This window comes from Mycobacterium sp. NTMscope_MAC_269 (genome assembly GCF_976985695.1).
Genome location: NZ_OZ335668.1, coordinates 5,043,499 through 5,099,926, shown reverse-complemented (window position 1 = coordinate 5,099,926; position 56,428 = coordinate 5,043,499). Strand labels below are relative to the sequence as shown.

52 protein-coding genes, 3 tRNA genes, 3 pseudogenes and 1 other annotated feature (2 of these 59 running past the window's edge) are annotated in these 56,428 nt (G+C 67.7%); of the genes and pseudogenes, 31 read left to right on the top strand and 27 right to left on the bottom strand.

Translation table 11 applies throughout. From position 1 onward, the window contains the following. The 7 genes from ACZ50Z_RS24240 to ACZ50Z_RS24210 form a co-directional block, all read left to right on the top strand. Positions 1–577: the 3' portion of a DinB family protein gene (locus ACZ50Z_RS24240; RefSeq protein ID WP_464486388.1), read on the top strand. Its footprint begins 8 nt before the window's first position; only the last 577 of its 585 coding nucleotides appear in the window; its start codon lies beyond the left edge, outside the window; its stop codon occupies positions 575–577. A gap of 40 nt (positions 578–617) precedes the next feature. Then, positions 618–1,964, top strand: a complete 1,347-nt coding sequence (locus tag ACZ50Z_RS24235) for an ABC1 kinase family protein (protein WP_464485819.1) — start codon at positions 618–620, stop codon at positions 1,962–1,964. Between the two features lie 67 nt (positions 1,965–2,031). Continuing rightward, complete coding sequence (locus ACZ50Z_RS24230; RefSeq protein WP_464486387.1) at positions 2,032–2,880, top strand: alpha/beta fold hydrolase; 849 nt, start codon at positions 2,032–2,034, stop codon at positions 2,878–2,880. Positions 2,881–2,968: 88 nt separating this feature from the next. Continuing rightward, positions 2,969–3,829 carry a cyclopropane mycolic acid synthase family methyltransferase gene (locus ACZ50Z_RS24225; protein ID WP_464485818.1) on the top strand — a complete coding sequence of 287 codons (861 nt, stop codon included), beginning with the start codon at positions 2,969–2,971 and terminating at the stop codon, positions 3,827–3,829. 164 nt (positions 3,830–3,993) lie between these two features. Next, positions 3,994–4,890, top strand: coding sequence for a hydroxymycolate synthase MmaA4 (mmaA4, locus tag ACZ50Z_RS24220; RefSeq protein ID WP_464485817.1), 897 nt, complete (start codon positions 3,994–3,996; stop codon positions 4,888–4,890). Positions 4,891–4,984: 94 nt separating this feature from the next. After that, the gene (locus ACZ50Z_RS24215) at positions 4,985–5,683 is read left to right on the top strand and encodes a YciI family protein (RefSeq protein WP_464486386.1); all 699 of its coding nucleotides are present in this window, start codon (positions 4,985–4,987) and stop codon (positions 5,681–5,683) included. A gap of 4 nt (positions 5,684–5,687) precedes the next feature. Continuing rightward, on the top strand, positions 5,688–6,914 hold the full coding sequence (locus ACZ50Z_RS24210; RefSeq protein WP_464485816.1) for an RNA polymerase sigma factor: 1,227 nt from the start codon (positions 5,688–5,690) through the stop codon (positions 6,912–6,914). On the opposite strand, the gene rplA is transcribed toward ACZ50Z_RS24210, so the two are convergent. The 12 genes from rplA to ACZ50Z_RS24150 form a co-directional block, all read right to left on the bottom strand. Beyond that, positions 6,911–7,618 carry a 50S ribosomal protein L1 gene (gene rplA / locus ACZ50Z_RS24205; RefSeq protein WP_464485815.1) on the bottom strand — a complete coding sequence of 236 codons (708 nt, stop codon included), beginning with the start codon at positions 7,616–7,618 and terminating at the stop codon, positions 6,911–6,913. The two genes, ACZ50Z_RS24210 and rplA, sit on opposite strands and share 4 nt — an antisense overlap. 71 nt (positions 7,619–7,689) lie before the next feature. Further along, positions 7,690–8,118 carry a 50S ribosomal protein L11 gene (rplK, locus tag ACZ50Z_RS24200; protein ID WP_007767860.1) on the bottom strand — a complete coding sequence of 143 codons (429 nt, stop codon included), beginning with the start codon at positions 8,116–8,118 and terminating at the stop codon, positions 7,690–7,692. A gap of 47 nt (positions 8,119–8,165) precedes the next feature. Next, the gene (gene nusG, locus ACZ50Z_RS24195; RefSeq protein ID WP_464485814.1) at positions 8,166–8,963 is read right to left on the bottom strand and encodes a transcription termination/antitermination protein NusG; all 798 of its coding nucleotides are present in this window, start codon (positions 8,961–8,963) and stop codon (positions 8,166–8,168) included. Between the two features lie 36 nt (positions 8,964–8,999). Further along, the gene (gene secE / locus ACZ50Z_RS24190; protein WP_464485813.1) at positions 9,000–9,467 is read right to left on the bottom strand and encodes a preprotein translocase subunit SecE; all 468 of its coding nucleotides are present in this window, start codon (positions 9,465–9,467) and stop codon (positions 9,000–9,002) included. Positions 9,468–9,578: 111 nt separating this feature from the next. Beyond that, a tRNA-Trp gene (locus ACZ50Z_RS24185) sits at positions 9,579–9,651 on the bottom strand. Positions 9,652–9,795: 144 nt separating this feature from the next. Beyond that, entirely contained in the window at positions 9,796–10,296 is a 501-nt protein-coding gene (gene hadC / locus ACZ50Z_RS24180; protein WP_464485812.1) for a (3R)-hydroxyacyl-ACP dehydratase subunit HadC, read from the bottom strand. A 3-nt stretch (positions 10,297–10,299) separates the two neighbouring features. Next, complete coding sequence (gene hadB / locus ACZ50Z_RS24175; RefSeq protein ID WP_324683503.1) at positions 10,300–10,728, bottom strand: (3R)-hydroxyacyl-ACP dehydratase subunit HadB; 429 nt, start codon at positions 10,726–10,728, stop codon at positions 10,300–10,302. Then, positions 10,715–11,167 carry a (3R)-hydroxyacyl-ACP dehydratase subunit HadA gene (gene hadA, locus ACZ50Z_RS24170; protein WP_464486385.1) on the bottom strand — a complete coding sequence of 151 codons (453 nt, stop codon included), beginning with the start codon at positions 11,165–11,167 and terminating at the stop codon, positions 10,715–10,717. Before hadA ends, hadB begins: the two co-directional genes overlap by 14 nt. Before the next feature lie 75 nt (positions 11,168–11,242). Further along, complete coding sequence (gene rpmG, locus ACZ50Z_RS24165) at positions 11,243–11,410, bottom strand: 50S ribosomal protein L33 (RefSeq protein ID WP_003898538.1); 168 nt, start codon at positions 11,408–11,410, stop codon at positions 11,243–11,245. 45 nt (positions 11,411–11,455) lie between these two features. Continuing rightward, positions 11,456–11,529, bottom strand: a tRNA-Met gene (locus ACZ50Z_RS24160). Between the two features lie 52 nt (positions 11,530–11,581). Next, positions 11,582–11,654: transfer RNA gene (locus ACZ50Z_RS24155), tRNA-Thr, on the bottom strand. A gap of 151 nt (positions 11,655–11,805) precedes the next feature. Next, positions 11,806–12,012 carry a type II toxin-antitoxin system VapB family antitoxin gene (locus tag ACZ50Z_RS24150; protein ID WP_464485811.1) on the bottom strand — a complete coding sequence of 69 codons (207 nt, stop codon included), beginning with the start codon at positions 12,010–12,012 and terminating at the stop codon, positions 11,806–11,808. A 134-nt stretch (positions 12,013–12,146) separates the two neighbouring features. On the opposite strand from ACZ50Z_RS24150, the gene ACZ50Z_RS24145 reads away from it, so the two are divergent. The 5 genes and pseudogenes from ACZ50Z_RS24145 (at position 12,147) to ACZ50Z_RS24125 (ending at position 17,429) form a co-directional block, all read left to right on the top strand. Continuing rightward, complete coding sequence (locus tag ACZ50Z_RS24145) at positions 12,147–12,860, top strand: MBL fold metallo-hydrolase (RefSeq protein WP_464485810.1); 714 nt, start codon at positions 12,147–12,149, stop codon at positions 12,858–12,860. 69 nt (positions 12,861–12,929) lie between these two features. Next, positions 12,930–13,771 (top strand): annotated as a pseudogene (locus ACZ50Z_RS24140) (hypothetical protein); the annotation flags it as partial. Between the two features lie 13 nt (positions 13,772–13,784). Beyond that, a complete protein-coding gene (locus ACZ50Z_RS24135; protein ID WP_464485809.1) occupies positions 13,785–14,480 on the top strand; it encodes a crotonase/enoyl-CoA hydratase family protein in 696 nt (231 codons plus the stop codon). Between the two features lie 58 nt (positions 14,481–14,538). Further along, a pseudogene (locus ACZ50Z_RS24130) lies at positions 14,539–16,953 on the top strand (molybdopterin oxidoreductase family protein). Then, positions 16,950–17,429 (top strand): hypothetical protein, encoded by a 480-nt coding sequence (locus ACZ50Z_RS24125; RefSeq protein WP_464485808.1) that lies wholly within the window; start codon positions 16,950–16,952, stop codon positions 17,427–17,429. Before ACZ50Z_RS24130 ends, ACZ50Z_RS24125 begins: the two are co-directional and overlap by 4 nt. Positions 17,430–17,538: 109 nt before the next feature. Here ACZ50Z_RS24125 and ACZ50Z_RS24120 read toward each other — a convergent pair whose 3' ends face one another. Genes ACZ50Z_RS24120 through ACZ50Z_RS24105 form a run of 4 tightly spaced genes read right to left on the bottom strand, consistent with a single transcriptional unit; the run spans position 17,539 to position 20,349 of the window. Beyond that, a complete protein-coding gene (locus ACZ50Z_RS24120; protein ID WP_464485807.1) occupies positions 17,539–18,543 on the bottom strand; it encodes a patatin-like phospholipase family protein in 1,005 nt (334 codons plus the stop codon). Beyond that, a complete protein-coding gene (cynS, locus tag ACZ50Z_RS24115; protein ID WP_464485806.1) occupies positions 18,544–19,002 on the bottom strand; it encodes a cyanase in 459 nt (152 codons plus the stop codon). Between the two features lie 33 nt (positions 19,003–19,035). After that, positions 19,036–19,785: a class I SAM-dependent methyltransferase gene (locus ACZ50Z_RS24110; protein WP_464485805.1), complete on the bottom strand. Its 750-nt coding sequence runs from the start codon at positions 19,783–19,785 to the stop codon at positions 19,036–19,038. A 48-nt stretch (positions 19,786–19,833) separates the two neighbouring features. Beyond that, positions 19,834–20,349, bottom strand: coding sequence for a nitroreductase family protein (locus ACZ50Z_RS24105; RefSeq protein ID WP_464485804.1), 516 nt, complete (start codon positions 20,347–20,349; stop codon positions 19,834–19,836). 151 nt (positions 20,350–20,500) lie between these two features. Here ACZ50Z_RS24105 and ACZ50Z_RS24100 point away from each other — a divergent pair, with 151 nt between their 5' ends. From ACZ50Z_RS24100 to ACZ50Z_RS24065, 8 genes and pseudogenes are all read left to right on the top strand, one after another. Next, positions 20,501–21,367 carry a cyclopropane mycolic acid synthase family methyltransferase gene (locus ACZ50Z_RS24100; protein WP_464485803.1) on the top strand — a complete coding sequence of 289 codons (867 nt, stop codon included), beginning with the start codon at positions 20,501–20,503 and terminating at the stop codon, positions 21,365–21,367. Between the two features lie 40 nt (positions 21,368–21,407). Then, positions 21,408–24,704, top strand: coding sequence for an exodeoxyribonuclease V subunit gamma (recC, locus tag ACZ50Z_RS24095; protein WP_464485802.1), 3,297 nt, complete (start codon positions 21,408–21,410; stop codon positions 24,702–24,704). Next, positions 24,704–28,006 (top strand): exodeoxyribonuclease V subunit beta, encoded by a 3,303-nt coding sequence (gene recB, locus ACZ50Z_RS24090; RefSeq protein WP_464486384.1) that lies wholly within the window; start codon positions 24,704–24,706, stop codon positions 28,004–28,006. Before recC ends, recB begins: the two co-directional genes overlap by 1 nt. Before the next feature lie 11 nt (positions 28,007–28,017). Next, a complete protein-coding gene (gene recD / locus ACZ50Z_RS24085; RefSeq protein ID WP_464486383.1) occupies positions 28,018–29,724 on the top strand; it encodes an exodeoxyribonuclease V subunit alpha in 1,707 nt (568 codons plus the stop codon). Continuing rightward, positions 29,721–30,476: a TVP38/TMEM64 family protein gene (locus ACZ50Z_RS24080; RefSeq protein WP_464485801.1), complete on the top strand. Its 756-nt coding sequence runs from the start codon at positions 29,721–29,723 to the stop codon at positions 30,474–30,476. Before recD ends, ACZ50Z_RS24080 begins: the two co-directional genes overlap by 4 nt. Positions 30,477–30,632: 156 nt before the next feature. Next, positions 30,633–30,833: pseudogene (locus tag ACZ50Z_RS24075) on the top strand (hypothetical protein); the annotation flags it as partial. 154 nt (positions 30,834–30,987) lie between these two features. Continuing rightward, positions 30,988–32,228, top strand: a protein-coding gene (locus ACZ50Z_RS24070) for an IS3 family transposase (protein ID WP_464482219.1) whose coding sequence is annotated in 2 segments (ribosomal slippage) — positions 30,988–31,273 and positions 31,273–32,228 — 1,242 coding nt in all. Because the reading frame shifts where the segments join, the coding sequence is not laid out codon by codon here. Beyond that, positions 31,263–31,379, top strand: a sequence feature (AL1L pseudoknot). (Overlaps the previous gene by 117 nt.) 123 nt (positions 32,229–32,351) lie before the next feature. Continuing rightward, positions 32,352–32,720 carry a hypothetical protein gene (locus ACZ50Z_RS24065; protein WP_464485800.1) on the top strand — a complete coding sequence of 123 codons (369 nt, stop codon included), beginning with the start codon at positions 32,352–32,354 and terminating at the stop codon, positions 32,718–32,720. On the opposite strand, the gene ACZ50Z_RS24060 is transcribed toward ACZ50Z_RS24065, so the two are convergent. The 6 genes from ACZ50Z_RS24060 to ACZ50Z_RS24035 form a co-directional block, all read right to left on the bottom strand. Next, positions 32,721–33,956 carry a cytochrome P450 gene (locus ACZ50Z_RS24060; protein ID WP_464485799.1) on the bottom strand — a complete coding sequence of 412 codons (1,236 nt, stop codon included), beginning with the start codon at positions 33,954–33,956 and terminating at the stop codon, positions 32,721–32,723. A 44-nt stretch (positions 33,957–34,000) separates the two neighbouring features. Continuing rightward, the gene (locus ACZ50Z_RS24055) at positions 34,001–34,906 is read right to left on the bottom strand and encodes a haloalkane dehalogenase (protein ID WP_464485798.1); all 906 of its coding nucleotides are present in this window, start codon (positions 34,904–34,906) and stop codon (positions 34,001–34,003) included. Position 34,907: 1 nt separating this feature from the next. Beyond that, a complete protein-coding gene (locus tag ACZ50Z_RS24050) occupies positions 34,908–35,393 on the bottom strand; it encodes an NUDIX hydrolase (protein ID WP_464485797.1) in 486 nt (161 codons plus the stop codon). A 6-nt stretch (positions 35,394–35,399) separates the two neighbouring features. Beyond that, complete coding sequence (locus ACZ50Z_RS24045; RefSeq protein WP_464485796.1) at positions 35,400–36,755, bottom strand: WS/DGAT/MGAT family O-acyltransferase; 1,356 nt, start codon at positions 36,753–36,755, stop codon at positions 35,400–35,402. Positions 36,756–36,829: 74 nt separating this feature from the next. Further along, positions 36,830–37,213: a DUF1330 domain-containing protein gene (locus tag ACZ50Z_RS24040; protein ID WP_464485795.1), complete on the bottom strand. Its 384-nt coding sequence runs from the start codon at positions 37,211–37,213 to the stop codon at positions 36,830–36,832. Between the two features lie 50 nt (positions 37,214–37,263). Then, complete coding sequence (locus ACZ50Z_RS24035; RefSeq protein WP_464485794.1) at positions 37,264–38,121, bottom strand: SDR family NAD(P)-dependent oxidoreductase; 858 nt, start codon at positions 38,119–38,121, stop codon at positions 37,264–37,266. Positions 38,122–38,234: 113 nt separating this feature from the next. Here ACZ50Z_RS24035 and ACZ50Z_RS24030 point away from each other — a divergent pair, with 113 nt between their 5' ends. Genes ACZ50Z_RS24030 through ACZ50Z_RS24015 form a run of 4 tightly spaced genes read left to right on the top strand, consistent with a single transcriptional unit; the run spans position 38,235 to position 41,183 of the window. Beyond that, positions 38,235–39,314, top strand: a complete 1,080-nt coding sequence (locus ACZ50Z_RS24030; RefSeq protein WP_464485793.1) for an NAD(P)H-dependent amine dehydrogenase family protein — start codon at positions 38,235–38,237, stop codon at positions 39,312–39,314. A 2-nt stretch (positions 39,315–39,316) separates the two neighbouring features. Further along, complete coding sequence (locus tag ACZ50Z_RS24025; protein WP_464485792.1) at positions 39,317–39,808, top strand: VOC family protein; 492 nt, start codon at positions 39,317–39,319, stop codon at positions 39,806–39,808. Next, positions 39,805–40,578 (top strand): SDR family NAD(P)-dependent oxidoreductase, encoded by a 774-nt coding sequence (locus ACZ50Z_RS24020; RefSeq protein ID WP_464485791.1) that lies wholly within the window; start codon positions 39,805–39,807, stop codon positions 40,576–40,578. The genes ACZ50Z_RS24025 and ACZ50Z_RS24020 overlap by 4 nt, the downstream gene beginning before the upstream one ends. Then, positions 40,575–41,183 (top strand): TetR/AcrR family transcriptional regulator, encoded by a 609-nt coding sequence (locus tag ACZ50Z_RS24015; RefSeq protein ID WP_464485790.1) that lies wholly within the window; start codon positions 40,575–40,577, stop codon positions 41,181–41,183. The genes ACZ50Z_RS24020 and ACZ50Z_RS24015 overlap by 4 nt, the downstream gene beginning before the upstream one ends. Positions 41,184–41,188: 5 nt before the next feature. On the opposite strand, the gene ACZ50Z_RS24010 is transcribed toward ACZ50Z_RS24015, so the two are convergent. Beyond that, positions 41,189–42,178, bottom strand: a complete 990-nt coding sequence (locus ACZ50Z_RS24010) for a D-2-hydroxyacid dehydrogenase family protein (RefSeq protein WP_464485789.1) — start codon at positions 42,176–42,178, stop codon at positions 41,189–41,191. Between the two features lie 123 nt (positions 42,179–42,301). Here ACZ50Z_RS24010 and ACZ50Z_RS24005 point away from each other — a divergent pair, with 123 nt between their 5' ends. Next, on the top strand, positions 42,302–42,724 hold the full coding sequence (locus tag ACZ50Z_RS24005; RefSeq protein ID WP_464485788.1) for a hypothetical protein: 423 nt from the start codon (positions 42,302–42,304) through the stop codon (positions 42,722–42,724). A 118-nt stretch (positions 42,725–42,842) separates the two neighbouring features. After that, positions 42,843–43,727: a PfkB family carbohydrate kinase gene (locus ACZ50Z_RS24000; protein ID WP_464485787.1), complete on the top strand. Its 885-nt coding sequence runs from the start codon at positions 42,843–42,845 to the stop codon at positions 43,725–43,727. Here ACZ50Z_RS24000 and ACZ50Z_RS23995 read toward each other — a convergent pair. Beyond that, positions 43,717–45,150, bottom strand: coding sequence for a short-chain fatty acyl-CoA regulator family protein (locus ACZ50Z_RS23995; protein WP_464485786.1), 1,434 nt, complete (start codon positions 45,148–45,150; stop codon positions 43,717–43,719). The genes ACZ50Z_RS24000 and ACZ50Z_RS23995 overlap by 11 nt on opposite strands. 110 nt (positions 45,151–45,260) lie before the next feature. On the opposite strand from ACZ50Z_RS23995, the gene prpD reads away from it, so the two are divergent. The 4 genes from prpD to ACZ50Z_RS23975 are packed head-to-tail and all read left to right on the top strand — an operon-like array spanning position 45,261 to position 52,198. Further along, positions 45,261–46,766, top strand: coding sequence for a 2-methylcitrate dehydratase PrpD (gene prpD, locus ACZ50Z_RS23990; RefSeq protein ID WP_464485785.1), 1,506 nt, complete (start codon positions 45,261–45,263; stop codon positions 46,764–46,766). Next, positions 46,766–47,668, top strand: a complete 903-nt coding sequence (gene prpB, locus ACZ50Z_RS23985; RefSeq protein ID WP_464485784.1) for a methylisocitrate lyase — start codon at positions 46,766–46,768, stop codon at positions 47,666–47,668. The genes prpD and prpB overlap by 1 nt, the downstream gene beginning before the upstream one ends. A 28-nt stretch (positions 47,669–47,696) precedes the next feature. Next, positions 47,697–48,809, top strand: a complete 1,113-nt coding sequence (locus tag ACZ50Z_RS23980) for a bifunctional 2-methylcitrate synthase/citrate synthase (protein ID WP_464485783.1) — start codon at positions 47,697–47,699, stop codon at positions 48,807–48,809. A 5-nt stretch (positions 48,810–48,814) separates the two neighbouring features. Next, positions 48,815–52,198: a pyruvate carboxylase gene (locus ACZ50Z_RS23975; RefSeq protein ID WP_464485782.1), complete on the top strand. Its 3,384-nt coding sequence runs from the start codon at positions 48,815–48,817 to the stop codon at positions 52,196–52,198. A gap of 46 nt (positions 52,199–52,244) precedes the next feature. Here ACZ50Z_RS23975 and ACZ50Z_RS23970 read toward each other — a convergent pair whose 3' ends face one another. The 3 genes from ACZ50Z_RS23970 to ACZ50Z_RS23960 are packed head-to-tail and all read right to left on the bottom strand — an operon-like array spanning position 52,245 to position 55,716. Then, on the bottom strand, positions 52,245–53,156 hold the full coding sequence (locus ACZ50Z_RS23970) for an HpcH/HpaI aldolase/citrate lyase family protein (protein WP_464485781.1): 912 nt from the start codon (positions 53,154–53,156) through the stop codon (positions 52,245–52,247). An 18-nt stretch (positions 53,157–53,174) separates the two neighbouring features. Beyond that, positions 53,175–54,359 (bottom strand): CaiB/BaiF CoA transferase family protein, encoded by a 1,185-nt coding sequence (locus ACZ50Z_RS23965; protein WP_464486382.1) that lies wholly within the window; start codon positions 54,357–54,359, stop codon positions 53,175–53,177. Beyond that, positions 54,352–55,716 (bottom strand): LLM class flavin-dependent oxidoreductase, encoded by a 1,365-nt coding sequence (locus ACZ50Z_RS23960; RefSeq protein WP_464485780.1) that lies wholly within the window; start codon positions 55,714–55,716, stop codon positions 54,352–54,354. The genes ACZ50Z_RS23965 and ACZ50Z_RS23960 overlap by 8 nt, the downstream gene beginning before the upstream one ends. Positions 55,717–55,783: 67 nt before the next feature. Here ACZ50Z_RS23960 and ACZ50Z_RS23955 point away from each other — a divergent pair, with 67 nt between their 5' ends. Next, positions 55,784–56,428 carry the 5' portion of a GntR family transcriptional regulator gene (locus ACZ50Z_RS23955; RefSeq protein WP_464485779.1) on the top strand. Its footprint extends 15 nt past the window's final position, so only the first 645 of its 660 coding nucleotides appear in the window; the start codon lies at positions 55,784–55,786; its stop codon lies beyond the right edge, outside the window.

Below are 56,428 nucleotides of genomic sequence, written 5' to 3'. Positions count from 1 at the left end.
CGAACGCAGCGCCCTGCGCGAGTTCCTCGCGTTCCACCAGAGCGCCTATTTCGCCGTGTCGTACGGCCTCACCGACGAACAAGCCCGCGCCACGCCCTCGGTCAGCGCTCTGTCGATCGGCGGGCTGGTCAAGCACGCCACCGGGATGCAGCGCAGCTGGATGGCGCGCGTCGCCGCCGCGCCGGGCGCGCCGCCCAAGGACACCCGTCCGTTCGAGCAGATCAGCAAGGAATTCGCCGACCAGCACGTGATGGGGCCCGACGAGTCGCTGGACGGGCTGCTGCGCGCCTTCGAGGCGCAGAACGCGACGTCGCTTCGGCTGGTCGAGACCACGGACCTCGACGCCGCGGTGCCCGTGCCGCAAGACATCCCGTGGTTCCCCAAGGACCAGCAGGCGTGGTCGGTGCGCTGGGTGATCCTGCACGTGATCAACGAGCTGGCGCGCCACGCCGGGCATGCCGACATCATCCGGGAGACCATCGACGGCGCCACCATGTATGAGCTGATCGCCGGGCTCGAAGGCTGGGCGATCCAGGGATGGGTGCAGCCGTGGCGAGGCGGGGTTCGGCCCCGCTAGAGATTGGGAATTGCCAGTATCGATTTGGCAGACTGCTGGGATGAGTTCTACCAAGCATCGGGAGGTGGCCAAGCTCGACCGGGTGCCGTTGCCGGTCGAAGCGGCCCGAGTAGCGGTGACAGGTTGGCAGGTCACCCGCTCCGCCGCTCGCATCGTCACCAAGCTGCCCGGCAGGGGGCCGTGGCAGCAGAAGGTGATCAGGCAGCTTCCCCAGACCTTCGCCGACCTCGGGCCGACGTACGTCAAGTTCGGGCAGATCATCGCGTCGAGCCCGGGCGCGTTCGGCGAATCGCTGTCCCGGGAGTTCCGCGGCCTGCTGGACCGGGTGCCCCCCGCCGACTCCGGCGAGGTGCACAAGCTGTTCATCGAGGAGCTGGGCGCCGACCCCGCCGAGCTGTTCGCCAGCTGGGACGAGGAGCCGTTCGCGTCGGCCTCCATCGCCCAGGTGCACTACGCGACCCTGCACAGCGGCGAGGAGGTCGTGGTCAAGATCCAGCGGCCGGGCATTCGCCGGCGGGTCGCCGCCGACCTGCAGATTCTCAAGCGCTTCGCCCAGGCCGTCGAGGTGGCCAAGCTGGGCAGGCGACTCTCGGCGCAGGACGTCGTCGCCGACTTCTCCGACAACCTGGCCGAGGAGCTCAATTTCCGGCTGGAGGCGCAGTCGATGGAGGCGTGGGTGTCGCACCTGCACGCCTCCCCGCTGGGCCGCAACATCCGGGTGCCGCAGGTGTACTGGGACTTCACCAGCGATCGGGTGCTGACGATGGAGCGGGTGTCCGGCATCCGCATCGACGACGTCGCCGCCGTCCGCAAAGCCGGGTTCGACGGCGTCGAGCTGGTGAAGGCGCTGCTGTTCTCGCTTTTTGAAGGCGGGCTGCGACACGGCCTGTTCCACGGCGACCTGCACGCGGGCAACCTCTACGTGGACGATCAGGGCCGCATCGTGTTCTTCGACTTCGGCATCATGGGCCGCATCGACCCCCGCACCCGTTGGCTGCTGCGCGAATTGGTGTACGCGCTGCTGGTCAAGAAGGACCACGCCGCGGCGGGCAAGATCGTGGTGCTGATGGGCGCCGTCGGCACCATGAAGCCCGAAGCCGAAGCCGCCAAGGACCTGGAAAAGTTCGCCACCCCGCTGACCATGCAGACGTTGGGCGACATGTCCTATGCCGACATCGGCCGGCAGCTGTCGGCCCTGGCCGACGCCTATGACGTCAAGCTGCCCCGCGAGCTGGTGCTGATCGGCAAGCAGTTCCTCTACGTCGAGCGCTACATGAAGCTGCTGGCGCCGAAGTGGCAGATGATGTCGGATCCGCAATTGACGGGGTATTTCGCGAACTTCATGGTCGAAGTCAGCCGCGAACACTCCTCCGACGTCGAGGTATAGGAGCGCTGCGGTGCAGGTCCGCACGGGACATGCCATATCAGGCGACCTGAAGCTGTACTACGAGGACATGGGCGACGTCGACGACCCGCCCGTCCTACTGATCATGGGGCTGGGAGCCCAGCTGCTGCTGTGGCGCACCGCGTTCTGCGAAAAGCTGATCGACCGGGGTCTGCGCGTCATCCGGTACGACAACCGCGACGTCGGCCTGTCCAGCAAGACCCGGTACGGCAGCTCGGGGCAGCCGCTGGCGACGAGGCTGGCCCGGTCCTGGCTGGGCCTGCCCAGCCAGGCGGTGTACAAGCTCGAGGACATGGCCGACGACGCCGCGGCCGTGCTCGATCATCTCGGCATCGAGCGCGCCCACATCGTCGGCGCGTCGATGGGCGGCATGATCGCCCAGATCTTCGCCGCGCGCTTCCGGGAGCGGACCCAATCCCTGGCGATCATCTTCTCCAGCAACAATGCGGCCCTGCTGCCGCCGCCCGCGCCGCGCGCGCTGCTGGCGTTGCTGAAAGGGCCGCCGCCGAACTCGCCGCGCGAGGTGATCGTCGACAACGCGGTGCGCGTCGGCAAGATCATCGGGAGCCCGCGCTACCGGGTGCCCGACGAACAGGCCCGGGCCGAGGCCGCCGAGGGGTATGACCGCAATTACTACCCGCAGGGCGTGGCGCGGCACTTCGCCGCGGTGCTGGGCAGCGGCAGCCTGCGGCGCTACAACCGCGGCACCGTCGCTCCCACCGTGGTGATCCACGGTCGGGCGGACAAGCTGATGCGGCCCTTCGGAGGCCGCGCCGTGGCCCGGGCCATCGAGGGCGCCCGATTGGTGTTATTTGACGGGATGGGTCATGATCTGCCACAGCAGTTGTGGGATCAGGTGATCGGCGTGTTGACAAACAATTTCGCCAAGGCGTGCTGAGCCAAAAAGCATTCTGCAGAAACATTTCCCCGCATTTTCAGTCCAAGGCGGCGGGTTGTACGGTTGTCAAAGGAGGGTGGGTGTAGCAATGGTGAAGTTGAAGCCGTATTACGAAGAGTCGCAGGCTACCTACGACATTTCGGACGACTTCTTCGCGTTGTTCCTCGACCCCAACATGGTGTACACCTGCGCCTATTTCAAAGACGACGACATGACGCTTGCCGAGGCACAGCTGGCCAAGCTGGACCTGGGGCTCGACAAGCTGAACCTCGAACCCGGAATGACGGTGCTCGACGTCGGGTGCGGCTGGGGCGCGGCCGTGGTCCGGGCGTTGGAGAAATACGACGTCAATGTCATCGGCATCACGCTCAGCCGCAACCACTACGCGTCCACCAAGGCGAAACTGGCGGCGATCCCGACGACGCGACGGGCCGAGGCCCGGCTGCAGGGCTGGGAAGAGTTCGACGAGCACGTCGATCGGATCATCAGCTTCGAGGCCTTCGACGCGTTCAAGAAGGAACGCTGGCCCGCGTTCTGGGATTGGGCGTATGAGACCCTGCCCAACGACAGCCGGATGCTGATGCACAGCATCTTCACCTACCCGCAATCGCACTGGAAGGAGGTCGGCATCAAAATCACGATGACCGACCTGCGTTTCCTGCACTTCCTCGGCAAAGAAATCTTCCCCGGCGGGCAGATGTGCGGCGAATCCGACATCGTCGACCTTTCGCGCGCCAGCGGATTCTCCCTCGAGCAGACGCAATACCTGCAGCCGCACTACGCGCGAACGCTGGACACCTGGGCGGCCAACCTGGAGGCCAATCGCGAACGCGCGATCGCCATCCAGTCCGAAGAGGTCTACGACCGCTTCATGCGCTACCTGACGGGGTGCGCGGGCCTGTTCCGCAAAGGCATCTCCAACGTGGCGCAGTACACGCTCACCAAGTAGCGTCTGCGGAAAAATAGAGTTCGCTTCCGCGGTCGGGCCCGCGACGCGCACTTACACCCTTCGGAATCGACGCCTCGACGTTGGGTATCGTTGCTGGTCATCACCGGACCCCTCGATGCGGTGTGGCAGAGGCAGTGAACGTCATCCAGCAGAACAGGACGAAAATGGCTGAGCAAACGACTGGCCCGACGAAGACGCGCACGCGCTCGGAAGACATCCAGGCGCATTACGACGTCTCCGACGATTTCTTCGGCCTGTTCCAGGACCCATCGCGGATCTACAGTTGCGCCTACTTCGAGCGCGACGACATGTCCTTGGAAGAGGCCCAGCACGCGAAGATCGACCTCAACCTCGACAAGCTGGACCTGAAGCCCGGCATGACCCTGCTGGACATCGGCTGCGGGTGGGGCACCACCATGAAGCGCGCCGTCGAGCGTTTCGACGTCAACGTCATCGGCCTGACGCTGTCCAAGAACCAGCACGCCCGCGCCCAGGCGTTGCTCGACTCCATCGACACCGGCCGCTCGCGCCAGGTCCGCCTGCAGAACTGGGAGGACTTCGCCGAGCCGGTCGACCGCATCGTGTCGATCGAGGCCTTCGAGCACTTCGGCCACGAGAACTACGACGACTTCTTCAAGCGGACGTTCGACATCATGCCCGAGGACGGCAGGATGACCGTCCAGAGCAGCGTCAGCTACCACCCCAGCGACCTGCACGCGCGCGGCAAAAAGCTGAGCTTCGAGACCGCGCGGTTCATCAAGTTCATCGTCACCGAGATCTTCCCGGGCGGCCGGTTGCCGTCCACCCAGATGATGGTCGATCACGGCGAGAAGGCCGGTTTTGTTGTGCCCGAACCGCTTTCGCTGCGGCCGCACTACATCAAGACCCTGCACATCTGGGGCGACACGCTCGAGTCCAACCGCGACAAGGCCATCGAGGTCACCTCCGAAGAGGTCTACAACCGCTACATCAAGTACCTGCGCGGCTGCGAACACTACTTCGCCGACGAGATGCTCGACGTCAGCCTGGTTACCTACCTCAAGCCGGGCGCGGCCGCCTGAAATTCGGCGACGCCTGTCGGATTGGCGCTGCGCGGTTCGTCGAGTAGGTAGAGAGTGGAGCACACGGCTTCGCTCACTACCGGAGGTGACGACCATGCAGTACTTCGCCTTGTTGATCAGCAAGGAACAGGACCGTGCGCCCGACGATGCCGCCGCCGCGATGGCAGCCTGGGAGAACTTCCACGCCAAGGCCGGGCCGGCGATCAAGGCCGGTGACGCGCTGGCCCCCGCCGCGACCGCCGTGGCCATCACCGGCGGCCCGGATGCGCCGGCGGTGACCGACGGCCCCTTCGCGGAGGCCGCCGAGGTGGCGTGCGGCTACTACGTCTTCGAAGCCGAAAACCTCGACGAGGCGCTGGCACTGGCGCGCGACGTCCCGGTGGCCGCGTTCGGTGCGGTGGAGCTGTGGCCGGTGGTCCACGCCGTCGAGCCGTCCCGCGCGCTCACCGGCAACGACTGGCTCGCGCTGCTGACCGAACCCGCCGCATCCGCGCACACGCCGGGCACGCCGGAGTGGGAGGCGGTGGCGGCCAAGCACGTTGAGCTGCACGCCGCGGCCGGCGACCACGTGATCGGCGGCGCCGCGCTGCACGACCGATCCACGGCCACGACGGTGCGGGTGCGCGACGGAGAGGTCCTCATCACCGACGGGCCGTACGTCGAGGGCGCCGAAATCGCCACGGGGATCTACCTGTTGAGCGCCGCCGATCGTGACGAGGCCGTCAAGATCGCGTCGATGATCCCCGCCACTTCCGTGCAGCTGCGCCAGTTGGCGGGCGTCTCCGGACTGTAGCCAGATGGCCGACCTGGACGGCGTCTTCCGCCGGGAGTGGGGCCCGGCCGTGGCCGCGCTCGCGCGGTGGTCGGGTGACCTCACCGTCGCCGAGGACGCCGTCCAGGAGGCCTGCGCCGAAGCGCTGCGCACCTGGCCGCGCGACGGGGTGCCCGCCAACCCGGGCGGGTGGCTGATGACCGTTGGCCGTAACCGCGCCCGCGATCGCCTGCGCCGCGAATCGGCGCGCCCCGGAAAGGAATGGAAGGCAGTGCTGTCGGATATCGGGGCCATCAGGGCACGCACCGAACACACCGACCCGCATCCGGTGCGCGACGACGAGTTGCGGATGATGTTCACCTGCGCGCACCCGGCGCTGGACCGGCAATCGCAACTGGCGCTGACGCTGCGGCTGGTCTCCGGCCTGACCGTCGCCGAGATCGCCCGCGCGCTGCTGCAGACCGAGACCGCGATCGGCCAGCGAATCACGCGCGCCAAGAACAAGGTTCGGCACGCCAACATCCCGCTGCGCGTCCCGCCCGCCGAGCTGTTGCCCGAGCGCACCCCGCACGTGTTGGGTTGCGTCTATTCGGTTTTCACCGAGGGCTACTGGTCGACCGCGGGACCGTCGGCCATCCGCGACGACCTGTGCGACGAGGGGATCCGGCTGGGCGGCGAACTGTGCACGCTGCTGCCGTCCGAGCCAGACGCGCACGCGCTGTCCGCCCTGATGCTGCTGCACGATTCGCGGCGCGCGACCCGGGTGGACGAGTGCGGGATGCTGGTTCCGCTCGAGGATCAGGACCGCCGCCGATGGGACCGCGCACGCATTGCCCGCGGGCTCGAGCGGTTGCGTCACGCCCAGGGCTCGACGGGCGCCTATCTGCCCCAGGCGGTGATCGCCGCCCTGCACGCCACGGCCCCGTCCTGGGAACACACCGACTGGATCGCCATCTGCTCGGCCTATGACCGGCTATGGCAGATCACCGGTTCCCCGGTGGTGGCCGCCAATCGCGCGCTGGCGATCGGCTTTCGCGATAGTCCCGACGCCGGATTGGCGGCCCTGGACGACGTGGCGGGCGACCCGCGGCTCGCCCGCTCGAACCTCGTCGCGACCGTGCGCGCCGACCTGCTGCGCCGCGCCGGCCGACGGGCCGACGCGCTCACGTGGTATCGAACGGCGTTGGAGTCCAACGGCTCTGAGCCGGGCCGCGAGTTTCTGCGGCGCCGCATCGCCGAGTGTGGGGGTTAGTCCTCGGAGAAGTTGCGGGTGACCGACGGGTCCACCGGGATGCCCGGGCCCGTCGTGGTCGACACGGTGATCTTCTTGAGGTAACGACCCTTCGACGCGGACGGTTTGAGCCGCAGCACCTCGTCGAGCGCGGCGCCGTAGTTCTCGGCCAGCGACTTCTCGTCGAAGGAGGCCTTGCCGATGACGAAGTGCAGGTTGGCCTGCTTGTCGATGCGGAAGTTGATCTTGCCGCCCTTGATGTCGGCCACGGCCTTGGCCACGTCGGGGGTGACCGTGCCGGTCTTGGGGTTCGGCATCAGGCCGCGCGGACCGAGCACCCGCGCGATGCGACCGACCTTGGCCATCTGGTCGGGGGTCGCGATCGCGGCGTCGAATTCCAGCCAGCCGCCCTGGATCTTCTCGATCAGGTCGTCGCTGCCGACCACATCGGCGCCGGCGGCCTGCGCCTGCTCGGCCTTGTCGCCCACCGCGAACACCGCCACCCGGGCGGTCTTACCGGTGCCGTGCGGCAGGTTCACCGTGCCGCGGACCATCTGGTCCGCCTTGCGCGGGTCGACGCCCAGCCGGATCGCCACCTCGACGGTCGCGTCCTGCTTGCTCGACGACGTCTCCTTGGCGAGCTTGGCCGCCTCCAGCGGGGAGTAGAGGCTGTTGCGGTCCACCTTTTCGGCGGCGGCGCGATATGCCTTGCTGTTCTTGCTCATTCATGCATCCAATCTGGTGTTGGGTCGTGGTTAGCGGGCCGAAGCTGGCCCTCCCACGCTTTCTGGTACTGCTACTCGACGGTGATGCCCATCGACCGGGCGGTGCCGGCGATGATCTTGGCGGCCGCGTCGATGTCGTTGGCGTTCAGGTCGGCCTTCTTGGTCTCGGCGATCTCCTTGACCTGATCCCAGCTGACCTTGGCGACCTTGGTCTTGTGCGGCTCGGCCGAGCCCTTGCCGACGCCGGCGGCCTTGAGCAACAGCTTGGCGGCGGGCGGGGTCTTGAGCGCGAAGGTGAAGCTGCGGTCCTCGTAGACCGTGATCTCGACCGGGATGACCTGGCCGCGCTGGTTCTCCGTGGCGGCGTTGTACGCCTTGCAGAACTCCATGATGTTGACGCCGTGCTGACCGAGCGCGGGCCCGACCGGCGGCGCCGGGTTGGCCTGCCCCGCCTGGATCTGAAGCTTGATCAGCCCGACGACTTTCTTCTTCGGGGCCATGAGGTTGTGCTGTTCCTTCCTGGTTTATGCCCGGCGGATGCGCCGGTTTAGAGCTTGGAGACTTGGCTGAAGGTCAATTCGACCGGGGTTTCGCGGCCGAAGATCGACACCAGCACCTTGAGCTTCTGCTGCTCGCCGTTGACCTCGCTGATCGTGGCCGGCAGCGTCGCGAACGGCCCGTCCATGACCGTCACCGATTCGCCGACCTCGTAGTCGACCTCGATGGCCGGGCGCTCCAGCCCGCCGGCCTCGGCCGCGGCGGCGGTGGTCGCCGCGCCCTTGGCGGCCTTCTTCGTCGCGCCGCGCGGCAGCAGGAACTTCACCACGTCGTCGAGCGTCAGCGCCGACGGGCGCGAGGTCGCCCCGACGAACCCGGTGACGCCGGGGGTGTTGCGCACCGCGGCCCAGGAGTCGTCGGTCAAGTCCATGCGCACCAGGATGTAGCCGGGTAGCACCTTGCGATTGACCTGCTTGCGCTGGCCGTTCTTGATCTCGGTGACCTCTTCGGTGGGCACCTCCACCTGGAAGATGTAGTCGCCGACGTCGAGGTTCTGCACACGCGTTTCGAGGTTGGCTTTGACCTTGTTCTCGTATCCCGCGTAGGAGTGGATGACATACCAGTCGCCGGGCTTGCTGCGCAGTTCCGCCTTGAGCGCGACGGCCGGGTCGACCTCTTCGGCCGGTTCGTCGGGCGACCCGGCGTCGGCGGCCTCGTCGGCGATCGCCTCGGTGGCCTCGTCAGAAACCTCGGACGCCCCGGAAGCCTCGGAAGCTTCGGGGGCCTCGGCGGTCTCTTTCAGGTCGACCGCGTCACCCGCGGACGGGTCACCGTCGAAGGTAGTCACGGTGTGAGTCCTCTCTGTCACTTTTAAAGCACTCGCTCAGCCGAACACCAACAGCACCAGCTTGGTCAGGCCGAAATCCGCCAGGCCGACCAGCGCCACCATGAAGGCCAGGAAGGCCAGCACGACGGAGGTGTAGGTGAGCATCTGCTTGCGGTTGGGCCAGATGACCTTCCGCATCTCCGCAACGACCTGCTTGAGGTAGTTGTAGACGAACACGAACGGGTTGGCCCGGCTGTCCGCGGATTTCTTCGGCTTGGCGGCCTTCTTGGCCCCGCCGGTCTTCGAGGCGCCCTTCGTGGCCTTTTCCTTGCCGGAAGCCTCGATGTCGTCCGGCGACTCGGTGTCGGCGTCCTCGCCGGCCTCGGTCGCCTTCTGGCGGGACCGCTTACCGGTCGGGCGCTGTGGCCGCGTCACCACCGCCGTCCGGACACCGCTCGCGCGGCCGTCCGTCGTGTCAGTGCCGTCGCTTGCGGCGTCGTTGGCAACGTCGCCTTCGTCGCTCACCGCACGCTCCTTTGTTTGCTCGTACCCCGAGAGCCGTCCCATCGGTGGCGGCACACCTTCCAGTGTCCACCATGACACACCCTCGTCGGCCGGTGTCCCGTCCGTCTTCAGCAGGGGCGACAGGACTTGAACCTGCAACCTGCGGTTTTGGAGACCGCTGCTCTGCCAGTTGAGCTACGCCCCTTCGCGGTTGGCAGGCCAACCTGCGCTTACCTACCGGGGCTTACATGACACGCGCGCCTTCCGATCGCTCGACTCACGGAAAGCGCGCTGGTGCTGGGAAAACCCCGAGGTCCGAGTGTACATCGCGGCGGGAGTCAGATACTAATTACGCCGTTCTGACGACCTGCCCGGACTCCGCGTCCCATTTGAGGTTCGCGGAACCGTCGGTGTACTGGCTCATCAACGTGGTGTAGGCCTCCAAGACCACTTCGTCTTTTTCGTTTGTGCAGATGTTCTTGGTGACGACGATGTCGGCGCCGAAACGCTCGTCCACCGATTGGATGTCCATGCGGGCCCACAGCTTGTCGCCGGCCTTGATCGGCTTGGAGAACACGAAGCGCTGGTCGACCTGGACGATCACCAGGGTCTCCATGCCGATGTCGACATGCCGGAAGAAATCGAGCTGAACCAGCTTGGCGAAGATGGTCGCGAAGGTCAGCGGCGCGATGATCGCGTCGTGGCCGAGTTCGGCGGCCGCGGCCTCCTCGAGGTGAGCGGGGTGGCGATTCTTGACGGCTAGCGCGAACTGGCGGAGTTGCTCACGGCCAACGACGAAGTAATCGGGGTAGCGCCAGATCATCCCCCTGATGTCTGTCTTGAGCGCCATGGGCTATGCGAGGGTCGCGGACGCGATGGCCCTGCCGAAGATCTTCTTGCCGCCGGTGGTGGCCGTGAGCGCGATGGTCACGGACTTGGTCTCTGGGTCTGCCGACTTCACCCGGCCGCTGAAGACCAGCTCAGCGCCCTTGCCATCGTTGGGCACCGGCACCACGGCGGTGAACCGCACGTTGTACTCGGTGACGGCGCCGGGGTCGCCGATCCAGGAGGTGACGTAGCCACCGCCGATGCCCATGGTCAGCATGCCGTGCGCGATCGCGGTGTCCAGGCCGACCACCTTGGCGATCTCGTCGTCCCAGTGGATCGGGTTCAGGTCGCCGGATACTCCCGCGTAATTCACCAGGTCCTGTCGGGTCAGCGGGTAGGTCTTCTCCGGCAGCTGGTCACCCACCTTCACGGAGCTGAACTCACGCAGTGGCATCAGTAAATCCCTCTTCTCCATCATCCCCGGCACGCCCCGCCAGGGTCGTGTAGGTCTCTTGCACGACGTCACCGGCCTCATTGGTGATGACATTCTTGGTGACGATGATCTGGGTGCCGTGCGACACGCGCACCGAGTCCACGTAAACGTCGCAGTAGAGCTTGTCCCCGGCCACCAGCGGCGCGAAGAACTTCAGCACCTGGTCGACCTGCACGATCTGGGCGTCGTGGACGGCGACGTTGGCGTGCTTGAAGAACGCCGTCTGCGCCGTGTAGCCGAACACACAGACAAATGTCAGAGGGGCCGGCAGGCCCGTGTAGCCGAGATCGGCCGCCGCCTTTTCCTCGAAATACGCCGGGTCGTCGTGTTTGACGGCGACGGCGTACTCGCGGATCTTCTCCCGCTCCACCTCGTAATGATCGGGGTAGCGGTAGTGCATCCCGACGATGCTTTCGGTTAACGGCACGGCTCTTAAACTACCTAGTCAATCGGAATAAACGCTGGCGGGCCGCCGCTAGCGTGTCTCCCGATGCGCCTGGTGCTTGCCGCAGTTGGGGCAGAACTTCTTCAGCTCCAGTCGGTCCGGGTCGTTCCGGCGGTTTTTCTTGGTGATGTAGTTGCGGTGCTTGCACACCTCGCATGCCAAGGTGATCTTCGGCCGTACGTCGGTACTGGACGCCATGACGGTTCTCTCTCGATTCTTGAAAAGATCTGTGCTGTTCTGTTGTAGCGATGGCCGGACTCGAACCGGCGACCTAACGATTATGAGTCGTTCGCTCTAACCGACTGAGCTACATCGCCTCTGGCCACCCCTTTCGGGGTCGGGGCCGCCACGCCTGCTCGGCGTCCGCCGAGCCCCCTAACGGAATCGAACCGTTGACCTTTTCCTTACCATGGAAACGCTCTACCGACTGAGCTAAGGGGGCCGTTCACCCGAAGCGATCAGTCGCGCGGGCCTAAAAGAGGGTACAACCTGGCTCGCAGCGGCACCAAACCACGAGTACCGATGGACGGCGGTCGGCGGTGGTTACCCGAAATGCCCGGCTGCTCAAAGCGTTGACGAAGCCGCCGCGCGGCTCACCCGGTCTCGCTGGACCGGGTGGGTCGCCACGCGTTGAGGTCGCTGAACTCGTCGTACTCGTCGTCCTCGTCGGCGGAAGCGTCTTGGTGAAGCAGGGTGCGCAACGCGAGATTGACGGCCTCGCGCGCGTCGGCGAGATGAAAGCGCTGGATCGCCTCGTCGACCAGATCGAGGTCGACCTCCATTTCGACCTTCTTCTTCATGCGCCAACAATACCCACAGAAAACACGCCTAACCCGGTGCTCAGAAGCGGTGTCGCCACCTCTTTCCGGTGGCGCGAACGATGCGGTGGCGGACTACCCGCGCCGCTCCGCGATCCGGGTCCTAATCTGGTCACGTGTCATCCGACCGGCTGTACTTTCGTCAACTGCTCTCCGGCCGCGACTTCGCCGCCGACGACATGTTCGCGACGCAGATGCGCAATTTCGCGTACCTGATCGGCGACCGGCAGACCGGGGACTGCGTGGTCGTCGACCCGGCCTACGCCGCCGGTGATCTCCTCGACGCCCTCGAGGCCGACGGCATGCATCTGTCCGGGGTGCTGGTGACCCATCACCACCCCGACCACGTGGGCGGATCGATGATGGGTTTCTCGCTGCAGGGCCTGGCCGAACTGCTGGAGCGGGCGCCGGTGCCGGTGCACGTCAATACCCATGAGGCGCTGTGGGTTTCGCGAGTCACCGGGATCGGTCTGGGCGACCTGACCGCGCACGAGAACCATGACAAGGTCAGCATCGGCGACATCGAGATCGAGTTGCTGCACACCCCCGGTCACACCCCGGGCAGCCAGTGTTTTCTGCTCGACGGCCGCCTCGTCGCCGGTGACACGTTGTTCTTGGACGGTTGCGGGCGCACCGACTTCCCCGGTGGCGACTCCGACGAGATGTACCGCAGCCTGCAGCGGCTCGCGACCCTTCCCGGTGACCCGACGGTGTTTCCGGGGCATTGGTATTCGGCCGAGCCCAGCGCGTCGCTGTCGGACGTCAAGCGGTCCAACTACGTGTATCGGGCGGCAGACCTTGACCAATGGCGAATGCTGATGGGTGGCTGAGCGTCGGGTGATCGCTCGATGGTGACCATCCGGCGTCCGGCCCTGTGATATAAGCGGAGGGTGGATTCCATGGGTTGGATCCAGGACAGCTGGCATGGGGTCACGCACGTCGGGTCCAGCACCTGGATAGCGTGGGCAGCGTGGGCGGCGATCGCCCTCGCCGTCGTCACGCTGGTCTTCACCAACAGCCAGATCAGCCGCAATCGCCGCGCGGCGGCGGAACAAACCCGCCCGCACGTCGGGGTGTTCATGGAACCGCATCCCGCCGACTGGCACGTGATCGAACTCGTGGTCCGCAACTTCGGCCAGACCGCGGCCTACGACATCGAGTTCTCGTTCGCCAATCCGCCGACGGTGGCCGAATACGAAAGCGCCACCGACGGTTACGCCGACGTCGTCGAACTGCGCCTGCCCCGCGAGCTGCCGGTGCTCGCACCCGGCCAGGAATGGCGCCTGGTGTGGGATTCCGCGCTGGACCGCGCCGAGATCGGCAGCGGCATCGAATCGCGATTCACCGGGACCGTCAGCTACTACGACCGCCCCGATCGGCCACGCGGGCGGCGATTCTGGCAGCGCGAGCGTTCTCCCCTGCACACCGACGTGGTGCTGGACTGGAACACTTTGCCGCCCGTGCAGCGCATCGAGTTGATGACCACCCATGACCTGGCGAAGCGGGAAAAGGAGAAGCTGGAGCTGCTGCGCGGCCTGCTGACCTATTTCCACTACGCCAGCAAGGAGACCCGGCCCGAGGTTTTCCGCAGCGAGATCGAACGCATCAACGCCGCGGTTCGGGAGACCCAAGACCGATGGCGCACCCGCCAACTCGACGAACCCACCGATGTCAGCCTGCGCTGGAGTAACGCCGAAGACGATCTGGGCAAACACCACAGCCAGCCCGCCTGACGGCAAGGAGCAGGAGCACCCATGACCGCCCCGGTCCACTACAGCATCAAGGACTCCCTTGCCGTCATCAAGATGGATGACGGCAAGGTCAACGCGCTGGGCCCGACCATGCAGCAGGCCCTCAACGATGCGATCGACACGGCCGAGGGGGACAACGCCGGGGCGCTGGTGATCACCGGCAACGAGCGGGTGTTCAGCGGCGGCTTCGACCTGAAGATCCTCACCTCCGGCGAGGTGCAGCCCGCGATCGACATGCTCCGCGGCGGGTTCGAGCTGGCGTACCGCCTCCTGTCGTATCCGAAACCGGTGGTGATGGCATGCACCGGCCATGCGATCGCGATGGGGGCGTTCCTGTTGTCGTCGGGCGATCACCGGGTGGCCGCCCACGCCTACAACATCCAGGCCAACGAGGTTGCGATAGGCATGGTCATCCCCTACGCCGCGCTCGAGATCATGAAGCTGCGGCTGACGCCGTCGGGGTATCAGCAGGCCGCGGGGCTGGCCAGGACGTTCTTCGGTGAAACCGCGCTTGCCGCAGGCTTTATCGACGAGATCGTGCTGCCCGAGATGGTGCTGGACCGCGCCGAGGAAGCCGCCACCGAATTCGCCGGCCTGAATCAGCGCGCGCACGCCGCCACCAAGCTGCGCGCCCGCGCCGACGCCCTGGCCGCCATCCGCGCCGGCATCGACGGGATCGAGGCCGAGTTCGGGCTGTGAGCCGCTGAGGCCCGCGCCCAAAGGGTTTCGGGGACCGTCGCCGGGGAAATCCCCGCGTGTGGCCATAGATCGCATCGCTGACCCGTGGGGCACACGCACCCCGTACGAGCCCGGCAGCCGATGGCCGGACCGGGTCGACACCTACCTGGCCGACGGGATCACCGCCGAGTCGGTGGATCGGTGGGTGCAATCGGCGGCGGTGCTGCACTCCAACGGCGACGGCTTGGACATCGCCGTCAAGGACGGCCGGATCGTGGGCGTGCGCGGGCGCGCCGTCGACCGGGTCAACCACGGGCGCCTCGACCCCAAGGATCTGTTCGGCTGGCAGGCCAACGCCTCCCCCGACCGGCTCACCACGCCGATGATCAGGGAGCGCGGCGAGCTGAAGCCGTGCGACTGGGACACGGCCATGGGGCGGATCGTCGAGCGCAGCAAGGGCTTGCTCGACAGCTTCGGCCCCAGCTCGATCGGCTTCTACACGTCCGGGCAGTTGTTCCTGGAGGCCTACTACACGCAGGGCGCCATCGCGCACGGGGCGATCGGCACCAACCACGTCGACGGCAACACCCGGCTGTGCACCGCGACGGCGGCCGAGGCGCTGAAGGAATCGTTCGGCTGCGACGGGCAGCCGGGGTCCTACACCGACGTCGACCACGCCGACGTCATCGCGCTGTTCGGGCACAACGTCGCCGAGACGCAGACGGTGCTGTGGACGCGGATGCTGGACCGGCTGGCCGGCGGCTCGCCGCCGGCGATCGTCTGCGTCGACCCGCGGCTGACGCCGGTCGCCCGGCGCGCCACCGTGCACCTGGCGCCGGTGCCGGGCACCAACGTCGCGTTGATGAACGGGCTGCTGCACGAGATCATCGGCAACGGCTGGATCGACCAGGACTATATCGATTCGCACACAGTCGGTTTCGACGAGCTGCGCGGCCGGGTGGACGAGTTTCCGCCCGAGCGGGTCGCCGAGATCTGCGGCGTGCCGGCCGAGGACATCCGGCACGCCGCGCGGCTGCTGGGCACGGCGGAACGGCTGCTGTCCACCGTGCTGCAGGGCTTCTACCAGTCGCACCAGGCCACCGCGGCGGCCGTGCAGGTCAACAACATTCACCTGGTGCGCGGCATGCTGGGCAAGCCCGGCTGCGGTGTGCTGCAGATGAACGGGCAGCCGACGGCGGAGAACACCCGCGAATGCGGCGCCGACGGCGATTTGGCCGGCTTCCGCAACTGGTCCAACGACTCTCACGTCGCCGAGCTGGCGAAGTTGTGGAACCTCGAGCCCCTGCAGATCCCCCACTATGGTCCGCCCACGCACGCCATGCAGATGTTCCGCTACGCCGAGGAGGGGACGCTGCGGATGTTGTGAGTCACCGCCACCAATCCGCTGGTGTCGCTGCCGGAGCTGGCCCGCATCCGCGACATCTTCTCCCAGGAGCGGCTGTTCCTCGTCGTCCAGGACATCTTCCTGACCGAGACCGCCGCGCTGGCCGACGTCGTGTTGCCCGCCGCGGCGTGGGCTGAGAAGACCGGCACTTTCACCAACGCCGACCGCACGGTGCACCTGTCCGAAAAGGCCGTCCAGCCACCGGGTTCCGCGCGCCCGGACCTCGACATCTTCCTGGACTACGCGCGCCGGATGGACTTCCGCGATAAGGACGGCCAGCCGTTCCCGCCCTGGACCGATGCCGAGTCGGCGTTCGAGGCGTGGAAGAAATGCAGCGCGGGGCGGCCCTGTGACTACACGGGTCTGAGCTATGAGAAGCTGCGCGGCGGCAGCGGCATCCAATGGCCTTGTAACGCAGAACATCCCGACGGCACCGAACGGCTCTACGCCGACGCGAAGTTCTGGGCGAAACCCGACTACTGCGAGGCCTACGGCAAGGACCTGATCACCGGCGCGCCGCTGCAGCCCGACGAATACCGCTCGATGAACCCCTACGGCAGGGCGATCATCAAGGCGGCCGAATACGTTCCTCCCCACGAGCGGACCAGCCCGGAGTTCCCGTTCGCACTGACCACCGGCCGCACCGTCTACCACTTCCACACCCGCACGAAAACGGCGCGGGCACAGCAACTCCAGCAGGCCGCCCCCGAGGTGTGGGTCGAGGTGTCGGCGGGCGATGCGCGCCGGCTGGGCATCGCCGAGGGCGAGCTCGTCGAGGTGAGCACGCCGCGCGGTTGCATCTGGTGCGCGGCGCGCATCAGCGGCATCCGCGACGGCGTGTTGTTCGTGCCCTTCCACTACGGCTACTGGGACCGCAAGGCGCAAGGCGCCGGCGGGGCTCATCACCGGGCCGGCAACGAACTCACGCTGACCGATTGGGACCCGGTGTCCAAGCAGCCGATCTACAAGACGGCGGCAGCCCGGCTGCAAAAAACCCATGCGCGGCACGCGGAGCGAAACGGGCCGGTGCCGACGGCCGCTGCGACGGCCGTTGTGACCGAAGCGCTTTCGACGGGGAGCCGGCGATGAAGCTCAAACTGGCGATCCGCGAGCTGCACCGCTCCGAACGCAAGCTGGCCCATGAACTCAACGTGGTCGCCGCGCGCCACCGCAGCGACCAGGACATCAGCCACCTGGCGCGCGACCTGGCCGGCTGGTCTTGCCGTCACGTTGCCGAGCTGGCGCACCACGGCCGCCACTACGACCTGCGGCTGTCCGCCGATCCGCGCACCGGTGCGATCACCGGTTCCCTGCAATCGCGTCTCAGCGGCCTGCTGCGGCGCCGGCCGGAGCCCGGACTGGTGCTGCTCGCCGACCTGCGCCGGATTCACCGGCTGTCGGCGGGGGTGTCGCTGGATTGGGAGCTGCTGGCCCAGGGCGCGCAGGCAGCCAAGGATTCGGAGCTGCTGGACCTGACCTCGCGCTGTCATCCCGAGACGCTGCGGCAGATGCGCTGGGCCAACGCGATGCTCAAAGAGCTTTCGCCGCAAGTGCTGATGAACTAAACGGCGAACGCGGTGGCCACTATCAGCGGCCACCGCGTTCCTCTCGCCTCCTCGCCGCCAGTCTGGCACGTGCGCGGCGAGCCGTCACTTCACCCGCCGCGACGACGGTTTACCGGAACCGATCCAGATAAGCCGGCCAGTCCCACGTCGACAGGAAGTTTTGCGCCGCGGCGTAGCCGCTCTCGTACAGCTCGTCGAGGCGGCCCTTCGAGATGTCGAAATCGAGTACGCCGACATCGGTGGACTCGACGGGGATGGCGCGGGCTGCGACCCACGGCCGGCTGAGATGGGTCTGGTCGTGGCCGGCCAGCATTGTGGTGACCAGGCTTTCCAGCAAGGCCGTCTGTTCGAGGAAGCGCAACGGTTTCAGGGCCGGCATCACCGCACCGATGCCCTCGGTGAGCCTCGGCAGCACCGTGACACCGAACGTGGGCCAGCGCGGCGCCCTGCCGTCGGGCCGGTCGAAGGTGTCGATGGGAAAATTCGACAGCACGCCGCCGTCGACGAGGGTGGACGTCGTGCCGTCGGCTCCGGTCAGCTTGACCGGGCGATAAAAGAACGGGATCGCCATCGAGGCGCGCACCGCGTCGGCCACCGGCTGCTCGTCGGGGTCCAGGCCGTAGAGCCGCCGATAGTCCCACGGGAACCGCACCAGCTGGGCCGCGGTCAGATCGGCGACGGTGACCACCAGCCTGTCGCGCCGCCCTTCGAGCAACCCCTCCTCGTCGAGGTGCAGATCGCCGAAGGAGGTGACCCCGAAGTTCTTCAACTCGCTGCGAATCCAGTCGTGGGCCACGTCGCCGCGGTACATGCTCGAATCGGTGACCAGCCCCCAGGCCGCGCCGAGATAGGGGACGGGCCCGGCGTCGCGCCACTTGTGCAGGGGGACCGAGAAGGCGAGCTCCTTCACCTGCGCGCCGGTCAGCTGACCATCGGTGGATCCGGCCGCCAGGATCGCCGCGACCACCGAACCGGCCGAGACCCCCGACACCCGCTTGATCGAATAGCCGGCATCCATCAGCGCGACGATGGCGCCGACCAGGCCGATGAACTTGACGCCCCCACCGGAGAGCACCAGGTCAACGGGCTTCGGCTGATGTGGGTCGGATGCCATCTACTGTTGTTCCGCCGAAACCCATTGGTAGGGAAGGAATTTCCCATCGAAGGTCACCACGACGCGGTCACCGGAGGGGTGCGGTTTCTTCTGGATGTCGACGCTGAAGTTGATCGCGCTCATGATCCCGTCGCCGAACTGTTCGGCGATCAGCTCTTTGAGCGCGCCGCCGTAGACCTGCAGGGCTTCGTAGAAGCGGTAGACGGTCGGGTCGGTCGGCACCGCGCTGGGCAGGCCACCCCGCATGGGCGGCGCGGCCAGCACGGGCACGGCCGACTCGCCGAGGCCCAGCATCTCGGTCAGGGTCTTGGCCTGCTCGACCGGAATCGGGTGCTGTCCGAGCAACGCCGCCGTGGTCCACACCACCGGTCTGTCGATGGCGTCGGCGAGCTGTTGCCATGTCAGCCCCTTCGCCAGGCGCGCGACGACGATCTGTTCGGTGAGTTCGGTTCTCGTCATGGGTCCAGCATGCACGCCGGCCGCGCCGGGACTTCAGCCCGGTTTGGTCGCGGTGACCAGCCGTGTCGAGAACCACGGGCCGCCGTACCACATCCGCCAACCGAGGTTTTGCCGCCGCACGTTGCGCCAGCCCAGTTCGCGCAGCCGGTCGGCGTGCTGGCGCGTCTCCCACAGGTCCGCGATCGCGAGACGGCCGCCCGGGCGCAGCACGCGCACGGCTTCGTCGAGCGCCTGTCGGCGGCCGGCGTGGCCGCCGATGTTGTGGATGGCGAGATTGCTGACGATCACGTCGACGCTCTCGTCGGCCAGCGGCAGCGCGGTCATGTCGGCGGTGTGCACCTCGACGCGATCGGCGACGCCTTCGGCGACCGCGTTGGCCAACGTGGCCTGCTGCGAGTTGTCCGTCTGGTCCGCCTGCCACAGATCGACACCGATCGCGCGGCCCCGCGGCAACCGCTTGGCGGCGGCCAGCAGCACCGCACCGCGCCCACACCCGAGGTCGAGCACCGTCTCGTCGCCGGCGAGCCGAAGATCGCGCAGAACCCGGTCCCACACAACGAATTTCCCGGACCGCGTCGCGTACATGTACAGCAGCGTGTTCCCCGCGATGCCGGCGCTCGACACCGCGGCCAGCGCCGCCCGCAGGCGCTTGCCGCGCGCCCAGCTGACCCCCGCCCACACGGCCAGGGCGGCGGCCTGAGCGCCTACGCCTATCGCCTGGGTGCGGGCCGAGACCTTGTGGAAAGATCCGTCGACTCCGTAATCGCCCTGATGATCATGCACGCCCCCACCTTACGACTCAGCAAGTCGCCGAAGGATTTTCACGACATCTCACCAGCGGCCGTGATGCACCACCTCGGAAAACGGCCGGCGATTCGGTGAGCGGACCGGGCGCAGCGGGCGATCGGCCGGATAGCCCACCCCGAGCAGGAAAGCCACCAGGTGATCGTCGGGAACGCCCAGGATGGCGCGCGCCTTGTCCTGATCCCCCACCGACGAGTGGCCCGTCCCGATTCCCAGGTCCGTGGCCGCGATCATCATCGCCATGGTGGCCTGGCCGATGTCGTAGTTGTCGGTGATCACCCGGCGCTCGTCGGGCGGCACCGGCGCCACGATCGCGATCGCGGCCGGCGCGGCGGCGATGTGGCCGGCGCCGCGCCAGACCGTGGACAGCTCCTGCAGCTGGGCGCGGTCGGTGACGACGACGAAGTCCCAGGGCTGACGGTTTTTGGCCGACGGCGCGCGCCAGCCGGCTTCGGCGATCCGGTTGAGGTCCTCGTCGGCGATCGCCCGCGGCTGGTACTCGCGCACATTGCGCCGCGCGCAGATCGCGTCCCACGCATCCATCTGATTCCTCCAGGCAGCTGTTTTCCCCCCAGTATCGACAAAGCTCACCGAAGTTTGCATACGGCGATTTCGGGAAAGCCGTGGTGAACCAACGGGGCGGGCCGGTCGTGAACAACTGAATGTCCCCCAGTCAGAAAGGCGGGTGGCCGCCGTGGCAGAGAACCTGACACCTCACTTCGAAGAGGTACAAGCCCACTACGACCTGTCGGACGACTTCTTCCGGTTGTTCCTCGACCCCACGATGACCTACAGCTGCGCGTATTGGGATCGCGGGCGAGACATCACGCTGGAAGAGGCGCAGCTGCGCAAGATGGACCTCTCGCTGGGCAAGCTGGGTCTGCGGCCGGGGATGACGCTGCTCGACGTGGGCTGCGGCTGGGGTGGCACGGCCCGGCGCGCGATCGAGAAGTACGACGTCAACGTCATCGGATTGACCCTGTCGCAACACCAGGCCGCCCACGTGCAGCAGCTCTTCGACTCGCTGGACACCGAACGCAGCCGGCGGGTGCTGCTGCACGGCTGGGAGGAGTTCGACGAGCCGGTGGACCGGATCGTGTCCATCGGCGCCTTCGAGCACTTCGGGTACGACCGCTACGACGATTTCTTCGCGATGGCGCACCGCGTCCTGCCCGACGACGGGGTGATGCTGTTGCACACGATCACGATGCTGCCCCCGCAGCAGATCGTCGAGCGCGGCCTGCCGATGACCGAGGAGCAGACGAGCTTCAACGAATTCATCGCCACCGAGATATTCCCGGGCGGGCAATTGCCGGCGATCGAGGTCGTGGAGTTCCACTCGTCGAAGATGGGTTTCAACCTGAAACGCCGGCAGTCGCTGCAGTTGCATTACGCCCGGACCCTCGACCACTGGGCCGAGGCGTTGCAGGCCCACCACAGCGAGGCCGTCGCGATCCAGTCCGAAGAGGTCTATCAGCGCTACATGCGCTATTTGACCGGCTGCGCCGACGCGTTCCGGACCGGATACATCGACGTCAACCAGTTCACGCTGGCGAAGTAGGCACCCGACCCCGGGCGCTGGGGTTTATCGTGACAGCGCAATGCCGCTTCATCTGCACCGCGCCGAGCGCACCGATCTGTTGGCCGACGGTCTCGGCGCGCTGCTGGCCAGCCCTCCGGCCGACCCGTTCGCCCCCGAGCTCGTCGTGGTCCCGGCGCGCGGGGTCGAGCGCTGGCTCAGCCAGCGGCTGTCGCATGTGCTCGGCCGCGGCGGCGGGGTTTCCGGCGGGGTGTGCGCGGGGGTCGAGTTCCGCAGCCCCGGTTCGCTGATCGCCGAGATCGCCGGCACCGCCCAGGACGATCCGTGGTCGCCGGAGGCCATGGCATGGCCACTGCTGGAGGCGATCGACTGCTCGCTGGACGAACCGTGGTGCCGAACGCTGGCGACCCATCTCGGTCACTTTCACTCCGGCGCGGAGGCCGAGCTGCGCCGGGGGCGTCGCTACGAGGTGGCGCGCCGGCTGGCCGGGCTGTTCGCCTCCTATGCGCGGCAGCGTCCGCAACTGCTGGTCGACTGGTCCGACGGCGACCCGGGCGACCTCGACGAGGACCTGAACTGGCAGCCGCAGCTGTGGCGCGCGCTGGTCTCGCGAGTCGCGGCCGACCCACCGCACGTGCGCCACGGCAAGACGCTTGCGCGGCTGTCCGAGGCGCCCAGCGACCTCCCCGCGCGGCTGTCGCTGTTCGGGCACACCCGGTTGTCGTGCACCGACTCCGAGCTGCTGGCCGCGCTCGCCATCCATCACGAGCTGCACCTGTGGTTGCCGCACCCCAGCGACCGGCTCTGGCGCGCGCTGGACGGCACACGCGGGGCGATCCCCCGCCGCGAGGACACCAGCCATCGCGCCGTGGGGCATCCGCTGCTCGCCACGCTGGGACGGGACCTGCGCGAGCTGCAACGCGGCCTGCCGGCGGACCCGCAGACCGACGAGTACCTGCCCGGCGACGCACGGCCGGACACGCTGCTCGGCTGGGTGCAGTCCGACATCGCCGACAACGCCGTCCGGCCGCAGGGGCGCGCGCTGGCCGACGACGACCGATCGGTGCAGATCCACAACTGCCACGGCCCGGCGCGCCAAGTCGATGTGCTGCGCGAGGTGCTGCTCGGCCTGTTGACCGACGACCCGACGCTCGAACCGCGCGACATCCTGGTGATGTGCCCGGACATCGAAACCTACGCACCGCTGATCGTGGCCGACTTCGGCCTCGGCGACGTGGTGCACGGCGCGCATCCCGCCCACCAGCTGCGGGTGCGGCTGGCGGATCGTTCGCTGATCCAGACCAACCCGCTGCTGGCTGTGGCCTCCCAACTGCTGGGGCTCGCCGGGGGCAGGGTGACGGCCAGCGAGGTGCTCAACCTGGCCCAGGCCGCGCCGGTGCGCGCGAGGTTCGGCTTCACCGACGACGATCTGGAAGCCATCACCCGCTGGGTGCGCCAGGCCAACATCCGGTGGGGGTTGGATCAGGAGCATCGACGGCCCTACCACGTCGACTTCGTGCACAACACTTGGCGTTTCGGCATCGACCGGATCTTGGCCGGCGTCGCGATGTCCGACGATTCGAACGCGTGGATCGACGCCACGCTGCCGCTCGACGACGTGAGCAGCAACCGCGTCCCGCTGGCCGGCCAGTTCGCCGAATTCGTCGCCCGGCTGCAGCACGTCGTGGACTCCCTCACCGGCACAAGGACATTGGCCGAGTGGCTGGCCACCCTCGCCGAAGCCATCACGCTGCTGACGCGGGTGCACGAGTCCGAGGAATGGCAGACCGGTCAGGTGCAGCGGGAGTTCGCCGCGGTGTTGGGGCAGGCCGGGTCACGGGCCGGCACGGTGCTGCGGCTGCCCGACGTTCGCGCGTTGCTGACCCGGCACCTGGCCGGACGCCCGACCCGGGCCAACTTCCGCACCGGCACCCTGACGGTATGCACCATGGTCCCGATGCGCTCGGTGCCCCACCGGGTGGTGTGTCTGGTCGGCCTGGACGACGGGTTGTTCCCGAGGCTCGGTGTCGTCGACGGGGACGACGCACTGGCCCGGTGCCCGATGACCGGGGAACGCGACATCCGCTCGGAGGACCGGCAATTGCTGCTCGACGCGATCGGCGCCGCCACCGAGAAACTGGTGATCACCTACACCGGAGCCAACGAATATTCGGGGCAGCCGCGACCCCCCGCGGTGCCGCTGGCCGAATTGCTCGACGCCCTCGACATGACCACGACCGAGAAGGTACGTGATCGCATCGTCGTCGAGCATCCGTTGCAGCCCTTCGACATTCGCAACGTCATCCCCGGCGACCTGGTGCCGGGGGTGCCGTTCAGTTTCGATCCGACGGTGTTGCGCGCGGCGCGCGCGGCCGCCGGGCGACACACCGAACAACCCAAGTTCATCGCGGCGCCGCTGCCGCCCCCGCCGGCCGACGACGTCAACCTCGCCGACCTCGTCGGCTTCTTCAAAGACCCGGTGAAGGGCTTCTTCCGCGCCCTGGAATTCACGCTGCCCTACGACGTCGACGGCGTGCAGGATGCCATGCCGGTCGACATCAACGGCCTCGAGGAATGGACGGTCGGCGACCGGATGCTCGGCGACATCCTGCGCGGGATGAGCCCCGATGACGCGCGGCAGGCCGAATGGCGCCGCGGCACTCTGCCTCCGGGTCAGCTGGGCTGGCGCAAGGTCACCGAGATCCGCGACCAGGCCGCGGCGCTGGCGCTCGAGGCGCTTCGGCATCGGCACCGGGACCGCCAGGCCGGCGCCTACGACGTCGACATCGATCTGGGCGCCGGGCGCCGGCTCACCGGCACGGTGTCACCGGTCTATGGCGACGCGCTGGTATCGGTGACCTATTCGAGGCTGGACGGCAAGCACCTGCTCGAGTCGTGGATTCCGTTGCTGGCTTTGGTCGCTCACGACCCCGGCCGCGACTGGTCGGCGGCGTGCATCGGCCGGATGCGCCGGGGCGCCAGCATCCGGGTCGAGGGGTTGGGGCCGCCGGCCGGCGATCCCGTCGAGGTGCTGCGCGAGTTGGTGGCGATCTACGACGCGGGACGCCGCGAGCCGATTCCGTTGCCCATCAAGACTTCCTACGCGTGGGCAGCCGCCCGGCACGGCGGCGACGACCCGGCGAGCGAGGCGCGGCGCCGGTGGAAGTCCGGCGACCGCTTCCCCGGCGAGGACCAGGCGCCGGCGCACGTGCGGGCGTGGGGTCGCGGCGCACCGCTGGACGATCTGATGCAGCCGGTGCGGCCGGGCGAGGAGTTCGAGGGCGAGGACAATCGGCTCGGCGCGTACGCGTCCCGGCTGTGGCTGCCGATGCTGCGCGCGGAACGGAAGCCGGTGTGATGGAGCGCTTCGACCTGTTGGGGCCGCTGCCGGCCGAGCGCTCCACCACCGTGCTGGAGGCCAGCGCGGGCACCGGCAAGACGTTCGCGTTGGCCGGTCTGGTGACGCGGTATCTCGCGGACGGCGTGGCCGGCCTGGATCAGATGCTGCTCATCACGTTCGGCCGCGCCGCCAGCCAGGAGCTGCGGGAACGTGTCCGCTGCCAAATCGTCGACGCCGTACGCGCTTTCGACGACCCGTCGACGGTTGGCGACAACCAGTTGGTGGCGTACCTGCTGGAGGGCACCGACGATCAGCGCGCGGCGCGCCGGCAGCGCCTTCGTGACGCGCTGGCCGGCTTCGATGCGGCGACGATCGCCACCACGCACCAGTTCTGCCAGTTGGTGCTGCGCTCGCTCGGCGTGGCCGGCGACACCGCCGCGAGCGTCACCCTGCTCGACAGCCTCGACGACCTGGTGACCGAGATCGTCGACGACTTGTACCTGGCGCACTTCGGGCAGGAACGCGACGACCCCGCGCTGCACTACTCCGAGGCGCTGCGGCTGGCCCGCGAGGTGGTCAACAACCCGTCGACCCAGCTGCGGCCGCGCGACCCGGACCCCGAGTCGCGGGCCGCCGTCAGCCTCCGGTTCGCCAAAGGCGTTCTGGCCGAGCTGGATACCCGCAAGCGCCGGCTCGGCGTCCTGGGCTACGACGACCTGCTGACCCGGCTGGCCGACGCGCTGGCCACCGACGGCTCGCCCGCCCGGCTGCGCATGCATCAACGCTGGCCGATCGTCATGGTCGACGAGTTCCAGGACACCGACCCGGTGCAATGGCAGGTGATCGATCGCGCGTTCAGCGGACGTTCGACGGTGATCCTGATCGGCGATCCCAAACAGGCGATCTATGCGTTCCGCGGGGGCGACATCGTGACCTACCTGCGGGCGGCCGAGACGGCGGGCCGGCGCAAGACGCTGGACACCAACTGGCGCAGCGATTCCGCGCTGCTCGAGCGGCTGCAGGTGGTGCTGCGCGGCGCCCAGCTCGGCGACCCCGCGATCGTGGTGAACGACGTCGACGCGCATCACCGGGGCCATCGGCTCGTCGGCGCGCCCCGTAACGATCCGTTCCGGTTGCGCGTCGTATCGCGAAAGACCCTGGGGCGCCGCGGCATTCAGAACCTTCCCATCGACGAGCTGCGGGAACACATCGGCTCCGATCTCGCCGCCGACATCCGCGCCCTGCTGGCCGCCGGTGCCACCTTCGACGGTAAACCGCTGCAGGCCCGCGACATCGCCGTCATCGTGGAACGGCACCGGGACGCGCACGCCTGCTTCACGGCGCTGTGCGCGGCGGGTGTTCCCGCGGTCTACACCGGCAACACCGACGTGTTCACCTCCGAGGCCGCCGAGGACTGGCTGTGCCTGCTGGAGGCCTTCGACCAGCCGCACCGGCCCGGCATGGTGCGCGCCGCCGCGGCGACGATGTTCTTCGGCGAGACCGCACAAACACTGTCGTCCGGCGGTGACGCCCTGACGGACCGGATCGCGAACACGCTGCGGGAGTGGGCCGGTCACGCCCGCGAGCGCGGCGTCGCGGCGATCTTCGAAGCCGCCCAGCTGCTGGGAATGCGGGATCGCGTGCTCGGCTGGCAGGGCGGCGAGCGGCACATGACCGACCTGGCGCACGTCACGCAGCTGCTACAGGAGGTCGCGCACCGCGAGCATTACAGCCTGCCGGCGCTGCGGGACTGGCTGCGCCGGCAACGCGACGAGCGCGGCGGCGCCCCCGAACGCAACCGCCGGCTCGACAGCGACGCCGCCGCCGTGCAGATCATGACGGTCTTCGTCAGCAAGGGCCTGCAATACCCGATCGTGTACCTGCCGTTCGCGTTCCACCGCAACACCCACGACAGCGACGTGGTGCTGTTCCACGACGAGGACGGCGCGAGGTGCCTGCACGTCGGCGGCAAGGACAGCCCCGACTTCAAAACCGTTGAGCGGCTGGGCCGTAAGGAGGACGCCAGCGATGACAGCAGGCTGACCTACGTCGCGTTGACCAGGGCGCAGGCCCAGGTGGTGGCGTGGTGGTCACCGGCGTACCACGAGCCCAACGGCGGGCTGTCGCGGCTGTTGCGTGGTCGCCGGCCCGGCGATCCGGTCGTTCCGGACCGATGCGAACCCGCGAAGGTCTCCGACGACGATGCCCTGGCCCGGTTGCGCGAGTGGGAGGCCGCCGGCGGTCCGGTCATCGAGGATTCGGTGGTGGCGCCCGCCCCGTCGCTGCCGCCGCAGCCGGTGCCCCGGGACCTCGACAGCCGCCACTTCCACCGCGCCATCGATACCACCTGGCGGCGCACGTCCTATTCGGGCCTGATCCGGGTGGCCCAGGCCAGCGGGGTCAGCAGCGAACCCGACGTCGCCGAACTCGACGACGAGGTCGGCGAGATCCCGTTGGCCTCCCCGGCCGCCGGGCCGGACGTGCCCTCGCCGATGGCGGACCTTCCGGCGGGCGCGGCGTTCGGCTCGCTGGTCCACGCGGTGCTGGAGACGGCCGACCCGTTCGCCGCGGATCTGGCCGCCGAGCTGGAGGCGCACATCCGGGAGCATTCGGCGTGGTGGCCGGTCGCCGCGACACCTGAGGAGCTGGCCGCGGCGATGGTGCCGATGCACGACACCCCGCTGGGGCCCCTGGCCGACGGGCTGACGCTGCGCGACATCGGACGCTCGGATCGGTTGCGGGAACTGGACTTCGAGCTTCCACTTGCCGGCGGTGACCGGCCGCCGCCGGGCCCCGAGGTACGCCTGTGGGACCTGGCGCCGCTGTTGCGCGAGCATCTGCCGGCCGACGATCCGCTGGCGCCGTATGCGGACCGGCTGATGGACCGGGCGCTCGGTGATCAATCGTTGCGGGGGTACCTCACCGGCTCGATCGACGCCGTGCTCCGCATCCCCGACGGTCCGGGACACCGCTTCGTGGTGGTGGATTACAAGACCAACCGGCTCGGGGATCCGGAGCGGCCGCTGACGTCCGCCGACTACGACCGGGCGCGGATGGCGGAGGCGATGCTGCATTCGGACTATCCGCTGCAGGCGTTGCTGTACTGCGCGGTGCTGCACCGCTTCCTGCGTTGGCGGGTAAGCGATTACGACCCGCAACGGCACCTCGGCGGTGTCCTCTACCTGTTCGTGCGCGGCATGTGCGGCGCGGATACCCCGGTGCTCGACGGGCACCCGTCCGGTGTCTTCAGTTGGCGGCCGCCGCCGCCGCTGATCACCGCCCTGTCGGACCTGCTCGACGCCAGGAAGGTGCCCGCGTGACCGCCGAGGTGATGGGCGCAACGGGCCTGCTGCGCACGTTCAGCGACGCTGGCGTCTTGGAGGCCGCGGATGTCCATGTGGCGCAACGGCTTACCACGCTCACCGGCGAGCCCGACGAGCGGGTGGCCCTGGCCGTCGCGCTGGTGGTGCGCGCGTTGCGGGGCGGTTCGGTCTGCGTCGACCTGCGCGCGGCGCCCGCCCAGGTCGGCGAGCCCGACCTGCCGTGGCCCGGTCCCGACGACTGGCTGGCGGCGGTGCGGGCCAGCGCTTTGCTCGGGCCGCCACCGGTGCTGCGGTTCTTCGGCGATCTGCTGTACTTCGACCGGTACTGGCTCGAAGAAGACCAGGTGTGTACCGACCTGCTCGCCCTGTCGGCACCGTCGGTCGACCTCCAAACATCGAGTTATGAAAGGCTTTTCGAGCCAGGATACGAAGAGCAGCGTGTTGCCGCCGAGATCGCGGTGTCGCAGGCGGTGACCGTGCTGACCGGCGGCCCCGGCACCGGCAAGACCACCACGATCGCCCGGCTGCTCGCCCTGCTGGTCGAGCACGCCGAGCGGGCCGGACTGCCGCCGCCCCGGATCGCGCTGGCGGCACCGACGGGCAAGGCGGCGGCGCGGCTGGCCGAGGCGGTGGCCGCCGGAGCCGAACGGCTCGGCGCCGCGGACCGAGCGCGCCTGACCGGGCTGGCGGGGACCACGCTGCACCGGCTGCTGGGCCCCCGACCCGATACGTCGGTGCGGTTCAAGCACAATCGCGCCAACCGGCTGCCGCACGACGTCATCGTCATCGACGAGACGTCGATGGTGTCGTTGACGATGATGGCCCGGCTGGTCGAGGCGGTCCGGCCGGACTCCCGGCTGATTCTGGTCGGCGACCCGGACCAGTTGGCCTCGGTCGAGGCGGGCGCGGTGCTGGCCGACCTGGTGGACGGGCTGGCCGCCCGCGACGACGTGCGGGTCGCCGCCCTGCGCACGCCGCACCGGTACGGCACGTCGATCGGCGCGCTGGCCGAGGCGATCCGGGCCGGCGACCCGGACCGGGCGGTGGAGCTGCTGGCGGCCGGTGGTGAGCACATCGAGTGGGTGGATTCCGGGCGCCCGGCCGACCGGCTGCGCGACGTGCTCGTGACCCATGCGCTGCGGCTGCGATCGGCCGCGCTGCTGGGCGCGGTCGACGAGGCGCTGGCCACGCTGGACGAACACCGGCTGTTGTGCGCGCACCGCGAGGGGCCGCACGGGGCGACACACTGGAACACGCTGGTGCAGAAGTGGATTGCCGAAGCGACGGGGCAGCCCGCCTGGTCGCAGTGGTACGCCGGGCGCCCGCTGCTGGTGACGGCCAACGACTACGGGCTGCGGCTCTACAACGGTGACACCGGTGCGGCGGTGGCCGGCGCGGAGGGCCTGCGGGCGGTCATCGCCGGCGCAGGCGGACCGCTAGGCTTCGCGACCAGCCGCCTCGGCGAGGTGGAGACGATGCACGCCATGACCATCCACAAGAGTCAGGGCAGCCAGGTCGACGAGGTGAGCGTGTTGATACCGCCCGAGGATTCGCGACTGCTGACGCGGGAACTGTTTTATACGGCCGTGACCCGGGCGCAGACCAGGGTGCGGGTGGTCGGGCCCGAGGCGTCGGTGCGCGCGGCGATCGAGCGCCGGGCGATGCGGGCCACCGGATTGCGGCAGCGGCTGCGCGCCGACGCCGCCGCGACGTGACCGGCGCCGGCGGCGACGTTCACGGTCCCGCCCCGACATCCGCGCCCGCCTCGCGGCGGGGCCCGCTCGTGCGGCTCGCCGTGTTCGCGGCCTTTCTGGCCGTGGTGTTCTACCTGGTGGCCGTCGCCCACGTCGTCGACATCGACGAGATCCGGCGGGTGGTGTCGGCCACCGGGCCGGCGGCCCCGCTGACCTACGTCGTGGTCTCGGCGGTGGCCGGGGCGCTGTTCGTGCCGGGCTCGATACTGGCGGCGGGCAGCGGGCTGTTGTTCGGGCCGCTGCTGGGCGTGTTCGTGACGTTGGGCGCGACGGTGGGCACCGCGATCGTCGCGAGTGCCGTCGGCCGCCGGGCCGGGCGCGACAGCGCCCGGGCGCTGCTGGGCGCGCACCGGGCCGACCGCATCGACGCCCTGATCGGGCGCCGGGGGCTGTGGGCGGTCGTCGGGCAGCGGTTCGTCCCCGGGATTTCGGACGCGCTGGCCTCGTACGCGTTCGGAGCGTTCGGAGTTCCCTTGTGGCAGATGGCAGTCGGCGCGTTCATCGGTTCGGTCCCGCGGGCTTTCGTCTACACCGCGCTGGGCGCCTCGATCGGCAACCGGTCATCGCCGCTGGCATACGCGGCGATCGCGGTGTGGTGCGTGACCGCCATCGTCGGCGCGTTCGCCGCGCACCGCGGGTACCGAAAATGGCGCGGGCGGCCCGACCGCGACGCGGAAAAGTCCTCGCCCGAACCGGATTCCGAATCCCACTAGCGAATCTTGGTCGCCGGTGGGGATTGGTGCATGGCTGTCCACGGCCGATTTGGAAGTTATGCACAGTTGGAAGTTCGTCCACAGGTTTGCTTTTGGGATTGCCCGGCGCGGTTTGGGCGGCCCGGTTGTGTCGGTGGTGGTTGCGATGATGTCGTTATGTCTTCGATCGCATCTGCTGACGCCGTGGGGTTGAGTCCTGCCGAGCGTGTGGGGGTGTTGTTTGAGGAGTTGGCGGAGTTGGCCGGTCAGCGCAACGCGATCGATGCGCGCATCGTGGCGATCATCGCCGAGATCGACCACGACGGGCTGGGCGGGATCACCGGGGCGCGCTCGGTGCCGGCGTTGGTGGCCTGGAGGGCTTGTCAAGATAACTGTGTAAGTAGTTGTGGCCGTTGGTGTTTAGTGGGTTGTCATAGTGGGAGTCGGTCGGGGAATTGGATCGCGAAAGCATTGAGCGCTTCGGTGAAGTACCCCAGGTTTTGTTCCGATCCTTATAGGAGGATTGGAAGCTATGCCCCGTCAGTATCCGCCGGAGTTTCGCTCTCGTGCGTTGCGGTTGTTGGACACCATGTTGGAAACCTCGGATATATCGGAGTTTGAGGCCATCAGGTCGGTGGCCAGCAAACTCGGTATTGCGCAGGAGTCGGTGCGTCGATGGCGGCGCAAAGCGCAGGTCGATACCGGGGAGCGTCCCGGCACGACCAGTTCTGAGCACGCCGAGATACGCCGCCTTAGGCGAGAGAATCTCGAATTGCGTAGGGCCAATGAGATTTTGAAGTCTGCATCCGCGTTTTTCGCAGCGGAGCTCGACCGCCCCGCACCGAAATGATCGCCTTCATCGACGCGCATCGCGATCAGTTCGGGGTCGAGCTCATCTGCCGTGTCTTGCGGGCGCCAATCCCGGGATTTTTCACCTCACGGGGGTATCGCGCAGCGTTGACCCGGCCGCCCTCAGATCGTGAGATTCGCGATGAGCAACTGATCGCCGACCTGCAGGCGGTGCACCAGCAGAATTACTCGGTCTATGGCGTCAAGAAGATGCATCAGGCCATGACCCGGCGTGGCTGGACACTAGGTAGAGAACAAACTCGCAGGTTGATGCGCAAAGCTGGGCTGCGCGGGGTGCAGCGCGGCAAGCCGGTATTCACCACCGTCACCGATCCCGCCTCAGCGCGACCCGCCGACTTGGTCAACCGGCAGTTCCGGGCGCCGGCACCAAACCGGTTGTGGGTCGCCGATATCACCTTCGTGCGGACTTGGCAGGGATTCTGCTACACCGCGTTCGTCACCGATGCCGCCACGAAAAAGATCGTCGGTTGGGCGGTCTCGGCAACCATGCGCACCGAGGACCTTCCGCTACAGGCATTCAATCATGCTGTGTGGCAGTCTAACTCGACTCTATCTGAGTTGGTGCATCATTCCGACCGCGGATCGCAGTACCTATCGGTGACCTATACCGACCGCCTGATCGAGCTCGGGATCGCCCCCTCGGTGGGCTCGCGTGGCGATAGTTATGACAATGCCCTCGCCGAGGCGGTCAATGCCGCTTACAAGACCGAGCTGATCAACCGCGCTAAACCCTGGCGCTGCATCGACGACGTCGAACTGGCAACAGCCGAATGGGTGGCCTGGTACAACCAGGAACGCCTGCACGAAGCCCTCGGCTATCAAACCCCAGCCGAGTACGAGGCCGCCCTGACCGGCACCTCACACCCCGCGAGCCAGCCGACCCCGGCCCTCGCAACCGACTAGGAACAAAACCTGGGGTACTTCACGCCGGGCAATCCCAAAAGCAAACCTGTGGACGAACTTCCAACTGTGCATAACTTCCAAATCGGCCGTTTAACCCCCATCCGAACCGGGCACGCGGCCCACATGTCAGTCACAGCCTTTCAAGATCTCCCGTTGGCCGATCGCGACCGGAAATGGGACGGCGGCGCCGCCGAGAAGCGGGTCCGCAAGTGGGCCGGCGCCGAGGACGCCCCGAACCAGAAGTACCGCGACGCCCACGTCTGGTACGACGGCGACAAGAAGGACAATTTCACCGGGTACAAGTTGCTGATCGCCGACGTCATCGACGGAACGCTCAAAGCGGTGCCGCGTGGGGTGATGGCGGCGGGCGCGATCATGGACGGTGCGCGCGGCGGCATCGATGTGCCCCACTCCGATGTCGATCGGGTCAAAAGCCACCTGGCGAAGTACTACAAGAAGATGGACGAAAGCCCGCCGTGGGAGCGCAGCTGATCAGACCGCGACGATCAGCCGCGACAGCCCGCGCAGCGTGACGTTGGTCTTGTATTGCGGTTCGCTGTCCAACCGCGCGTTCGGGAAGCGCGCGGTCACCGCCGACAGTGCCACGCTGGTCTCCAGCCGAGCCAACGGCGCGCCCAGACAGTAGTGCGCTCCGCGGCCGAAACCCAAGTGCCGCAACCCTTTCCGGTCCGGGTCAAACACGTCGGGACGGTCAAACTCCGCGGGGTCACGGTTAGCTCCGGCGAGCAGCAGCATCATGACATCGCCCGCCGGTACCTCGACGTCCCCAATCACCATGTCGGCCAGCGCAATTCGGCCGGCCAATTGTACGGGCGGGTCATAGCGCAGGGTCTCTTCCACGATCGCCGGCGCCCGGCCGGGGTCGGCACCCAGGGCTGCCCAGTGACCGGTATTGCGGAGCATGGCCAACATGGCGTTCCCGATGAGGTTCACCGTGGTCTCGTGTCCGGCGATGAGCAGCAGGTTACAGGTGGAGACGATCTCTTCCTCGGTCAGTTGATCGCCCGATTCCTCCACGGCGATCAGCCCCGAGAGCAGGTCGTCGCCGGGTCGCGAACGGCGCTTGTCGATCAGGCCGTGGAAGTATTCACGCAGCCACGTACCGGCCTGTTGTCGCTCATTGGCGACTTCCGCCGGCACACCGGTGATCGTCGAAAACGGGTCCAGCGCCTGGGCCAACAGCGCCGACGCGCGGCTGAACTGCGGCTCGTCCTCCAGCGGCACGCCGAGCAGCCGGCAGATCACCGCGACCGGCAGCGGATAGGCGAAATCCTCGACCACCTCGAACTGCCCCTTTTCGGCGACCCGGTCGAGCAATCCGTCGACCAGCGAGCGGATGTCGGGTTGCAGCGCGCTCACCACCCTCGGCGCGAACGCCTTGCTGACCAGCTTTCGCAGCCGGGTGTGGTCGGGCGGGTCGAGGAACAAGAACCCCGGGGGCCCCTGCCTGGGCGGCGCCGTGCCGGACTCCGCCTGTTGCTTCGCGACGGTCGAGTTGGCGTTCTCGCTGCTCGACGACGGGTGCCGCAACACCTCGTCGCAGTCGCGGTAACTCAGGAAGACCGCCAGGTTGGCGTCAGCCAGCTGCAACGGTCCGCGGTCGCGAAACTGTGCACACAGCCGATAGGGGTCGGCCCGGTTGGCGGGGTCCAGCAGCTGCAGCAGTAGCCCTTGCGATTCGGTGGCCTCGGCCGGCGCGGAAGTCATCATGACATTGTGCCCGCAGCCGGATCCGCCGCGAGGCGCCCCGCTCAGCGGCGCAGGAACGTCACGATGTGACCGGCGAGTTCTTCCCCGGCGTCCTCCTGCAGAAAGTGCCCGGCGCCGCGAATCACCGGGTGGTCGATCCCCTGCGCGCCGCGCATCTCGCGCGCGAAGATCGCGGCCATCGGCCCGGTGATGGGGTCGCTGTCACTGAAGGCGACCAGCATGGGCGTCGGGCTCACCGACAGCTTCGCCCACGCCGCCTTGTTGGCCGCCGCGGCCGGATCGTCCGGTGACGTGGGCACCAGCCCGGGCATGGCCCGCGGGCCGGTGCAGTACTCGTCAGCGGGAAACGGCGCGTCGTAGCCCGCACGCTCGGCATCGCTCATCGGCCGGCGGCAGCCGCCCTGCACGAACGCGCCGATGTCGAGCGTCGGCGCCGATGTGATGGCCTCCCGGAACCGCCACCAGATGTCGGCCATCGGCTGGTCCCCATTCGGCAGCCCGGTGTTGGCGACGACCACCCGGGCCAACCGTTCGGGATGCTCTGCGGCGAGCCGCAATCCGATCAGCCCGCCCCAGTCCTGACCAACCAGGGTGACGTTGCGCAGGTCGAGGACATCGAACGCCAGCGCGCGCATCCATTCGACGTGGCGCGCATAGCTGTGATCGTCGAGCCGGGTCGGCTTGTCCGAACGGCCGAATCCGACCAGGTCGGGGCAGATGACCCGGTGACCGGCGGCCACCAGTATCGGAATCATCTTGCGGTACAGATAGGACCACGACGGCTCGCCGTGCAGCATGAGGATCGGATCGGCGTCTTGCGGACCGTCTTCGATCCATGCCACGCGCAGCGCACCGCCGTCATCGTCGGACAGTTCGCAATACCTTGGCGGGTAAGGGAAATCGGGGACACCGTCGAACCGGTCGTCCGGCGTTCGCAACGTCTGCATCTCAGGTCCCTTCGGATAGTCCGGCCACACCCGGATCCGCCATCAAGCGGTCGAGAAAATCGTGCTGACTCTTCAACAACTTGACACGCGCGGTCGCTACCGCGAACCAGCCCACCCGGTCGACCTCGGGAAACTCCCGCAGCGTGCCCGATCCCTTCGGCCACTCCAAGACGAAAGTGTTGCTGCGCGCGTCGGTGATGTCGAGGTCGCTCCGCACGGCGAAGGCGGTCACCATTTTGCCGCCGGATTGTTTCAGCTGGCCGAGGTCGATGCGCGGCCCGTCCGGCACCGGCAGCCCCAGCTCTTCGGAGAACTCGCGCTGCGCGGCGGCCCAGGGATCCTCCCCGTCGCCGTACTCACCTTTCGGGATCGACCACGAGCCGTCGTCCTTGCGGGCCCAGAACGGACCGCCCGGATGCGCGAGCAAGACCTCGACGACGCCGTCGCAGGTCCGGTACAACATCACGCCCGCGCTCAGCTTTGCCATCGACTTCTATTCTCCCACAGCGCGTTCCAGATCCTTGAGCGAGGACTCCAGGTGCGCGAGCAGGCGCTGCAGGTGGGGCACGCTGCGTCGGCACCCCACCAGACCGAAGTCCAGATTGCCGGCGTTGTTGGCAAGGGTGATGTTCAGCGCCTGGCCGTCCAGCGCGATGGACAGCGGATAGTTGCCGTCGAGGCGGGCTCCCCCGTAGTAGATCGGCTCCGTGGGCCCCGGCACGTTCGAGATGATGATGTTGAACGGCGGCGACGTCGAGGCCACCCAGCCCGGGACCGCCGCCAATGCCAACGCCGACGTGTTGACGGCGGACAGCGCCAGGGCCTGGAACCGCGGCAACTGCGAGAAGACCTTCTTGTTGCTGCGCATCGAATCGCTGATGGTCAGCAGGCGCTGCGCGGGATCGTCGGCGTCGGTCGCGAGGTTGCACAGGATGGCCCCGACCATGTTGCCGCCGGCGTCGGCCTCGTCCTCGGTGCGCAGGCTCACCGGGACCATCGCGATCAGCGGCGTGTCCGGCAGCGCGTTCTGCTCGAGCAGGTAATAGCGCAGGGCGCCCGAACACATCGCCAACACGACGTCGTTCACCGTGACGCCCGCGGCCCTCTTCACGCTTTTGATGCGCTCCAGCGACCAGGATTGCGCGGCGCAGCGGCGAGCGCCACCGATCTTGACGTTCAACATGGTCTTCGGCGCGCCGAACGGCAATGTCAGTTGCTGCTCGAGCAGCGCCGCGCGCGCTAACCCGATTGTTGAGGGAGCAAGTGCCGCAAGGGATCCCGCAGTACGTGCCAGCGAGCTCAATGGGGACGACGGGCTGGATTTGCGCTGGGGTTTGCGCAGACTCCACGGGGCGCGGATCTCCGAATCGTCGGGGTCGGTGGACAGCGCGCGCTGCATCAGCTTCTGCGCGGACACGCCGTCGATCAGCGCATGGTGGACCTTGGTGTAGATGGCGAACCGGCCGTCTTTGAGGCCCTCGACGATGTGGGTCTCCCACAGGGGGCGATGACGATCCAGCAGGCTGCTGTGCCATCGCGAAGTCAGCTCGAGCAGTTCGCGGACCCGTTTCGGTGACGGCAGTGCCGAACGCCGGACGTGGTAGTCGACGTCGATGTCGTCGTCGTACGACCAGCCCAGGTTGGCGATTCCGCCGACGAACTTCGCGGGGTGCTTGCGGAACGTCGGCTGGAACTCCCGCTGAGCGGCCAGTTGCTTGTGAAGCTCCCGAGCGAAGCCGCGGCCGGCGCCGGGCGGGGGCTCGAACAACTGCAGGCCTCCGACATGCATGGGATGTTCGCGAGACTCTCCCAGCAGGAAGATCGCGTCGGTGGGCATCATCAGTTCCATCCACCCATTAGACCGCGACTGACGTCGGCGTGCGGATGTCTGGGCAGATCGGCGACGACGTGATGCGCCGGCGGTCAGTCAGCCACGACCGACCACGTCGAGGTCGCGATCAGGTCTCCGCGGTCCAGACCGGCGGCGCGGTGCTCGTGCACTTTCGCGTACTCCTGCGTGCTCACCATGTCGATGAAGGCCTGCGGCGTCGGGTATTCGACGATGAGAATCACGTCCCACCAAGGGCGTTCGCCATCGCCGATCACCACCGATGGTGCTCCCCCGGCGTAGCGCAGGGTGGCGCCCACGCGTTCCAGATGCGGGACGACCTCCTGACCGTATTGCAGATAGCTCTGCAGGCCACCCTCGGGTTTGAACTTCAACAGGTTGACCATCACCACCGGCGCGTCAGCGGGCCGCGCCGCCAGCGCCGCGAACTGCTCCGCGGTGGGTTCCAGGCTGCTCACGTCGTCAATCTCCTTGCCCTAGTGGTGTTCTAGAAGCATGCCGGCCGGGCTCATAACAAATCGGTGATCGTCTTCAGCCCCGCCTCATAGAGCACGCCGGGCAGCATCCCGCCGTCGCATTCGATGGTGGTGCCGTTGACGAAGTCGGCCTGCCCGCCGGCGAGGAAAACGCAGAGCCGCCCGACCTCGGCGGGCTCGCCGGCACGCCGCAACGGAACGGCCGCAAAATATTTTTCTCCGGTCGGATCGTCCTTCGGCAGCACAAACGACCGGAAATTCTCGGTCATCGTCGGGCCCAACGCCACGCAGTTGACGCGGACCTTCGGCCCCCACTCCTCGGCGAGCGATCGGGTCAGGTGATTGAGACCGCTTTTGGCCGCACCGTAGGAGACCAGCGTCGGCGAGCCCGCCGGGTGCCCCGCGCCGCTGGAGATGTTGATAATGCAGCCGACGCCGTCCTGGGTCTGCATCTGCCGATAGGCGCGGATGGCGAACCACAGTGGGCTGATGAGGTTCATCTGCACCGCGAACGCATGGAACAGTGCGGTGCGCGCGTACTCGTCGTCACTGGCGGGTGCGCCCTGAATGCGTTGCACCAGTGCAGGAATGCTCTCGGCGTGCGGCGCCGGGACCGTGCCGCCGGCGTTGTTCACCAGGATGTCGACGCGACCGTGGGTGGCCACGACGTCCGCGACGAACTCGTCGATCGAACGATGGTCGCCCTGATCGCAGACTTGCTGAAAAGCGCGGGGCTCCCAATCTTTTTCGATGCCGGGGAGGGCATCCAGCGGCGAACGCGAGCAGCCGATGACCGTCGCGCCGGCCCGCAGCAATTCGTGGGCGATGCCGACGCCCACGCCGCGGCTGGTGCCGGTCACGATCGCGATCTTGCCGTCGAGGACGCTCATCCACAGCCCTTTCCCGAAGTGCCGGTCATTGACAGTCACTGTCAGCGAGTCATAGCCTGCCATTTTGTCCGTCGATGTGTAAAGGCCGTGCACTGCCGTCCGGGAGGTCAATGATGAGTAGCCCGTCCAAGCTTCGTGTCATCCAGTGGGCGACCGGCGGTGTGGGTAAGGCGGCGATCCACTGCGTCCTCAATCACCCGCGGCTGGAGCTCGTCGGGTGCTGGGTGCACAGCGCGGACAAGAACGGTGTCGACGTCGGGCGGATCGTCGGCACGCAGGACCTCGGTGTCACGGCGACCACCAGCATCGACGAGGTGCTGGCACTGGACGCCGACTGCGTCATGTACAGCCCGCTGATACCCAATGACGACGAGGTCATCGCGATCCTGCGGTCCGGCAAGAACGTCGTCACCCCCGTCGGCTGGGTCTACCCCGATCCGGGCAACCCGCGTCACCGGGCCGTCGCCGACGCCGCGGCGGAAAGCGGTGTGACGCTGCATGGTTCGGGGATCCACCCCGGGGGTATCACGGAGCGATTCCCGCTCATGGTGTCCTCGCTGTCGTCGGCGGTCACGCACGTGCGCGCCGAGGAGTTCTCCGACATCCGCACCTACAACGCGCCCGATGTGGTGCGGCACATCATGGGGTTCGGCGGCACCCCCGAGGAAGCCACCCAGGGTCCGATGGCCGGCCTGCTCGACGCGGGCTTCAAGCAGTCGGTGCGGATGATCGCTGACCACATGGAATTCCGCATCGACCCCAACATCAGAACCATCCAGGATGTCGCCGTGGCGACCGCCGACATCGACTACGACCCCTTCCCGATCACCGCGGGCACCGTGGCGGCGCGCCGGTTCCGCTGGCAGGCCCTCGTCGACGGCGAACCGGTGATCACGGCGGCGGTCAACTGGCTGATGGGTGAGGAAAACCTGGACCCCGCCTGGAATTTCGGTGGGCGGGGCGAACGCTTCGAGGTCGAGATCACCGGCGACCCCGACGTGAGCCTCACCTTCAAGGGGCTGCAGCCGGAGACCATCGCGGAAGGGCTGATCAAGAATCCGGGCGTCGTGGTCACTGCCAACCACTGCATCAATGCCGTTCCCGACGTCTGCGCCGCCGAGCCGGGCATCAAGACTTACCTCGATCTGCCGTTGTTCGCCGGCCGTCCGGCCCCGAATCTGGCGGCGGGCTGACCGTGACCCTCGATGACGTGTCGTTCTGTCACCTCGTCGTCGGCGTCACCGACATGGACCGCGCGCTGGCGTTCTACCGAGACGTGCTCGGCATGGATGTCGTCTTCGAATCGCTCATTTCCGGGGAGCCTTTCGATGCGGTGTTGCACGCGAACCGCAAGCAGGAGGGCCGGGTGGTCGGTGGCCTGCTGGGCGGGTTGATGATCGAGCTGCTGTCGATCGGCGCCAACCCGCCCGAACAGAAGCGACGACCCGGCATCACCGGGATCCACAACGTCTCGCTGTCGGTGACCGACCTCGACGACACCCATCGCCGCATCGTCGCCGCCGGTTACACCCCGGACCAGGAACCGTTCGAGATCGGCGGTGTCCGAATGTTTTTCGTCAAGGACCCGGACGGGACGCCGGTGGAGTTCATCGAGCTGCCCGACGGGGCGCGGAGCACCTACGAAATGCACCGGGGCGTACAGCTGCAGATGGGACCCGTCGAATGAGCTACAGCCACCCCGATTCGATGCGTGGGCACGTCGCGATCGTCACCGGCGCCGCCCAGGGTGTCGGCAAAGGCGTGGCCATCGCGTTGCTCGAACGCGGCGCCGCGGTGCTCCTGGTCGACATCCAAGAGGAGGTCCTCGAGGCAACCGCCACCGAACTCGAGGCGATCGGAAGGGTGGAACGGCTCGTCACCGATCTGCGCGACCCCGACAGCGCGCAGCGAATCGCGGCCGCGGCGACCGACGCCTTCGGTGCCGTGCATGGCCTGGTGAACAACGCGATCGCCACCAACGAGCCCAAGGCGTTCGTCGACATCACCACCGACGACCTCGCGCTCGGCTACGACGTCGGCCCCCGGGCGACCTTCCTGCTCATGCAGGCCGTGCACCCGCTGATGGTCAAGCAGGGCGGCGGGTCGATCGTCAACCTCGGCTCCGGGACGGGTACGGGCGGCGAGCCCAAGTGGGGAGGGTACGCGGCGGCCAAGGAAGGCATCCGTGGGCTGTCCAAGGTCGCGGCGCTGGAATGGGGTCGCGACAACATCCGCGTCAACGTCATCTGCCCCTTCGCGGAGTCGGACGGCGTCAAGTACTGGAAGTCGTTCGCGCCCAAGGAATACGAGAAAGCCGTCGGGCGTGTTCCGATGAAGCGCATCGGCGACGTCCGCACCGACGTGGGGGCGGTGGTGGCGTTCCTGCTCGGCAGTGACGCGACGTTCATCACCGGGCAGACCATCCACGTCGACGGCGGGATCGGCTGCTTCCGGTGACCTCTCCCTCCAGACCAGCGTCGCTCCGCGATCGGCAGCGCGCACAGATCCGGGCCGACATTCGGCGCGCGGCGTTCCGGTTGTTCGTGGAGCGCGGGTACGACGCGGTGACTACCGAGGAAATCGCCACCGCCGCGGGCGTTTCCCCGCGCACCTTCTTCCGTCACGTGCCCGCGAAGGAGGAGCTCCTCCTTGCGCCCGTGCGTTACGGTGGCGCCGCGATCGTCAATCTCCTCGAGGGCCGCCCGGCCGCCGAATCGCCCGACATCGCGCTGATCAACGCCATCGTCACCCGCACCCGCTCGTTCGACCAGGCCGACACCGACGAATGGCGCGAAGCACTGCTGGTGGTCCCCGACCTGCTCGACAAGGTGACGGTTCACCGGCCCGCCGACAAGGAGCGGGCGACCAAGCTCATCGCCGAACGGATGGGCGTCAACGCCGACGCCGATCTCCGTCCCGGCCTGCTGGTCCAACTCGCGTTCGCCGCAGCAGATTTCGCGTTCCAGCGGTGGGTGCGGCAAGCCGGAAAGCCGTGGCCGCTCGACCGCTACGTCACGGAGGCTCTCGACGCGGTCAAAAGTCCGCACTGGAAGCCGAAGTGAGGGCGTCAGTGTCGCCGCGACACCTCGGGATTGGCGATCCGAATGGGCTTTCCGTCCAGCCAGGCCACCACTGACTCCACGGTGTCGGAATAGAAGGCGCCGAGCATCTCGCGGGTGACGTATCCCAGGTGCGGCGACAGCGTCACATTCGGGAGCCGCCGCAACCGGTGATCGCTGGGCAGCGGCTCGATGTCGTACACGTCCAGCCCGGCCCCGGCGATGCGCCCGGATTCCAACGCGGCGAGCAGTGCCGCCTCGTCGACGATCGGGCCCCTGGACGTGTTGATCAGGTAGGCGTCTGGCGTCATCAGCGCCAGTTCGGCCTCGCCGACCAGGCCTCGGGTGCGCTCCGAGAGCACCAGGTGGATGGAGACCACATCGGAGGCTTCGAAGAGATACGGCTTTTCCACCCGCCGGGCCCCCACGCTCGCGGCGGCCTCGTCGGTGAGATTCTGGCTCCACGCAATGACGTCCATGCCAAACGCGTTGGCGTATTCGGCCATTCGTTTGCCGACCCTGCCCAGGCCGAGCAGGCCGAGCGTCTTGCCCGCCAACGTCATCCCCGCGGTGCTCTGCCAGCCGCCGTCGCGCATGTGGCGATGCTCTTCGGCGAGATGGCGCACCGTCGCGATCATCAGGCCCCACGCGAGTTCCGGCGTCGCATCGCGCATAGCCCGGAACCGGGGATGCGCGAAATCCGAATGGGCGACCAGGATCCCGTGGTCGGTGGCCGCGGCCATGTCGAGGTTCGGCAGGCTCGTGCCGACGATCGTGATCAGCTTCAGGTTCGGTAGCCGCGCGATGAGGGTTGACGGAAACACCATCCGCTCGCGCAGGGTGCACACCACGTCGAAGGGCCGCAGCGCTTCGGCGGCCGCGTCTCCGGAGAGGTGGCGGTCGAAAACGGTTACGTCGGAGCGATTCTGCACCGACGACCAGTCGGCGACCTGCAGAGCCACCCCGGCGTAGTCGTCCAGTATCGCTACCTTGGGCATGCGGTCGTCCCCAATCCCGTGCATGGCTCACTGGAACACTACGTCGGAGGCGCCGTCAAGACTGTGACGATGTTGTGCGGCGGCGTGGCTGGTGATGCTGGAGAAAGACCGCATACTCAACGAGTGGGACGCCGGCTCGCGTTGGTTCTGTTCGGGGTGACATGGATGATCAGCGGCGCACTGATGACCTTCAATCCGCCGCCGCACGACTTCCGTAGAGCGGCGGCGCTGCCGTTCATGGGCTGCGTCACGATGGCCTTCGGCGTCTACATCGCCATCAAAACGCTACGCGGAGCGGACGCCGCCGATAGCGGCAAGCCGCCCCGGCACGCCAGCGGTGAGGAGACCAGCGTCCGTGCCTCCGTCAAGTTCGTTCTCGGCATGGCGCTCCTTCCCGTGTGCGGTGGCTTCGCTGTCTGGGACGGCGTTCAACGGGGGTTGCTGTCGCTGGTCGGACTGGGGATCGCGACGTTCGCTTTCGGGTTGCTGGCCATACCGCTCACGTCAGGGGTTTTGCGATGGCTCCTGCGGCGGACCCGCCGCTAGATCGCGCGCGCCCCAGCGTCATACCGGTCGGTCATGGCGCCACCGCGGGCTTGGCGTGCGGCCTGAAGAACCGTCGACCGCACGTGTCCGCCTGACGAAAAGTGGGCACTGTGTACGCATGGGCGTTGTGGTGATCGGCCAGATCGCACGCGATCTGGTGCTGCGTACCGACGGGCCGCCGACGGCCGACGATTCCACCACGATCCTGCAGCGCAAGGAATTGCTCGGCGGCAAGGGTGCGAATCAGGCGGTCGGCCTGGCGCAGCTGGGTGTGCCGGTCGCGCTCATCGCGGTGGCCGGTGCCGACGACGCCGGGACGGCGGTACTGGCGCAGGCCCAGCAGGACGGCATCGACGTCGGTGGCGTCGCGCGCCGCGGCACCACGGCGCTGTTGATCGATGTGGTCGCCCGGCCGCCGGAACGCATGCTGCTGGAAGACGTGCCGGAGAGCTCACTGGTTCAAGTCGCCGACCTCGATCGATCAGCTCCCCTGTTCGACGCCGCCGACACCGTGTCCATACAGCTGCAGGAGCCGGCGACCACCGCGGTGGAAGCCGCGCGGCGCGCGCGGCGGCGGGGGCTGCGCGTCGTGGCCGACGGTGCGCCCGCCCCGCACGTTCAACCGGACCTACTCGCGGCGGTCGACGTCATCCGGGCCGACGCCACGGAAGCCTCGCTCATCGCGGGCAGAGAAATCAGCACGGCGAGACAGGCGAGCGAGCTGGCCGCCCACCTGTTGACCTGCGGACCAGAACTGGTCGCAATCGCGGTCCCGGAGGTCGGCGACCTCGTCGCGTGGGATGGCGGCAGCGAGCTTTTCGAATTCGCCGACGTGGAGGTTGTGGATCCGACCGGCGCCGGTGATGCGTTCGTCGCCGGCTTGATCGCCGCGCTGCGGGACGGCGCCGCACCGGCCGAGGCCGGCAGGCGGGCGAACGCGGCCGCCACCGCCACGGTTCAGCGCCTCGGCGGCCGGCCGGACCTGACCGCGCTCAAGGCGTGATCGCCGGTGGATACGGCAGATCGGTGCTGCTGTGCGGGTCGACGTACACCGGGCGGCCGAGATAGGGGAAGGCGCGTTGCGAGCACGCGGGCCGGTCGCAGATCTTGCAGCCGGCACCGATCGGCACGATCGACTCGGCGTCCGCCAAATCGATGCCGACCGAGTAGATCAACTTCTCCGCGTGCGCGACGTCGCACCCCAGGCCGATGGCGAAGCTCTTGTCCGGGCCCAGGTACCGACCCGGCTCCGTCGTGGTGGTCCGGGCGACCCAGAAGTAGGTGCGCCCGTCGGGCATCTGCGCGACCTGGGTCAAAAACTGGCCGGGCCGGGAAAACGCGTGGTGGACCACCCACAGCGGGCAGTTGCCGCCGACGCGGGAGAAGTGAAAGGCGGTGGCGGACTGTCGTTTAGAGATGTTCCCGGCACTGTCGGTGCGGACGAAGATGAATGGGACCCCCCGCGCGTTGGGCCGCTGCAGGGTGGACAGGCGATGACAGATGGTTTCGAACCCCACCGCGAAACGCCTTGCCAGGTAATCGATATCGTAACGGAAGCTTTCCGCCGCTTCGAGGAATCGCAGGTACGGCAACAGCAGGGCGCCGGCGAAGTAGTTGGCCAGCCCGATGCGCGCTACGCCGCGTGAATCGTCACTGAGCTGATCGTCGCCGGCGATGATCCCGGTGATCAACCTGTCCTGGGTGAGCAGGGCGATCTGGGTGGCGAGCTGAAAGGCACGCTGGCCCGGATGCAGCCACCGGGCCACGTACAACGTTTTCGACTCGGGCGCGAACAGGCGTTTCGAATTGGGGTCCAACACCTGGCCGTCGTCGAGCACCACCGAGACGCCGAGCTCGTCGGCGAGCAGCTCAGCGAGTTGGCCGTCGAGTCCGCCGATTCGCAAGCGGTTCTTGTTGAACAGCTCTTCGGCCGCGAGATCCAGTTCGCCGATGTAGTTCTTCCGGTCGTAGAAGAAGTCGCGCACCTCTTCGAACGGCATCGGCTGCTGGGACAGCGACGACGCGTCCGAGGCTTCCCAGTTGGCGCGGCTGTGCAGGGCTTCCAGGTCGGCCGTCGTGTCGTGCAGCCGCCGGTGCAGGTTGACCAGAGTCTGACCGATCGCGGGCATGCGGGCGACGAGCTCCTCGACTTGCGCGGCCGTCGCGGGCGCCTCGGCGAGCACCTCCCGAAGATCGGAAATCAACCGGGCGTCGGATTCCGGCGCGAAGTACTGGCTCGGCAGGTCGAATCGATCGGTGAGGGTGAGCAATACCGGAACGGTGATCGGACGCTGGTCATTCTCCAACTGATTGACGTAGCTGGTCGACAGCCCCAGGACGCGGGCCAGCGCCACCTGGGTCAACCCCTGCTCCTCGCGCAATCGCCGTAGCCGCGCGCCGGCGAACGTCTTCGCCACGGATCCCACCGTACGCCCAACTCCTTTCACAATATTCGCAAAACCATGCGGATAAGGACACAAGATTACGCTTTTACAGGGGATTTACGGCGTCTCCAGCTCTGCGTAGTGTGCGTCTTATGCGTATCCATGATGTTCGGACCCGGCGCACCGCCGACGACTTCCCTCGCAGTGAACACCTGGCGTGGAAGATCGCCGAGGTCGCCGCCGATCCGGTCGCCGTGCCCGCCAACGTCGAGGCGATGGTGATCAACCGCATCATCGACAACGCCGCGGTCTCGGCCGCTTCCGTGATTCGACGGCCGGTCGCGGTCGCGCGGGCGCAGGCGCAGGCGCACCCCGCTGTGGCGAAGGGCGCCAAGGTTTTCGGGATCGACGGTGACTATTCCCCCGGGTGGGCGGCCTGGGCGAACGGCGTCGCGGTGCGCGAATTGGATTTCCACGACACGTTTTTGGCCGCCGAGTACTCGCATCCGGGCGACAACATTCCCGCCCTGGTGGCCGTCGCGCAGCACCTGGGGATCGGCGGTGCGGACCTGATCCGGGGCATCGCGACCGGCTATGAGATTCAGATCGACCTGGTCAAAGGAATCTGCCTGCATGAGCACAAGATTGACCACGTCGCCCACCTGGGCCCGTCGGTGGCCGCCGGCCTCGGCACGATGCTCGGCCTGGACAAAGAGACCATTTACCAGGCGATCGGCCAGGCGCTGCACCTGACGACGTCGACCCGGCAGTCGCGCAAGGGCCTGATCTCGAGCTGGAAGGCATACGCGCCGGCCTGGGCGGGCAAGGTCGCCATCGAGGCCGTCGACCGCGCCATGCGCGGCGAGGGCGCGCCGGCCCCGATCTGGGAGGGCGAGGACGGGGTGATCGCCTGGCTGCTCTCGGGACCGGAGCACACCTATCACGTGCCGCTACCCGAGCCCGGCGAGCCCAAGCGCGCCATTCTGGACAGCTACACCAAGGAGCACTCGGCCGAATATCAGAGCCAGGCGCTGATCGACTTGGCGCGCCGGATGCGTGAACGCATCGGCGATCTGGGCCAGGTCGCGTCGGTCGTCCTGCACACCAGCCATCACACGCATTACGTAATCGGCACCGGCTCAGGCGATCCGCAGAAGTTCGACCCGGACGCGTCGCGGGAGACGCTGGATCACTCGGTGATGTACATCTTCGCGGTCGCGCTGCAGGACGGCACCTGGCATCACGAGCGGTCCTACGCGCCGGAGCGGGCGCATCAGTCCGACACCGTCGGCCTCTGGCACAAGATCTCGACGGTCGAGGATCCCGAATGGACCCGGCGCTACCACTCCGCCGACCCGGCCGAGAAGGCGTTCGGTGCGCGCGCGGAGATCACCCTCAAAAGCGGTGAGGTCATCGTCGACGAGCTCGCCGTCGCCGACGCTCATCCGCTGGGGGCGCGGCCGTTTGAGCGCAAGCAGTACATCGGGAAGTTCGCCGAGCTGACCGAGGGGGTGGTCGGCGAGGCCGAGCAGCAGCGGTTCCTGTCGGCGGCCGAAGCGCTGGCGGACCTGCAGGCGGGCGCCTTGGGCGCGCTCAACATCACGGTCGGTCCGCTGGTGCTCGACAAGGCGCCCGCGATCCGCCCGGGGATTTTCTGATGAGCGGGCTGATGGGCGGTGCCGTGCCGGCGAGCGACAAGCGGGCGCGGTTTCGCGCAGCGCTCGAAAGCGGTGGGCTGCAACGGTTTCCGGGCGCCTTCTCGCCGCTGGTGGCCAAACTCGTCGCCGAGCTGGGGTTCGACGGCGTCTACGTGTCTGGGGCGGCGCTCTCGGCGGACCTCGGCCTACCCGACATCGGCCTGACCACCCTGACCGAAGTCAGCGCGCGCGGCGCCCAGATCGCGGGGGCGACCGACCTGCCCACCCTGATCGACGCCGACACCGGCTTCGGTGAGCCGATGAGCGCGGCGCGTACCGTGACGGTGCTCGAGGATGCCGGGCTGGCCGGCTGTCACCTCGAGGACCAGGAAAACCCCAAGCGCTGTGGGCATCTCGACGGCAAGGCCGTGGTGCCGACCGGCGAGATGATCAAACGCCTGCGGGCCGCCGTCACCGCGCGCCGCGACCCGAATTTCATCGTCTGCGCCCGCACCGATGCCGCCGGCATCGAGGGGGTGCCGGTGGCGATCGAGCGCGCCAAGGCCTACGCCGATGCGGGCGCGGACCTGATCTTCACCGAAGCCTTAGGCAGCCCAGCCGAATTCGAGCGGTTCCGCGCCGCCGTGGACACGCCGTTGCTGGCCAACATGACCGAGTTCGGCAAGTCGCCGCTGCTGACCGCGCAACAGCTGTCCGACATCGGCTACAACGTGGTGATCTACCCGGTCACCACGTTGCGGCTGGCCATGCACACCGTCGAGGCCGGTCTTCGTGAAATCGCCGAGGTCGGAACGCAATCCGGCCTTGTGGACCGTATGCAGCACCGCAGCAGGCTCTACGAATTGCTGCGCTACGCCGATTACAACCAGTTCGATTCCGACCTCTACAACTTCGCGATTTGAAACTTTCGCCCCTCTAAGGAGTCGCGCCATGAGCACACCCCACATCTATAAGGGCCTGGCCGGTGTCGTCGTCGACACGACCGCCATCTCCAAGGTCGTCCCGGAGACCAACTCCCTGACCTACCGCGGGTACGCGGTGCAAGACCTCGCGGCCGCGTGCAGCTTCGAGCAGGTCGCGTACCTGCTGTGGCACGGCGAACTGCCCGACCAGCAGCAGCTGGCGCTGTTCACCCAGCGGGAACGGGCGGCGCGTCGGCTGAACCGGTCCCAACTGTCGCTGCTGACCAAGTTGCCCGACACCTGCCACCCCATGGACGTGGTGCGCACCTTCATCAGCTCGATGGGCGCCGAGGATCCCGACGAGGAGGACAGCAGCCCGGCGGCCAACTACGCCAAGGCGCTGCGGATGTTCGCGGTGCTGCCGACCGTCGTCGCGGCCGACATGCGCCGCCGGCGCGGCCTGGAACCCATCGCGCCCCACAGCCACATGAGCTACGCCCAGAATTTCCTGCACATGTGCTTCGGCGATGTCCCCGAGCAGGTGATCGTCGATGCGTTCGAACAATCCATGGTGCTCTACGCCGAGCACAGCTTCAACGCCTCGACCTTCGCCGCGCGTGTGGTCACCTCGACCCGGTCCGACATCTACAGCGCGGTCACGGCCGCCATCGGTGCGCTCAAGGGCCCGCTGCACGGCGGGGCCAACGAGGCGGTCATGCACGACATGATCGAAATCGCCCACCCCGAGCGGGCTTCGGAGTGGCTGCAGGGCAAGCTGGACCGCAAAGACAAGATCATGGGCTTCGGTCACCGCGTCTACAAAAACGGCGACTCCCGGGTGCCCACCATGAAGGAGGCGCTCAAGCGCGTCGCCGCGGCGCGTGCCGGCCAGAACTGGCTCGACATTTACGAGATCCTGGAAAAGGGGATGGCGCAGGCCACTGGCATCAAGCCGAACCTGGACTTTCCGACCGGGCCCGCCTATTACCTGATGGGCTTCGACATCGGGGCCTTCACGCCCATTTTCGTGATGAGCCGGATCACCGGATGGACGGCGCACATCATCGAGCAGACCGCGTCCAACGCGTTGATCCGTCCGCTGAGCGAATATGTCGGACCGCCGCAGCGGGCTCTATCGTAAATACCGTGTTGACGAAAGTCCTGGTCGCCAATCGCGGCGAGATCGCGATCCGCGCCTTCCGCGCCGCCTACGAACTGGAAATGGCCACCGTGGCGGTCTATCCCTACGAGGACCGCAATTCGGTGCACCGGCTGAAGGCCGACGAGTCGTACCAGATCGGCGAGGAGGGCCACCCGGTCCGCGCCTACCTGTCGGTCGACGACATCGTCGCCACGGCGCAGGCGTGCGGGGCGGACGCGATCTACCCTGGCTACGGCTTCCTGTCCGAGAACCCGGACCTGGCGGCGGCGTGTGCGGCGGCGGGCATCACCTTCGTCGGCCCGAGCGCCGAGGTGCTCGAACTCACCGGCAACAAGTCGCGGGCGATCGCGGCGGCGCGGGCGGCGGGCCTGCCCGTGCTGGCCTCGTCGACGCCGTCTACATCGGTGGACGAGTTGGTGACGGCCGCCGAGTCGATGACGTTTCCCTTGTTCGTCAAGGCGGTCGCCGGTGGCGGCGGCCGTGGGATGCGCCGGGTCAGCGACCCGGCTGCGCTGCCGGAGGCGATCGAGGCGGCCAGCCGGGAGGCCGAATCCGCCTTCGGGGATGCCTCGGTGTTTCTCGAGCAGGCGGTGATCAACCCGCGTCACATCGAGGTCCAGATCCTGGCGGACAATCACGGCAACGTGATCCACCTCTATGAACGGGATTGCAGCGTGCAGCGGCGCCACCAGAAGGTGATCGAAATCGCACCGGCACCGAACCTGGAGCCACAACTGCGCGAACGCATCTGCGCCGATGCGGTGGCGTTCGCGCAAAGCATCGGCTACACCTGCGCGGGCACGGTCGAATTCCTGCTCGACGAACGCGGCAACCACGTGTTCATCGAGATGAACCCCCGCATCCAGGTGGAGCACACCGTCACCGAGGAGATCACCGACGTCGACCTGGTGTCCGCCCAACTGCGCATCGCTGGTGGGCAATCGCTGGAAGACATTGGCCTGCGCCAGGATTCGATCGTTCCGCACGGCGCGGCGCTGCAATGCCGCATCACTACCGAAGACCCGGCGAACGGCTTCCGCCCGGACACCGGCCGCATCACCGCCTACCGCACCCCCGGCGGCGCGGGCATCCGGCTGGACGGCGGCACGACCCTGGGCGCGGAGATCAGCGCGCATTTCGACTCGATGCTGATCAAGCTCAGTTGCCGGGGCCGTGACTTCCCCACCGCCGTGCGCCGGGCCCGACGGGCGGTCGCGGAATTCCGCATCCGCGGTGTGTCGACGAACATCCCTTTCCTGCAAGCGGTTCTGGACGATCCTGACTTTCAGGCCGGACGCATCACCACGTCGTTCATCGAGGAACGCCCGCAGCTACTCACGGCGCGCAGCTCGGCCGATCGCGGCACCAAAATTCTCAGCTATCTGGCCGACGTCACCGTCAACAAGCCGCACGGCGAGCGCCCGTCGACGGTGTACCCGCATGACAAGCTGCCCGACATCGACCTGTCGACGGAGCCGCCCGCGGGCTCCAAGCAGCGGTTGACCGAGCTCGGACCCCAGCGATTCGCGGCCTGGCTTCGCGAGTCGCGCGGTGTCGCCGTCACGGACACCACGTTCCGCGACGCGCACCAGTCGCTGCTGGCGACCCGGGTCCGCACCAGCGGCCTGATCAAGGTCGCGCCCTACCTGGCGCGGACCATGCCGCAGTTGTTGTCGGTGGAGTGCTGGGGCGGGGCGACTTACGATGTGGCGCTGCGGTTCTTGAAAGAGGATCCCTGGGAGCGGCTGGCTGCGCTGCGGGAGGCGATGCCCAACATCTGTCTGCAGATGCTGCTGCGCGGGCGCAACACCGTTGGCTACACGCCCTATCCGGAGACGGTGACGACCGCGTTCGTCGAGGAGGCGACGGCCACCGGCATCGACATCTTCCGCATCTTCGACGCGTTGAACAATGTCGACTCGATGCGACCGGCCATCGACGCGGTGCGAGACACCGGCAAGGCGGTGGCCGAGGTGGCGATGTCCTACACCGGCGATCTGTCCGACCCGGCCGAAAAGCTGTACACGCTCGACTATTACCTCAAATTGGCCGAGCAGATCGTCGAAGCGGGCGCGCACGTCCTGGCGATCAAGGACATGGCCGGATTGTTGCGCGCACCGGCCGCCGCGACACTGGTCTCAGCGCTGAAATCCCGGTTCGACCTGCCGGTGCACGTGCATACGCACGACACCCCGGGCGGACAACTGGCCAGCTACGTGGCGGCCTGGCACGCCGGCGCCGATGCCGTCGACGGCGCGGCCGCCCCGCTCGCGGGGACCACCAGCCAGCCCGCGCTGTCGTCGATCGTGGCCGCCGCGGCCAACACCGATTACGACACCGGGTTGTCGCTGCCGGCGGTATGCGACCTGGAGCCGTACTGGGAGGCGCTGCGAAAGGTGTACGCGCCCTTCGAATCCGGGCTGCCATCCCCGACCGGCCGCGTCTATCACCACGAGATCCCCGGTGGCCAACTGTCGAACCTGCGCCAACAGGCCATCGCGCTGGGACTCGGAGACCGGTTCGAGGATATCGAGAACGCCTATGCCGGCGCCGACGCCATCCTCGGGCACCTGGTCAAGGTCACGCCGTCGAGCAAGGTGGTCGGCGACTTGGCGCTGGCGCTGGTCGGAGCGGGCGTCAGCGCGCAGGACTTCGCCGACGATCCCGCCCGCTACGACATTCCGGACTCGGTCATCGGCTTTTTGCGCGGCGAACTCGGCGATCCACCCGGCGGCTGGCCCGAACCGTTGCGCACCAAGGCATTAGACGGCCGAGGGCCGGCGAAGCCCGAGCAGCCACTGACGGCCGACGACGAAAAGGCATTGGCCGCACCGGGGGTCGAGCGCCAGGCGGCGCTGAACCGGTTGCTGTTCCCCGGGCCGGCCAAGGAGCTCGAGGACCACCGCGAGGCCTACGGCGACACCTCGGGACTCAGCGCCAACCAGTTCTTCTACGGATTACGCCAAGGGGACGAACACCGCGTGCAGCTGGAGCGCGGTGTGGAGCTGCTGATCGGGCTGGAGGCCATCTCCGACCCCGACGAACGCGGCATGCGCACCGTGATGTGCATCCTCAACGGTCAGCTGCGGCCCGTCGTCGTGCGCGACCGCAGCATCGCCACCGACGTGCCGGCGGCCGAAAAGGCCGATCGCACCAACCCCGACCACGTCGCCGCGCCCTTTGCCGGCGTCGTCACGGTCACCGCCGAGGTCGGCGACGAGGTCGAAGCCGGACAGACGATCGCGACGATCGAGGCGATGAAGATGGAAGCCGCCGTCACCACCGGAAAGGCCGGCAAGGTCGCGCGAATCGCGGTGTCGCCCACCGCACAAGTCGAGGGCGGCGACCTCTTGGTGGTGATCGACTAGCGGCGATCGCAAGCGCGGCGTAGCCGGGCGCAGCGGGTCGCCGCCATCAAGCGCTACCGTTGATCAGCGCCGCGCGCGCCAGGGTCTGCTCCGCCTGCTTCACGTGGGCGGCGTCGACCAGCACGCCGTTCACCCCGACGGCGCCGCGGCCCTTGGCCTCGGCCTCGCGGTAGGCGGCGACATTGGCTTCGGCGCGGGCGATCTCGTCGGCGGTCGGGGCATAGACCTCGTTGGCGACGGGCACCTGGTCGGGGTGGATCGCCCATTTGCCGGTGTAGCCGAGCAGCGATGCGCGCCGGGCGTCACGCTCATACCCGGAGAGGTCGCGATAGTCGGGGTACGGCGCGTCGATCGCGTCGATGCCGGCGATGCGCGCGGCGACGATGACCTTGTTGCGCGCGTACGCCCAGAACTCGCCGGGATACTCGCCCAGCGGGACGAAGTTGGTGTCCACCCGGGCGCCCTGGGACAGCGAGAAATCGCCCACCCCGAAGATCAGGGCGTCCAGGCGACCGCTGGCCGCCGCGATCTCTTCGGCGTTGGCCAGACCTTCGACCTCTTCGATCAGCACCTCGAGACGAATCTCCTTGTCCAGGTTCAGCTTTGACTCCAGCTGTGTGAGCAGGACATCCACCCACCACACGTCGCGCGCGGTGCGGGCCTTGGGGATCATGATGGTGTCGAGGTTGCGGCCCGCCCTCGTCACCACCTCGATGACGTCGTCGTGGCACCATCGGGTGTCCAGGCCGTTGATCCGCACCGCCCGCGCGGTGCGGCCCCAGTCCAGGTCGTTGAGCGCGCTGACCGCCTTACCGCGCGATTCCTCCTTGAACGCGGCCGGCGTGGCGTCCTCGAGGTCGAGGAACACCAGGTCGGCGCCGCAGCCGGCGGCCTTGTCGAACATGTTGTCGTTGCAGGCGGGCACCGCGAGTTCGGAGCGGCGGAGAAGATTCGTCATCGTGTCAATTTCCTTTTGTCACAACACGCCACGGGCGTGCAGGTCGTCGATTTCGTCGTGGCTCATGCCGAGCAGCTCCCCGTACACCTCGGTGTTGTGCTCGCCGAGGCGCGGTCCCAAATGAGCGACCGTGCCGGGCGACGACGAGAAACGCGGAACGGGAGCCTGCACCGTCATGGGTCCGAGTTGTTGGTCGTCGACCGAGATGAACACCTCACGATGCGCCAGCTGCTCGTCGGCGACCAGGTCGCTGATGTCATACACCGGGGCCGCGGCCACCTCGTGCGCTTCGAAGGCGACCATGGCTTCCGAAAGCGTCTTGGTGGCAACCCAATCGGCGACCACGGCATCGACCTCGCGGGCCCGCGCCAGCCGTCGCTGCGGGTCGGAGAAGTCGGCGTCGTCGAGCAGATCGTGCCTGCCGATCGCCCGGAACACCCGCAGCGCCAACGCCGGCGAGCTGCCGGACATGGCCAGCCACCTGCCGTCCGCGGTGCGATAGGTGTTGCGCGGGGCGGAAATATCCCACCGGTTGCCGGCCCGCTCGGGCACCAGGCCCAACTGGTCGTAACCCAACAACGTCTGTTCCAGCAGCCGGGCCAGCGGATCGATCAGGTTGACATCGATCAATTGTCCGGGCCCGCCGTGCACGTCGCGGTGATATAGCGCCATCATCACCGCGTAGGCGGCGTTCAGCGACGCGACGCCGTCGGCCAGCATGAACGGCGGCAGGGTCGGCGGCGCACCGGCCTGGCCGGTGATGTGCGCGAACCCGCTCATCGCCTCGCCCAGCGTGCCGAAGCCCGGGCGCTCACTCTTCGGCCCGCTCAGCCCGTAGCCGGTGATATGCAGCATCACGATGCGCTCGTTGACCGCGCGCAGGCTCTCGTAGTCCAGACCCCACTTGCGCAGGGTCTGTGGGCGGGTATTGAAGATGGCAACGTCGGCGTGCTCCACCAGACGGCGCACCAGCGCCTGGCCTTCGGCGCTGCGCAGGTCCAGCGTGATCGATCGTTTGTTGCGTGCGATCGACTTCCACATCAGGCCCACCCCGTCGCGCTGATTGCCCCAGCCGCGGATCGGGTCGCCGTGGCGCGGCTCCTCGACCTTGATCACGTCGGCGCCGAACTCCCCGAGATAGGTGGCCACCAGAGGCGCGGCGGCCAGCGTGGCGAGGTCGAGCACCCGCAGCCCGTCAAGCATGGGCACCGGCGGCCACGCGGGTGTTCGAGGGACGCTGCAGCCCGAGATGACCGCGCAGCGTGGAGGCTTCGTATTCGGTGCGGAACAGCCCGCGCCGCTGCAGCTCGGGCACCACCATGCGCACGACGTCTTCGAACGCGCCGGGCAGATGCGTTGCGGCCAAGACGAATCCGTCGCAGGCGCCGCTTTCGAACCAGTCGGCCATCTGGTCGGCGACCTGTTCGCCGGTGCCGACGAAGCGGGGCCCCTGCAGGAGGGTGGCGCGATGGTTGGCAAGGTCGCGCAGCGTGACAGTGTCCCCACCGATATGGGTGCGCAGGTTCTGCACCAGCCCGCGGATGCCGGAGACCGAAGCGAGCAGTTCGTCGGTCACCGGGTCGTCGAGATCGTGTTGCGCGAAGTCGTAATTCATCAGCTCCGACAACAGCGTCAGCGAGGCCATCGGATGCACGAGGTCGTTGAGGAACATGGCTTCGCGATCCTTGGCGTGGGATTCGGATTCGCCCACCACCGCGTAGGCCATGGGGCAGATGCGCACGGCGCCGGGATCGCGACCGGCGTCGGCGATGCGGTCTTTTTGATCGGCGTAGTGGCTACGCGCGACCTCGATGCCCGGGTCCCCGGTGAAGATCAATTCGGCCCACCGAGAAGCGAATTCGCGGCCACGGCCAGAGGACCCGGCCTGGATGATGACGGGACGGCCCTGCGGGGTACGCGGCACGGTCAACGGGCCCCGCGCGGAGAAGAACTGGCCGACGTGCCCCAGCTCGTGCACCTTGGCGGGGTCCGCGAACTGGCCGGACACCCGGTCGAGCAGGACGGCCTCGTCCTCCCAGGTGTCCCACAGGCCGGTCACCACGTCCATGAATTCGTCGGCGCGGTCGTAGCGTTCGTCGTGACCGAGGTGTGCGTCCACACCGAAGTTCTGCGCCTCGCTGTCGTTGACCGAGGTGACCACGTTCCACGCCGCGCGTCCGCCCGAAAGGTGGTCGAGCGAGGCGAACGTGCGCGCCACGTGGAACGGCTGGTAATAGGTCGTCGAGTACGTGGCGCCCAGCCCGATCTTCGAGGTGGCTTGCGCGAGCACCCCGAGGATCACGCTCAGATCCAGCTTGACCGGCCGGGCGCCGTAGTGCACGGCCTCGCCCACCGATCCGCCGTAGACCCCCGGCATGGCCAGGCGGTCGTCGAAGAACATCAGGTCAAAACAACCCTCTTCGAGTTGGCGGCCGATCTTGGCGTAGTAGGACGCGTCCAGGTAGCGGTGTTCGGTCGCGGGGTGCCGCCACGAGCCCGCGTACACCGAGGTGCTGCCGGCCTGCATAAAGGCGACGAGCGCCATTTTGTCGGTTCGCATGTTTGAAACGTAACATCTGATATTTCAGATATCAAATGCTAAACCTGTCGTTTGGTATTATCCCCAGGTGGCTTCGACCTCAGGGATCGACATCTCCGGGACGGTCCGGGAGCGTGCCGCCCGCGAGCTTCGCGACCGCATCCTGACCGGCGTCCTGCCCGCCGGCTCACGCGTCGACCTCGACGCCATCACCGCCGAATTCGCCACCAGCCGCACGCCGGTGCGCGAGGCGCTGCTGGAGCTGTCCTTCGAGGGCCTGGTTCAGGTCGCCCCGCGCAGCGGGGTCACGGTGCTCGGCATCAGCCCGGACGACGTCCTGGACAGCTTCACCATCCTCGGGGTGTTGACCGGGCAGGCCGCGGCGTGGGCCGCCGAGCGGATCGAGCCCGCGGAGCTCGCCACCCTACGAGAACTCGCGGCCGACGTCGTCGCGCGATCCGGTGACGACACCATCGGAGAAGCCAACTGGCATTTCCATCAGATGATCCACCGCGCCGCGCACTCGCCTCGCCTGCTGAATCAGATCAAGCAGGTCGCCCGGGTGGTGCCGAGCAACTTCCTCACCCTGTTCCCCGAGCACGAAAAGCATTCGCTCGACGAGCATCAACAGCTTCTCGACGCGCTGCGTGACAAGGACGCCGAACGGGCCCGTGCGATCGCCGAACGACACGTCTTGGACGCCGGGCGTTCGCTGGCCGACTGGCTCGAGCAA

Excerpts from the sequence above, each read along its gene's own strand:
- ACZ50Z_RS23960 (WP_464485780.1), bottom strand. The coding sequence starts at position 55,716 with ATGCGAACCGACAAAATGGCGCTCGTCGCCTTTATGCAGGCCGGCAGC.
- ACZ50Z_RS23970 (WP_464485781.1), bottom strand. The coding sequence starts at position 53,156 with ATGACGAATCTTCTCCGCCGCTCCGAACTCGCGGTGCCCGCCTGCAAC.
- rplA (WP_464485815.1), bottom strand. The coding sequence starts at position 7,618 with ATGAGCAAGAACAGCAAGGCATATCGCGCCGCCGCCGAAAAGGTGGAC.
- prpB (WP_464485784.1), top strand. The coding sequence starts at position 46,766 with ATGAGCGGGCTGATGGGCGGTGCCGTGCCGGCGAGCGACAAGCGGGCG.
- ACZ50Z_RS24000 (WP_464485787.1), top strand. The coding sequence starts at position 42,843 with ATGGGCGTTGTGGTGATCGGCCAGATCGCACGCGATCTGGTGCTGCGT.
- ACZ50Z_RS24135 (WP_464485809.1), top strand. The coding sequence starts at position 13,785 with ATGACCGCCCCGGTCCACTACAGCATCAAGGACTCCCTTGCCGTCATC.
- ACZ50Z_RS24120 (WP_464485807.1), bottom strand. The coding sequence starts at position 18,543 with ATGGCATCCGACCCACATCAGCCGAAGCCCGTTGACCTGGTGCTCTCC.
- ACZ50Z_RS24035 (WP_464485794.1), bottom strand. The coding sequence starts at position 38,121 with ATGAGCGTCCTCGACGGCAAGATCGCGATCGTGACCGGCACCAGCCGC.
- mmaA4 (WP_464485817.1), top strand. The coding sequence starts at position 3,994 with ATGGCTGAGCAAACGACTGGCCCGACGAAGACGCGCACGCGCTCGGAA.
- ACZ50Z_RS24065 (WP_464485800.1), top strand. The coding sequence starts at position 32,352 with ATGTCAGTCACAGCCTTTCAAGATCTCCCGTTGGCCGATCGCGACCGG.
- ACZ50Z_RS24050 (WP_464485797.1), bottom strand. The coding sequence starts at position 35,393 with ATGGCAAAGCTGAGCGCGGGCGTGATGTTGTACCGGACCTGCGACGGC.
- ACZ50Z_RS24055 (WP_464485798.1), bottom strand. The coding sequence starts at position 34,906 with ATGCAGACGTTGCGAACGCCGGACGACCGGTTCGACGGTGTCCCCGAT.
- ACZ50Z_RS24020 (WP_464485791.1), top strand. The coding sequence starts at position 39,805 with ATGAGCTACAGCCACCCCGATTCGATGCGTGGGCACGTCGCGATCGTC.
- prpD (WP_464485785.1), top strand. The coding sequence starts at position 45,261 with ATGCGTATCCATGATGTTCGGACCCGGCGCACCGCCGACGACTTCCCT.
- ACZ50Z_RS24060 (WP_464485799.1), bottom strand. The coding sequence starts at position 33,956 with ATGACTTCCGCGCCGGCCGAGGCCACCGAATCGCAAGGGCTACTGCTG.
- ACZ50Z_RS24045 (WP_464485796.1), bottom strand. The coding sequence starts at position 36,755 with ATGGAACTGATGATGCCCACCGACGCGATCTTCCTGCTGGGAGAGTCT.
- recC (WP_464485802.1), top strand. The coding sequence starts at position 21,408 with ATGCCGCTTCATCTGCACCGCGCCGAGCGCACCGATCTGTTGGCCGAC.
- ACZ50Z_RS23980 (WP_464485783.1), top strand. The coding sequence starts at position 47,697 with ATGAGCACACCCCACATCTATAAGGGCCTGGCCGGTGTCGTCGTCGAC.
- ACZ50Z_RS24150 (WP_464485811.1), bottom strand. The coding sequence starts at position 12,012 with ATGAAGAAGAAGGTCGAAATGGAGGTCGACCTCGATCTGGTCGACGAG.
- ACZ50Z_RS24125 (WP_464485808.1), top strand. The coding sequence starts at position 16,950 with ATGAAGCTCAAACTGGCGATCCGCGAGCTGCACCGCTCCGAACGCAAG.
- ACZ50Z_RS23965 (WP_464486382.1), bottom strand. The coding sequence starts at position 54,359 with ATGCTTGACGGGCTGCGGGTGCTCGACCTCGCCACGCTGGCCGCCGCG.
- rpmG (WP_003898538.1), bottom strand. The coding sequence starts at position 11,410 with ATGGCGTCCAGTACCGACGTACGGCCGAAGATCACCTTGGCATGCGAG.
- ACZ50Z_RS24210 (WP_464485816.1), top strand. The coding sequence starts at position 5,688 with ATGGCCGACCTGGACGGCGTCTTCCGCCGGGAGTGGGGCCCGGCCGTG.
- recB (WP_464486384.1), top strand. The coding sequence starts at position 24,704 with ATGGAGCGCTTCGACCTGTTGGGGCCGCTGCCGGCCGAGCGCTCCACC.
- hadA (WP_464486385.1), bottom strand. The coding sequence starts at position 11,167 with ATGCACTACCGCTACCCCGATCATTACGAGGTGGAGCGGGAGAAGATC.
- ACZ50Z_RS24105 (WP_464485804.1), bottom strand. The coding sequence starts at position 20,349 with ATGGATGCGTGGGACGCGATCTGCGCGCGGCGCAATGTGCGCGAGTAC.
- ACZ50Z_RS24225 (WP_464485818.1), top strand. The coding sequence starts at position 2,969 with ATGGTGAAGTTGAAGCCGTATTACGAAGAGTCGCAGGCTACCTACGAC.
- hadB (WP_324683503.1), bottom strand. The coding sequence starts at position 10,728 with ATGCCACTGCGTGAGTTCAGCTCCGTGAAGGTGGGTGACCAGCTGCCG.
- ACZ50Z_RS24230 (WP_464486387.1), top strand. The coding sequence starts at position 2,032 with ATGGGCGACGTCGACGACCCGCCCGTCCTACTGATCATGGGGCTGGGA.
- ACZ50Z_RS24010 (WP_464485789.1), bottom strand. The coding sequence starts at position 42,178 with ATGCCCAAGGTAGCGATACTGGACGACTACGCCGGGGTGGCTCTGCAG.
- ACZ50Z_RS24215 (WP_464486386.1), top strand. The coding sequence starts at position 4,985 with ATGCAGTACTTCGCCTTGTTGATCAGCAAGGAACAGGACCGTGCGCCC.
- ACZ50Z_RS24235 (WP_464485819.1), top strand. The coding sequence starts at position 618 with ATGAGTTCTACCAAGCATCGGGAGGTGGCCAAGCTCGACCGGGTGCCG.
- hadC (WP_464485812.1), bottom strand. The coding sequence starts at position 10,296 with ATGGCGCTCAAGACAGACATCAGGGGGATGATCTGGCGCTACCCCGAT.
- recD (WP_464486383.1), top strand. The coding sequence starts at position 28,018 with ATGGGCGCAACGGGCCTGCTGCGCACGTTCAGCGACGCTGGCGTCTTG.
- rplK (WP_007767860.1), bottom strand. The coding sequence starts at position 8,118 with ATGGCCCCGAAGAAGAAAGTCGTCGGGCTGATCAAGCTTCAGATCCAG.
- ACZ50Z_RS24030 (WP_464485793.1), top strand. The coding sequence starts at position 38,235 with ATGAGTAGCCCGTCCAAGCTTCGTGTCATCCAGTGGGCGACCGGCGGT.
- cynS (WP_464485806.1), bottom strand. The coding sequence starts at position 19,002 with ATGACGAGAACCGAACTCACCGAACAGATCGTCGTCGCGCGCCTGGCG.